At 59.9% G+C, this 55250-nt stretch carries 58 protein-coding genes and 1 tRNA gene (2 of these 59 only partly in view); 24 read left to right on the top strand and 35 right to left on the bottom strand.

The window, feature by feature from the left end; all coding sequences use genetic code 11:
• On the bottom strand, window positions 1-615 hold the start of the coding sequence (locus tag FCS96_RS08055) for an FAD-dependent oxidoreductase (RefSeq protein ID WP_138439846.1). It extends 1575 nt beyond the left edge of the window; 615 of the gene's 2190 nt are visible here — the first part of the coding sequence; it begins with the start codon at window positions 613-615; the stop codon falls past the left edge of the window.
• A gap of 276 nt (window positions 616-891) precedes the next feature.
• On the opposite strand from FCS96_RS08055, the gene FCS96_RS08050 reads away from it, so the two are divergent.
• Together FCS96_RS08050 and FCS96_RS08045 are read left to right on the top strand one after the other, a co-directional pair.
• Window positions 892-1515 carry an RNA polymerase sigma factor gene (locus FCS96_RS08050; RefSeq protein WP_138439845.1) on the top strand — a complete coding sequence of 208 codons (624 nt, stop codon included), beginning with the start codon at window positions 892-894 and terminating at the stop codon, window positions 1513-1515.
• Window positions 1509-1769 carry a zf-HC2 domain-containing protein gene (locus tag FCS96_RS08045; protein ID WP_138439844.1) on the top strand — a complete coding sequence of 87 codons (261 nt, stop codon included), beginning with the start codon at window positions 1509-1511 and terminating at the stop codon, window positions 1767-1769. The genes FCS96_RS08050 and FCS96_RS08045 overlap by 7 nt, the downstream gene beginning before the upstream one ends.
• On the opposite strand, the gene FCS96_RS08040 is transcribed toward FCS96_RS08045, so the two are convergent.
• The 3 genes from FCS96_RS08040 to FCS96_RS08030 form a co-directional block, all read right to left on the bottom strand.
• The gene (locus FCS96_RS08040) at window positions 1766-2527 is read right to left on the bottom strand and encodes a DUF6969 family protein (RefSeq protein WP_212747058.1); all 762 of its coding nucleotides are present in this window, start codon (window positions 2525-2527) and stop codon (window positions 1766-1768) included. The two genes, FCS96_RS08045 and FCS96_RS08040, sit on opposite strands and share 4 nt — an antisense overlap.
• 89 nt (window positions 2528-2616) lie before the next feature.
• The gene (locus FCS96_RS08035; RefSeq protein ID WP_138439843.1) at window positions 2617-3561 is read right to left on the bottom strand and encodes a cytochrome c peroxidase; all 945 of its coding nucleotides are present in this window, start codon (window positions 3559-3561) and stop codon (window positions 2617-2619) included.
• A 116-nt stretch (window positions 3562-3677) separates the two neighbouring features.
• The gene (locus FCS96_RS08030) at window positions 3678-4658 is read right to left on the bottom strand and encodes a DUF3179 domain-containing protein (RefSeq protein WP_138439842.1); all 981 of its coding nucleotides are present in this window, start codon (window positions 4656-4658) and stop codon (window positions 3678-3680) included.
• A gap of 188 nt (window positions 4659-4846) precedes the next feature.
• On the opposite strand from FCS96_RS08030, the gene FCS96_RS08025 reads away from it, so the two are divergent.
• The 4 genes from FCS96_RS08025 (at window position 4847) to FCS96_RS08010 (ending at window position 8118) form a co-directional block, all read left to right on the top strand.
• Window positions 4847-5632, top strand: coding sequence for a C40 family peptidase (locus FCS96_RS08025; protein ID WP_138439841.1), 786 nt, complete (start codon window positions 4847-4849; stop codon window positions 5630-5632).
• A gap of 297 nt (window positions 5633-5929) precedes the next feature.
• Window positions 5930-6682, top strand: coding sequence for an amino acid ABC transporter substrate-binding protein (locus tag FCS96_RS08020; protein ID WP_138439840.1), 753 nt, complete (start codon window positions 5930-5932; stop codon window positions 6680-6682).
• 18 nt (window positions 6683-6700) lie between these two features.
• The gene (locus FCS96_RS08015; RefSeq protein ID WP_138439839.1) at window positions 6701-7375 is read left to right on the top strand and encodes an amino acid ABC transporter permease; all 675 of its coding nucleotides are present in this window, start codon (window positions 6701-6703) and stop codon (window positions 7373-7375) included.
• On the top strand, window positions 7372-8118 hold the full coding sequence (locus tag FCS96_RS08010) for an amino acid ABC transporter ATP-binding protein (protein ID WP_138439838.1): 747 nt from the start codon (window positions 7372-7374) through the stop codon (window positions 8116-8118). The genes FCS96_RS08015 and FCS96_RS08010 overlap by 4 nt, the downstream gene beginning before the upstream one ends.
• Window positions 8119-8156: 38 nt before the next feature.
• Here the strand turns inward: FCS96_RS08010 and FCS96_RS08005 are convergent, their stop codons facing one another.
• From FCS96_RS08005 to FCS96_RS07985, 5 genes are all read right to left on the bottom strand, one after another.
• Window positions 8157-8855, bottom strand: coding sequence for an SDR family NAD(P)-dependent oxidoreductase (locus tag FCS96_RS08005; protein ID WP_138439837.1), 699 nt, complete (start codon window positions 8853-8855; stop codon window positions 8157-8159).
• A 30-nt stretch (window positions 8856-8885) separates the two neighbouring features.
• Entirely contained in the window at window positions 8886-9083 is a 198-nt protein-coding gene (locus FCS96_RS08000) for a hypothetical protein (protein WP_228264052.1), read from the bottom strand.
• A 16-nt stretch (window positions 9084-9099) separates the two neighbouring features.
• Window positions 9100-10314 (bottom strand): YeeE/YedE family protein, encoded by a 1215-nt coding sequence (locus FCS96_RS07995; protein ID WP_138439836.1) that lies wholly within the window; start codon window positions 10312-10314, stop codon window positions 9100-9102.
• A gap of 11 nt (window positions 10315-10325) precedes the next feature.
• The gene (locus FCS96_RS07990) at window positions 10326-11279 is read right to left on the bottom strand and encodes a sulfurtransferase (RefSeq protein WP_138439835.1); all 954 of its coding nucleotides are present in this window, start codon (window positions 11277-11279) and stop codon (window positions 10326-10328) included.
• 105 nt (window positions 11280-11384) lie between these two features.
• Complete coding sequence (locus tag FCS96_RS07985; RefSeq protein ID WP_138439834.1) at window positions 11385-12077, bottom strand: TVP38/TMEM64 family protein; 693 nt, start codon at window positions 12075-12077, stop codon at window positions 11385-11387.
• A 199-nt stretch (window positions 12078-12276) separates the two neighbouring features.
• Here FCS96_RS07985 and FCS96_RS20050 point away from each other — a divergent pair, with 199 nt between their 5' ends.
• Window positions 12277-12420, top strand: a complete 144-nt coding sequence (locus FCS96_RS20050; protein WP_171040702.1) for a hypothetical protein — start codon at window positions 12277-12279, stop codon at window positions 12418-12420.
• Here FCS96_RS20050 and FCS96_RS07980 read toward each other — a convergent pair.
• Entirely contained in the window at window positions 12417-13268 is an 852-nt protein-coding gene (locus FCS96_RS07980) for a UDP-2,3-diacylglucosamine diphosphatase (protein ID WP_138439833.1), read from the bottom strand. The two genes, FCS96_RS20050 and FCS96_RS07980, sit on opposite strands and share 4 nt — an antisense overlap.
• A 96-nt stretch (window positions 13269-13364) precedes the next feature.
• On the bottom strand, window positions 13365-13988 hold the full coding sequence (locus tag FCS96_RS07975) for a YbhB/YbcL family Raf kinase inhibitor-like protein (RefSeq protein ID WP_138439832.1): 624 nt from the start codon (window positions 13986-13988) through the stop codon (window positions 13365-13367).
• A 199-nt stretch (window positions 13989-14187) separates the two neighbouring features.
• Between FCS96_RS07975 and FCS96_RS07970 the strand changes: the two genes are divergently transcribed.
• The 3 genes from FCS96_RS07970 (at window position 14188) to FCS96_RS20045 (ending at window position 15617) form a co-directional block, all read left to right on the top strand.
• Window positions 14188-14619 carry an ankyrin repeat domain-containing protein gene (locus FCS96_RS07970; protein ID WP_138439831.1) on the top strand — a complete coding sequence of 144 codons (432 nt, stop codon included), beginning with the start codon at window positions 14188-14190 and terminating at the stop codon, window positions 14617-14619.
• Window positions 14620-14624: 5 nt separating this feature from the next.
• A complete protein-coding gene (locus FCS96_RS07965) occupies window positions 14625-15365 on the top strand; it encodes a spermidine synthase (protein WP_138439830.1) in 741 nt (246 codons plus the stop codon).
• Between the two features lie 75 nt (window positions 15366-15440).
• A complete protein-coding gene (locus FCS96_RS20045; protein ID WP_171040700.1) occupies window positions 15441-15617 on the top strand; it encodes a hypothetical protein in 177 nt (58 codons plus the stop codon).
• A gap of 4 nt (window positions 15618-15621) precedes the next feature.
• Here the strand turns inward: FCS96_RS20045 and FCS96_RS07960 are convergent, their stop codons facing one another.
• Together FCS96_RS07960 and FCS96_RS07955 are read right to left on the bottom strand one after the other, a co-directional pair.
• Window positions 15622-16182, bottom strand: a complete 561-nt coding sequence (locus tag FCS96_RS07960) for an LOG family protein (RefSeq protein WP_138440391.1) — start codon at window positions 16180-16182, stop codon at window positions 15622-15624.
• Window positions 16183-16420: 238 nt separating this feature from the next.
• Window positions 16421-16975: a carboxymuconolactone decarboxylase family protein gene (locus FCS96_RS07955; protein ID WP_138439829.1), complete on the bottom strand. Its 555-nt coding sequence runs from the start codon at window positions 16973-16975 to the stop codon at window positions 16421-16423.
• A gap of 124 nt (window positions 16976-17099) precedes the next feature.
• Between FCS96_RS07955 and FCS96_RS07950 the strand changes: the two genes are divergently transcribed.
• Together FCS96_RS07950 and FCS96_RS07945 are read left to right on the top strand one after the other, a co-directional pair.
• Entirely contained in the window at window positions 17100-17705 is a 606-nt protein-coding gene (locus tag FCS96_RS07950; RefSeq protein WP_138439828.1) for a TetR/AcrR family transcriptional regulator, read from the top strand.
• Window positions 17706-17882: 177 nt separating this feature from the next.
• A complete protein-coding gene (locus tag FCS96_RS07945) occupies window positions 17883-19193 on the top strand; it encodes an NAD(P)/FAD-dependent oxidoreductase (RefSeq protein WP_138439827.1) in 1311 nt (436 codons plus the stop codon).
• 30 nt (window positions 19194-19223) lie between these two features.
• Here FCS96_RS07945 and FCS96_RS07940 read toward each other — a convergent pair.
• Window positions 19224-19297: transfer RNA gene (locus tag FCS96_RS07940), tRNA-Gly, on the bottom strand.
• Between the two features lie 71 nt (window positions 19298-19368).
• On the opposite strand from FCS96_RS07940, the gene FCS96_RS07935 reads away from it, so the two are divergent.
• From FCS96_RS07935 to FCS96_RS07925, 3 genes are all read left to right on the top strand, one after another.
• Complete coding sequence (locus FCS96_RS07935; protein ID WP_138439826.1) at window positions 19369-21093, top strand: potassium/proton antiporter; 1725 nt, start codon at window positions 19369-19371, stop codon at window positions 21091-21093.
• A 108-nt stretch (window positions 21094-21201) separates the two neighbouring features.
• The gene (locus tag FCS96_RS07930; protein WP_138439825.1) at window positions 21202-21762 is read left to right on the top strand and encodes a L,D-transpeptidase family protein; all 561 of its coding nucleotides are present in this window, start codon (window positions 21202-21204) and stop codon (window positions 21760-21762) included.
• Window positions 21763-21966: 204 nt separating this feature from the next.
• Window positions 21967-22245 carry an Lpp/OprI family alanine-zipper lipoprotein gene (locus tag FCS96_RS07925; RefSeq protein ID WP_138439824.1) on the top strand — a complete coding sequence of 93 codons (279 nt, stop codon included), beginning with the start codon at window positions 21967-21969 and terminating at the stop codon, window positions 22243-22245.
• Window positions 22246-22293: 48 nt separating this feature from the next.
• Here FCS96_RS07925 and FCS96_RS07920 read toward each other — a convergent pair whose 3' ends face one another.
• The 8 genes from FCS96_RS07920 to FCS96_RS07885 all read right to left on the bottom strand — a co-directional run bounded on the left by FCS96_RS07920 (window position 22294) and on the right by FCS96_RS07885 (window position 30378).
• On the bottom strand, window positions 22294-23082 hold the full coding sequence (locus tag FCS96_RS07920) for a slipin family protein (protein WP_138439823.1): 789 nt from the start codon (window positions 23080-23082) through the stop codon (window positions 22294-22296).
• Window positions 23083-23122: 40 nt separating this feature from the next.
• Window positions 23123-24547: an NfeD family protein gene (locus FCS96_RS07915; protein WP_138439822.1), complete on the bottom strand. Its 1425-nt coding sequence runs from the start codon at window positions 24545-24547 to the stop codon at window positions 23123-23125.
• A 26-nt stretch (window positions 24548-24573) separates the two neighbouring features.
• A complete protein-coding gene (locus FCS96_RS07910) occupies window positions 24574-25326 on the bottom strand; it encodes an SDR family oxidoreductase (protein WP_138439821.1) in 753 nt (250 codons plus the stop codon).
• A 50-nt stretch (window positions 25327-25376) separates the two neighbouring features.
• Complete coding sequence (locus FCS96_RS07905) at window positions 25377-26432, bottom strand: L,D-transpeptidase family protein (protein WP_138439820.1); 1056 nt, start codon at window positions 26430-26432, stop codon at window positions 25377-25379.
• A gap of 53 nt (window positions 26433-26485) precedes the next feature.
• Window positions 26486-27055 (bottom strand): TMEM165/GDT1 family protein, encoded by a 570-nt coding sequence (locus FCS96_RS07900; RefSeq protein ID WP_138439819.1) that lies wholly within the window; start codon window positions 27053-27055, stop codon window positions 26486-26488.
• Window positions 27056-27093: 38 nt separating this feature from the next.
• Complete coding sequence (locus FCS96_RS07895) at window positions 27094-28485, bottom strand: DHA2 family efflux MFS transporter permease subunit (protein ID WP_138439818.1); 1392 nt, start codon at window positions 28483-28485, stop codon at window positions 27094-27096.
• A gap of 3 nt (window positions 28486-28488) precedes the next feature.
• Window positions 28489-28914, bottom strand: a complete 426-nt coding sequence (locus tag FCS96_RS07890; RefSeq protein ID WP_138439817.1) for a MarR family transcriptional regulator — start codon at window positions 28912-28914, stop codon at window positions 28489-28491.
• 177 nt (window positions 28915-29091) lie between these two features.
• Window positions 29092-30378 (bottom strand): MFS transporter, encoded by a 1287-nt coding sequence (locus FCS96_RS07885; RefSeq protein WP_138439816.1) that lies wholly within the window; start codon window positions 30376-30378, stop codon window positions 29092-29094.
• A gap of 274 nt (window positions 30379-30652) precedes the next feature.
• Between FCS96_RS07885 and FCS96_RS07880 the strand changes: the two genes are divergently transcribed.
• The 4 genes from FCS96_RS07880 (at window position 30653) to FCS96_RS07865 (ending at window position 35658) form a co-directional block, all read left to right on the top strand.
• A complete protein-coding gene (locus FCS96_RS07880; RefSeq protein WP_138439815.1) occupies window positions 30653-31555 on the top strand; it encodes a helix-turn-helix transcriptional regulator in 903 nt (300 codons plus the stop codon).
• Window positions 31556-31564: 9 nt separating this feature from the next.
• Window positions 31565-33325, top strand: coding sequence for an ExeM/NucH family extracellular endonuclease (locus FCS96_RS07875; RefSeq protein ID WP_323053726.1), 1761 nt, complete (start codon window positions 31565-31567; stop codon window positions 33323-33325).
• Between the two features lie 199 nt (window positions 33326-33524).
• Window positions 33525-34418: an alpha/beta fold hydrolase gene (locus tag FCS96_RS07870; RefSeq protein WP_323053725.1), complete on the top strand. Its 894-nt coding sequence runs from the start codon at window positions 33525-33527 to the stop codon at window positions 34416-34418.
• Window positions 34419-34587: 169 nt separating this feature from the next.
• A complete protein-coding gene (locus tag FCS96_RS07865; RefSeq protein WP_138439814.1) occupies window positions 34588-35658 on the top strand; it encodes an AraC family transcriptional regulator in 1071 nt (356 codons plus the stop codon).
• A 9-nt stretch (window positions 35659-35667) separates the two neighbouring features.
• Here FCS96_RS07865 and queE read toward each other — a convergent pair whose 3' ends face one another.
• Both queE and queC read right to left on the bottom strand, forming a co-directional pair.
• Window positions 35668-36324 carry a 7-carboxy-7-deazaguanine synthase gene (gene queE, locus FCS96_RS07860; RefSeq protein WP_138439813.1) on the bottom strand — a complete coding sequence of 219 codons (657 nt, stop codon included), beginning with the start codon at window positions 36322-36324 and terminating at the stop codon, window positions 35668-35670.
• Entirely contained in the window at window positions 36324-36989 is a 666-nt protein-coding gene (gene queC / locus FCS96_RS07855) for a 7-cyano-7-deazaguanine synthase QueC (protein ID WP_138439812.1), read from the bottom strand. Before queC ends, queE begins: the two co-directional genes overlap by 1 nt.
• A 185-nt stretch (window positions 36990-37174) precedes the next feature.
• Between queC and FCS96_RS07850 the strand changes: the two genes are divergently transcribed.
• Window positions 37175-37711 carry a 3'-5' exonuclease family protein gene (locus tag FCS96_RS07850; RefSeq protein WP_138439811.1) on the top strand — a complete coding sequence of 179 codons (537 nt, stop codon included), beginning with the start codon at window positions 37175-37177 and terminating at the stop codon, window positions 37709-37711.
• A gap of 22 nt (window positions 37712-37733) precedes the next feature.
• Here the strand turns inward: FCS96_RS07850 and FCS96_RS07845 are convergent, their stop codons facing one another.
• Window positions 37734-37973 (bottom strand): hypothetical protein, encoded by a 240-nt coding sequence (locus tag FCS96_RS07845; RefSeq protein WP_138439810.1) that lies wholly within the window; start codon window positions 37971-37973, stop codon window positions 37734-37736.
• Window positions 37974-38517: 544 nt separating this feature from the next.
• On the opposite strand from FCS96_RS07845, the gene FCS96_RS07840 reads away from it, so the two are divergent.
• Window positions 38518-38787 carry a hypothetical protein gene (locus FCS96_RS07840; protein ID WP_138439809.1) on the top strand — a complete coding sequence of 90 codons (270 nt, stop codon included), beginning with the start codon at window positions 38518-38520 and terminating at the stop codon, window positions 38785-38787.
• Window positions 38788-38854: 67 nt separating this feature from the next.
• Here the strand turns inward: FCS96_RS07840 and FCS96_RS07835 are convergent, their stop codons facing one another.
• The 3 genes from FCS96_RS07835 to FCS96_RS07825 are packed head-to-tail and all read right to left on the bottom strand — an operon-like array spanning window position 38855 to window position 43402.
• Window positions 38855-39268: a response regulator gene (locus tag FCS96_RS07835; RefSeq protein ID WP_138439808.1), complete on the bottom strand. Its 414-nt coding sequence runs from the start codon at window positions 39266-39268 to the stop codon at window positions 38855-38857.
• Between the two features lie 47 nt (window positions 39269-39315).
• Entirely contained in the window at window positions 39316-39870 is a 555-nt protein-coding gene (locus FCS96_RS07830; RefSeq protein ID WP_138439807.1) for a hypothetical protein, read from the bottom strand.
• A gap of 13 nt (window positions 39871-39883) precedes the next feature.
• A complete protein-coding gene (locus FCS96_RS07825) occupies window positions 39884-43402 on the bottom strand; it encodes a response regulator (RefSeq protein WP_228264076.1) in 3519 nt (1172 codons plus the stop codon).
• A 176-nt stretch (window positions 43403-43578) separates the two neighbouring features.
• Here FCS96_RS07825 and FCS96_RS07820 point away from each other — a divergent pair, with 176 nt between their 5' ends.
• The gene (locus FCS96_RS07820) at window positions 43579-44619 is read left to right on the top strand and encodes a hypothetical protein (protein WP_138439805.1); all 1041 of its coding nucleotides are present in this window, start codon (window positions 43579-43581) and stop codon (window positions 44617-44619) included.
• 15 nt (window positions 44620-44634) lie between these two features.
• On the opposite strand, the gene FCS96_RS07815 is transcribed toward FCS96_RS07820, so the two are convergent.
• Window positions 44635-44892, bottom strand: a complete 258-nt coding sequence (locus FCS96_RS07815; protein WP_138439804.1) for a hypothetical protein — start codon at window positions 44890-44892, stop codon at window positions 44635-44637.
• 236 nt (window positions 44893-45128) lie between these two features.
• On the opposite strand from FCS96_RS07815, the gene FCS96_RS07810 reads away from it, so the two are divergent.
• Complete coding sequence (locus tag FCS96_RS07810) at window positions 45129-45473, top strand: hypothetical protein (RefSeq protein WP_138439803.1); 345 nt, start codon at window positions 45129-45131, stop codon at window positions 45471-45473.
• An 11-nt stretch (window positions 45474-45484) separates the two neighbouring features.
• Here FCS96_RS07810 and FCS96_RS07805 read toward each other — a convergent pair whose 3' ends face one another.
• A complete protein-coding gene (locus tag FCS96_RS07805; protein WP_138439802.1) occupies window positions 45485-46771 on the bottom strand; it encodes a serine hydrolase domain-containing protein in 1287 nt (428 codons plus the stop codon).
• A 43-nt stretch (window positions 46772-46814) separates the two neighbouring features.
• The gene (locus tag FCS96_RS07800) at window positions 46815-48020 is read right to left on the bottom strand and encodes a GGDEF domain-containing protein (RefSeq protein ID WP_138439801.1); all 1206 of its coding nucleotides are present in this window, start codon (window positions 48018-48020) and stop codon (window positions 46815-46817) included.
• A 169-nt stretch (window positions 48021-48189) separates the two neighbouring features.
• On the opposite strand from FCS96_RS07800, the gene ybaK reads away from it, so the two are divergent.
• Window positions 48190-48660 (top strand): Cys-tRNA(Pro) deacylase, encoded by a 471-nt coding sequence (ybaK, locus tag FCS96_RS07795; RefSeq protein WP_138439800.1) that lies wholly within the window; start codon window positions 48190-48192, stop codon window positions 48658-48660.
• Between the two features lie 225 nt (window positions 48661-48885).
• On the opposite strand, the gene FCS96_RS07790 is transcribed toward ybaK, so the two are convergent.
• The 4 genes from FCS96_RS07790 to FCS96_RS07775 form a co-directional block, all read right to left on the bottom strand.
• Complete coding sequence (locus tag FCS96_RS07790) at window positions 48886-51129, bottom strand: NADP-dependent isocitrate dehydrogenase (RefSeq protein WP_138439799.1); 2244 nt, start codon at window positions 51127-51129, stop codon at window positions 48886-48888.
• 373 nt (window positions 51130-51502) lie between these two features.
• Window positions 51503-53494 (bottom strand): acetoacetate--CoA ligase, encoded by a 1992-nt coding sequence (locus FCS96_RS07785; RefSeq protein WP_138439798.1) that lies wholly within the window; start codon window positions 53492-53494, stop codon window positions 51503-51505.
• A 16-nt stretch (window positions 53495-53510) separates the two neighbouring features.
• The gene (locus FCS96_RS07780) at window positions 53511-54290 is read right to left on the bottom strand and encodes a 3-hydroxybutyrate dehydrogenase (RefSeq protein WP_138439797.1); all 780 of its coding nucleotides are present in this window, start codon (window positions 54288-54290) and stop codon (window positions 53511-53513) included.
• 13 nt (window positions 54291-54303) lie between these two features.
• On the bottom strand, window positions 54304-55250 hold the 3' portion of the coding sequence (locus tag FCS96_RS07775; RefSeq protein WP_138439796.1) for a TRAP transporter large permease. Its footprint extends 418 nt past the window's final position; 947 of the gene's 1365 nt are visible here — the last part of the coding sequence; its start codon lies off the right edge, out of view; it ends in the stop codon at window positions 54304-54306.

The raw sequence follows: 55250 nt of genomic DNA, 5'->3' as shown, positions 1-55250 counted from the left end.
GGCAAATGACAGCAACAGATCGGCAGAAACGATGTCACCGGTGGACTCAATCTGCGCCAGCTGGGTGCCCGCGTTCACGTACACGAAGGTACCCGGCAACATGGCGGCCCAACTAACCAGCGCATAGGTGCGCAGCCTCATGGCAGTCAGGCCCATGGCAATGTTGATCAGGAAGAACGGGAAGGCCGGCACCAGGCGCAGGGTGGCCAGGTAGAAGGCGCCGTCTTTTTCGATGCCCCGATCCATTCGCGCCACCGTGCTGGCGTATTTTTCCCGCAGCGTATCGCGGGCCAGGAAGCGGGCCACCAGAAAAGCAATGGAGGCGCCGATAGTAGAGGCTACGGACACCGCCGCAAGACCATAGACATTACCAAAGAACGCACCGCCGGCGAGGGTCATGATGGTCGCGCCCGGCAGTGACAGCGCGGTCACCGCAATGTAAACCAACATATAGCCGCCGACTGCCATCGAGGCATGGTCAACGATCCAGGCGTCCAGGCTTTGCTGGTGAGCTTTCAGGGCATCGAGAGTCAGATATTCCTGGGCTCCGCTGCTCCAGAAGGCGACCACTATCACCACAATGGCCAGAATCGTCAGCCACTTTTTCGCGTTCATCACATCATCCTTTGCTAGACATTGGTTACGTCATCGACCCTAAAGCGGAGCCGTTGTTACAGTTCCGATGGAAAAAAGTTCCCGTACGGATATCAATCGCAATAGATACACAGTACGTGAGTCAGTAGCGGTAAAGGTCACAAATTAATAACAATCTCCTCAAAAATCTGGTTCCTGATCTAAGCTTGAGAACAAAATCCACATTCAGGCCAATTTATGGGGAACCTGAGCCGCCCAGCGCGGACCAATGGCTGAACGACCACCAATCGGTAGGGAATGACCTTGAACGCGCACCCGGATCCTGATGAAAACAAACTGGTTGAAGCCCTGAAGCGTGGTGAACAGGCCGCCTTTACCGAAGCGGTATCGACATACTCCGCCGGCATGCTCGCGGTCGCTCGCTACTATGTCGACCCTGCCAACGCCGAGGAAATCGTGCAGGACTGCTGGGTTACGGTGATTGATGCCATCCGCCGCTTCGAAGGCCGCTCCGGCCTGAAAACCTGGCTGCACCGGATTGTGGCCAATCGCTGCAAGAACCAGTTGAGAACCAGCCACCGTGAGATCACCACCGACTTCTCAGAACGCCTGGAACCGGAGTTGGACAGCCGGTTCAACGCCTCGGGCCGCTGGGCAACACCGCCAAAGCTGCGGTTTGACGAATCCGCCGACGCCCTGCTGGAAAACGGCGCCTTGAGCGACTGCCTCGACAAGCACCTTGGCCATCTGCCGGAAAGTCAGCGCTCAGCCCTGATCCTGTATGAAGCCCACCAGCATAAGTCCGATGACGTCTGTAACATTCTCGATGTCAGTGCGTCTAACCTACGGGTTATGCTTCATCGTGCGCGTCAGAAAATCTTTCTGATGGTGGAAACGTTTCAGGAGACCGGCGAATGCTAATGTGCCGAGAGCTGGCGGGGATTGCCAGCGACTATATTGACGGCGAACTGAACACCGGTCGACGCCTGTCCGTGCAGATGCACCTGATGATGTGCCGCCACTGTCGCTCGTTCATTGGCAATTTGCGGGCGAGCACCGAACTGCTGCGGGGGCATTCGTCGGCGCGCGTCGAACAGTCGGTGATCGATCGCATCAACCATCACGTCACCGAGGCCTTGAGCCACCGCACCGAGGATCCTGATTCGGACCGTTAAGCCTTGTTCGCCAGTGCCGGTTCGGGCGATGGCAACCAGGACAGGGCCCGTCGCTGCTGCTCGCGGGTCAGCGCCGCCGCCCAGCTGTCCAGATCAACCGGAATGGTGCCGGTTACTTCCAGACGGCGATCTTCCAACACCTCTGCCAGCGATGCTGTGCCGGAATTCGCGAGTACCTGGTCGCGGTGGCGCAGCAGCGCTTCAACCTGGGGTCGATAGCACCGCACCATCGCCGTGAGCCAGCGATTGACCGGCCAGCTCGGGTAGGCATGGTCGACATTGAAACGATCCAACGCCGTGATCACAGATTCCGCGCCCAGCCAGCTTTCATCGGTCACCCAGCGATTGACCGCAAACAGATCCGTGGGAAAGCCCCAGGCATCCATGGCAATCGCCACCAGGTGCGCAACCCGATCATTGCCCACAGGCCCCAGCACGGGCTCTGCCTCTGCCGGCAGGGCCGAGTTCCGCAGAAACAGATGAAAATGGCCATGCTCATCATGGTCACTGCGGTGGGCGTGATAGTAGTACTGCGATGCCGTGGCGGCATCGAAGACATCGTCCTTAGGGTAATGATCCAGCTCGTAGAACTGCCCCTGGCCCCGCAACACCTCACCGACAATGTTCAGGCCGCCTTTTTCCAGCACCCGGTAGCATTCACGAATCTCGGTGGTGGCCGCCAGGCTGGTGCGGATCTGCTCGTCACTCAGGCCCGTCGGCTCCGGTGACTGAAGCTCAATCAATTCTGTCTGTGTCATACCTGCCTCCATCTTCTATTGCACCGGTTCCGGTGGCGCGTGGCATACATTGCGCCAGGCACCACCGGGATCCCGTAAGCATCCCGCCGTCAAGCCGCCGATGCTGCCGGGGCCTTCAGTTGTGCCGAGGCGCACGGATTCTTGGCTGCGCATGGGTTTTTGGTGGCACATGGGTTTTTGGTGGCACATGGGTTTTTGGTGGCACATGGGTTTTTGGTGGCACATGGGTTCTTCGTGGCGCACGGATTCTTGCCCGCACACGGATTGCAGGCACCGCATTTGCCGCCTTTCAGGGCGCAGGGATTTGCCGCCAGTTCGGTCTGTACCTTCGCCATGTACGCCGTTAACGCCGCCAACTGCTCGCCATCCCAGGGCAAGGGCTCCGCGGCCATGGGGCGAACCATGCAGATCTGGACCATTTCGTCGAGGTGCACCATTCCCATGCCAAAGACATCCCGGGCCATGGCAACCGAATGCGGATAGGCATCAGCAAAGGTGGCGTTGTAGCCGGTACCATTGTTGTGGCAACTGGAGCAAGCCAGGCCGTTGCTGCTGAGCGAAGTGTCGTTGAACAGCTTTTGACCCATGGCCACCAGGGCACAGGGATTGCCCTCATAGGGCTGATAGCCGGCGGGTCGAGTGACCCTTTTGGCGGCGCAAGGGTTTGGTTTCGCAGCGCATTTACCAGCCGCGGCACAGGGATTACAGCCTTTAGTGGCACAAGGGTTACAGCCCTTGACCGCACAGGGGTTGCAACCCTTGGTCGCGCACGGATTCTTCACTGCGCATGGGTTTTTGGTGGCGCACGGATTTTTGCTGGCGCAGGGGTTCTTGCCAGCGCAGGGATTACATCCGGCCTTACACTGCTGGCTGGCACCGCACTTGCCCTTACACGGTGAACACGGGTTACAGGCTGCGGCGACACCGCCGCCACCGGCGAGCAAGGCGGTCACCAGTAACGCCGACCACCAGTTGCTGTGCCGGTGTTGCTGACTGGCGCGGATCGCTTGTCGAAGTGGATGGATTGTAGTCATGACATCTCTCCCTGATCACGGAGTTAGTGGCGAAGCTTCAAAGCTCCGCAACCGCCTCATAAGGCGGTTATCAGTGAGACACATGACTTTCTCAATCATTACAAACCGCAGCCAAATTAATTACTCTCGAAGATCGCTGTTTCCGGATGAAAGGTGTACCAGGCAAACCAGAATGCACGAGTGGCCGGCAGCAACGAACCGTCGGCGTCCCGAAGCTCAGCAGAAGGGGTATCCGGATCGTAGTGAACAGTCACCGCTTTGCCGCCAATCGAGTCCCGTACGACGCCCGGGTGTTCAGCCAGCTCTGGAAACGGCCAGGCCTTGGTCTCGCCATTGTGACGCCAGCCCAGCACCCAGGTCTTCGGGTGGTATTTGCGACTGGTCTGAGTGACCGGAAAGTAAATCCGCTCCGACTGATCGTAATTGCCGTAAGGAGATTTGCGGTAATCCCGGCGATAACCGGTGTCAGTGGATAACACTTCCCCATTGCCGTCGACCCGTGCCTGCCACGCCTGCCAGCGCTCGTGCCGGACCGGCACATGCTGCAACTCCTTGCCCGCCAGCGGGCCAGACACCGCACGTCCCTCAATCTGCGACCAGAGCGACTCGGTCTGGTGGTCGTACATCAACAGATCGCTGTTATACAGCAGGCCGGAGACGCCAAAGGTCAGGTGCTGGCCGTCGACCACCGGATCAAAGCCAATGCCGGTGCCGCACAGCGGGCAGAAAGTTATCACCAGCGGCTGCGCCTGATTGCGCAGGTTGACGATTTCATGCCAGTTCAGGATGCCAATGGGAAAGGCCCGGCTGCCGTCAGTACCGTCAAAAGTCAGCATCAGGTCATTGGGCTGCCAGGGCTGGCTGCCGTCGGGTTGTTCAAACCTGGGTTGCTGTATCGCCGGTATGCCATCACGGGGTGGCCCTCCGCGCATAATCTGCTCGATCGGAATCAGTGCCGATTCAAGGTCGAACCCATTCTTCTGTACTGCCAGTGTCCAAGAGGCCCCCAACATCAGACACAGGCCCAGCGACCACGACCATCTCCAGAGCCCAGCTCTCACCGATAACCGGCGGAGCCACTGATTTCGTGCGTCCATAAGGCACCTCCCAACGCATTGTCCGGCCCGGGTGCACCGGTCCCATCATCCCTCATGGACACTTGACTTCGGGGTTTGTTACGCCGGAGGGGCAGCCGGCATGGCACTGCGCTGTCCGCTAGAGTAGAAGTATAACCTGCAGCAAATTCATGCGAGGCAAACCGTCGATTTGACGAGGGCAAGAGACCATGGGCCGAATTTTTCGCTGGCTGTCGGCTCGGCTAGCCAGGTATCTGAGCAAACAGATCACCGAGAACTCCATCCCGACCTCCACCTACAGGCAGCTTGAGCTGGCACTGCAACCGGCCGACGTGTTACTGGTCGAGGGCGACACCAGGATCAGTGTTGCCATCAAATACCTGACCCAATCCACCTGGTCCCACAGCGCCTTGTACCTGGGCGTTGATGCCGGCCTCGGATTGAGCGAATCCGGTGAACCCAATGTCCTGATCGAAGCAGACCTGCAGGAGGGTATCCGAGCCCTGCCGCTATCGTACTATCGCCACAGCCATACCCGGATCTGTCGCCCGGTGGGCCTGAACCCTGAAGATATCGAGCGCCTGACCGCCTTCGCACTCAGCCGGCTGGGTAACACCTATGATCTCAAGAACGTATTTGACCTTGCGCGGTACCTGTTACCCACACCACCGGTTCCGACCCAATACCGACAACGGCTGCTCGCCTTTGGCAGTGGCGATCCCACCCGGGCCATCTGCTCCACGTTCCTGGCTGAAACCTTCCAGCATTTGCGCTATCCCATCCTGCCGCTGATTCGGATGGTGCCGGCGGACGATCCCGATTGCGCCGACTGCACCCGCGTCGCCTATCGGATCCGGCACCATTCCCTGTTCACACCCCGGGATTTCGATGCGTCTCCATTCTTTCAGATCGTCAAACCTTCGCTGGCGCCGGGTTTTGACTATCGCCAGCTGGCTTGGGAAGATCGCCCGAAACAACAAGGACCTGCACCGTGAAATTACCCGATAAAGCCGACCTGATGCCCAAAGTGGCACGGCTGCCATTCTACCCACCAAAGCAGTCGATCCTTCATCGAATCAAGGCCGAACTCACCGGCCGAGCAGGACCGGCTGAGGCTGGTGGAGGAGAAGATCCGGGCCACGCTGGCCAATGCGCCCTCTAGGAAAGCCCGTATCGGTTGACCCGAGCGGGCTTGCTAAACTATTGGCAAATTTGATCCTACTCTTCAATGTCATGCGCCTGTGCAATCGTCACTGACGACGGCACGGCAACCAACTGGAAAGGACGAGATTATGAAGACCCTGCTAGCATCCGCACTGGTGATCCTGTCACTGGTATCTACCGCACTGCATGCCCAGGACGACACCATCCGTGTCGGTATGTCCGGCCAGTATTTCCCTTTCACCTTTGTGGAGCAGGACACCCTGAAAGGCTTTGAGGTGGACGTCATGGACGCCATCGCTAAAGAGATGGGTCGTAAGGTCGAGTACCAGACCGCCGCCTTCTCCGGCCTGTTCGGCATGCTCGGAGCGGGTCGCATCGATACCGTGGCCAACCAGATCACCATTACCGAGGAACGCCAGAAAGCCTACCTGTTCAGCGAACCGTACGTGTACGACGGTGCCCAGGTGGTTACCAAGGCCGGCAACGAAGACATCAACGGTGTGGAAGACCTCAAGGGCAAGACTGTCGCAGTCAACCTAGGGTCCAACTTTGAGGCGCTGTTGCGTGACCTCCCCTACGCTGATGAGATCAACATCAAGACCTACGAGAGCAACATCGAGCGCGATACCGCCCTGGGCCGGGTTGATGCTTTCGTGATGGACCGGGTCAGTGCCAGTCAGATCATCAAGGAAAAGCCGCTGCCGCTGGCGTTGGCCGGACCAACTTTCTCCCGGATCACCAACGCCTATCCGTTCAAGGACACCGAGCGTGGCCGGGCCCTGCGAGACGAAATGAGCGCCGCCCTGAAAACCCTGCGGGACAATGGCACCCTGAAGGCCATTTCCGAGGACTGGTTCGGCACCGACATCACCGCCCCATAACGACACAGGAACCATACTATGGGCGCGCTCGACGTCGACTACATGCTGGGGCTGGTCCCCGTGCTTCTTGGGTACCTGCCCCTGACCCTGCAGCTGGCGTCGCTGGGCATGGTGCTGGCACTGATCCTGGCATGCCTGTTTGCGGTCATTCGGGTGCAGCGGATTCCGGTGCTGAACCAGTTCACTGTCGTGTTCATTTCATTCTTCCGCGGCACGCCGCTGCTGGTCCAGCTGTTCCTGTTCTACTACGGGTTGCCCCAGCTGTTCAGTGCGCTCACCGTCATCGACGGTATCACCGCCACCATCATGGGTCTGACCATGCATTTCTCGGCCTACATGGCCGAGTCCATCCGGGCCGCCATTGTTGGTGTGGATCGCAGTCAGACCGAAGCCGCGCTGTCCATCGGCATGACCAACAGCCAACTGATGCGCCGGATCATTCTGCCGCAGGCCACTCGGGTCGCCCTGCCCACCCTGATGAACTATTTCATCGACATGATCAAGGCGACGTCGCTGGCCTTCACCCTGGGCGTCACAGAGCTGATGGGCGCCACCCAGAAAGAGGCGTCCGGCAGCTTCCTGTACTTCGAAGCCTTCATCGTGGCAGCGATCATGTACTGGATCGTGGTGGAGATGCTGTCCTGGCTGCAGGGTAATCTGGAAACCCGTCTGAACAAGGCCTATAGCCGATGATTGAACTCAAGGGGCTGCGCAAGCAGTTTGGCGATGCGGTGGTGCTCGACGGCATCGACCTGACCATCGAGAAAGGCGAGATCGTGGTGATTATCGGGCCCTCAGGCACCGGTAAGTCCACCTTGTTGCGCTGCGTGAATTTCCTCGAACAGCCCACCGCCGGCGAGATCACCGTTGGCGATCTGACCGTGGATGTAAACCGGGCCAGTAAGAAAGACATCCTGTCGCTGCGCCAGCAGACCGCGTTCGTGTTTCAGAACTATGCCCTGTTTGCCAATAAAACCGCCCTGCAGAATATCGCCGAGCGGCTATTGGTGGTGGACCGCTGGCCGAAAGCCAAAGCTTACGAGCGGGCCCGCGAAATCCTGCGGCGCATTGGTCTGGAAGACAAAGCCGATGCCTATCCGGCGTCCATGTCCGGCGGTCAGCAGCAGCGCGTGGGGATTGGCCGGGCCATGGCCGCCGGCGCGGAAGTGATCCTGTTCGACGAACCCACCTCATCCCTGGACCCGGAGTGGGTCGAAGAAGTACTGGCGTTGATGAAGCAGCTGGCGGCGGAACGCCAGACCATGATGCTGGTCACCCATGAGATGTCCTTCGCTCGCGACGTCGCCGACCGGGTCATCTTCATCGACGACGGCCGGATTGTGGAACAGGGCCCTCCGAGCGAGATCTTCTATCACCCGAAAGATCCCCGCACCCGGGACTTTCTGCAGAAAATCCTGGCGTCGCATCAGGCTTGAGCCCGGGGCCAATCCGGCTCCCGTCTTAGCGTCAGCGCCTACCAGGTTTCTCCGAACGGTCGCAGATCCAGCTCGAAGGTCCAGGCTGACGGCGCCTGCTGGGTCAGCATCCACACGGCATCGGCAACGGCGGCAGGCTGGACGAAGAAGTCGTCCGGCTTGTCACCCATGGCTTGACGGGTACGCGGTAAATCCACCACGCCATCGATAATCACGTTCGCCACGTGAATCCGCTCGGGGCCCAGCTGTCGCGCCATGGACTGCGCAAGGCTGCGCTGGGCCGCCTTGGCGGAGGCAAACGGCGCGGTATTGGCGCGCCCCCGCAAGGCCGCCGACGCGCTGGTGATCACAATACTCGCGGTATCTTGCTGGCGCAGTTGGGGTAGCACTGCCTGGAAGGCGGCGACCAAGCCACCGACGTTAATACGCCAGCTGGCTTCAAAGTCGTCCACGCTGGCGTCCTCAGCACTCTTGAACACACCACCGCCGGCGTTGTACAGCAACACCGAGACAGCTCCCAGTTGCTGTTCGATCCGCGCGAACACCGAGGGCGCCGCGGCCAGATCACTGGCGTCGTGGACAAAGGCATGGGCGCTGGGTAACTGACCCGCCAGACGTTCGATAAAATCCTTGCTTCGGGCCAGCATGGCAACGTCATAGCCCTCCTGGCAGAACCGGCGAACCAGAGCTTCACCATTGCCTGGGCCAACGCCAATCACCACACATACCTTGCTCATGTCACACCTCCGACCGGTCATCCGGCAGGTTTAGTCTCGGGTAGACGGACACGGCGCTCCGCAGGGCGCGCACGCAGTTTCGTCACGCTGGGTCAGAGCGGTTTCCACATTGCCCTGGCCTGAATTAAACGCGAACGTCGGGCTTTTCAGGTGATCGGCCAGAATCAACACCAGCAGGATAGCCAGGACCACCAGAATTCGGGTTCGACTGTAAGCTTGCTCCACCATTGACTATCTTTCCCTATCAGTTTGGCAGGCGGAACCAGGGCCGCAAGCGAATGCCAATGAGCGAGCCGACAAAGGCACAGGCAAACCAGATCCAGGCGTGCACACTGGCCGACGCAATACCCGAGAACAAGGCGCCAATGTTGCAGCCGAAGCCCAGGCGGGCGCCATAACCCAGCAACAAGCCACCGATCACGGCCGCATAAAACTGCCGGGGCTCCGGGCGATTGCGGCTGGCTTCATTAAAGCGGTTGGCCAGGCCGGCCGCCAGCATGGCGCCCAGTAACACGCCGAAGTTCATGACCGACGGGATGTTGGTCAGCACCGAATCCTTGAGCGCCATGGCCGGGTACTCCCACTGCCAGAACTCAAACTGGCCCATGTTCACACCAACGGCTTCCAATGCCTTCGCGCCCCAGACGTTAAAGGCGAAGGTAATGCTCCAGGGCGAACCACCAATAGCCAGGGTCAGGGCATTCCCCAGGGCCAGCACGAGAATCGCCCAGGTAAACGGCCAGCGCCCGGTCAGCAATGTTCGAACTAACCCGTGGCTCGGCGCCTGCCAAAGCAACGCGGCGCGCTCCACCGAGCCGTGGGCCTTGCGCTCGGTGCGATTCACCCAGAACGCAATCAGCCCCAGGCCCAGCCACTGGGCCAGAATCGCACCGCTGACGCCAAGGGGCGTGACCAGAGATATGGGATCGACACCGGGCTGATCCAGCCACCAGGGCAGGTGGATGGAGCCCACCACCGTGCCGATAATGAAGAACACCAGGGTGATGACCATGCGGATATTACCGGCGCCCACAGTAAACAGCGTGCCGGAACCACAACCGCCACCCAGCTGCATGCCCAGGCCAAACAGGAACGAGCCAACCACCAGGGAGGTGCCCACGGGCGCCACGGCACCGATCAGCCCTTCCTGGCCACTGTGCAACAGCGGCACCATGATCAAGGAGCTCAGCCCAAACAGCAGCAACTGCGCCCGCATACCAGCGCCCTTGCGGTGCACCACCAGGTTGCGCCAGCCGGCGGTAAAACCGAAGGCACCGTGATACAGGGCGATGCCCAGCACGGTGCCAATCACGAACAGCGCCACCATGAACGGGGCAGTTTCCAGCCAGATCAACCCGCCCAGCAGGGCGACGCCGGCCAAGGCGGTACTGACGACAAAACGGTCTATCTGCCAGCGGCCGCCAAACAAGGGCGGCTGGGCAACAGCGGATTCAGTCATAATTCAGACTCTCAGTCGAACAGGTTCAGAATCTTACCCAACCCCTTTCGGGCCACCTGAATCGGCCGGCTGCTGTCCTGAGACCACTCCGACATGGAGCCGTCGTACAGCGCCACTTCCTGGAAACCCGCCAGTTCGCTGAGCACAAACCAGTCGGTGGCGGCCCAGTGGCCAGTGTTGCAGAAGGAGATGGTGCGCGCGTTCGGATCCAGTTCCGCCGCGTTCACCTGGGCAGCGATTCGATCGGCATTCAGGTACCAGATCTCGTCCTGCTGACCAATAAACTCATGGTGAGGCAGGTTCCTGGCACCGGGAATGGTGCCCGGAGACTTGGCCGCCGGCGACTTGGTCTCACCCCGGAAATAATCCGACGGCCGCGCGTCCACTAACTGAGCCTGGGACTCCCGGGCCTCCTCGACTTCCTCCAGGGTCGCGATCAGGTTCGCTTGTAACGCGCCCTCAAACTTTGCCAGATCAAAGTCCGCTGCCTCGCCGCTGGCTACTTCGAAGCCAGCGGCCCGCCAGCCGGCGAAGCCGCCATTGAGAATAGTGACCTGGTCATGACCCAGCACCCGGAAGGTCCAGTAAACTCGCGCCGCACTGCCGAAATCGGTCGGCCCTGTGCCGGCCGGCACGATCACCACGGTGTTGTCATTGCCAATACCCAGGCTGCCAATCAGTCGCTCCAGGCTGGCGGTTGGGGGTAGCACTCCCTGCACACCGTCGCGACTCTCCCGCCAGCCATCGCCGGTGTAGCTGCTGTAGCGGGAACCGGGAATGCGGGCTTGATGAAAGCTGCTGCGATCACCGCCATTGTCGATGCCAGAACGCACATCCAGCACCACCAGTTGGTCCTGCCCAAGATTCTGATTCAGCCAGCTGGCGTCTACCAGTGCTGGCGGCTGAGTTGCGGCGTGGGCCAGCGACCCCGCCAGAAGAAGAATGACTGCCAAGAAGCGCGCCATAAAATCACCTGTTTGTGGATGCTATTGAGCTGGAACTCTGGATGTAAATACGCCAGTTTGTCCAGTTGGATTGCCGCCTGGGGCAAAGGTTCAAGGTCTACTGAATCAGACTCGACCGTCCAGTTGCAACCAGCGCGCTATCCGGGAATGGGGGCGACGACTGAGGTACAGGGGCAAGGTGCTCATGACCGCCAGAATGACAGCGGCAGCGATGACGGTCAGTGCCGGGTGGACCTGGAAGGTGTGGCCGAGCCCGGCGAAGACGAACGTCATCGGCAACATGCCGAGGGTGGTGGCTAGAGCGAAGCGCCAAAGTGAGATGGCGGTGACGCCAGCGGCATAACTGATCAGGGCAAAAGAAAACAGCGGTATCAGACGAGTTAAGGCCACTGCAATAAAGAGAAAACGCTGGGAACCGCGTGTCGAAAACACCGGGTTCTGATCCAGCTTACGCTGCACCAGTTCACGCCCAAGGATCCGCGCCAGATAAAACGCAATGATGGCTCCGGCCAGGGCGCCAGCCACTGCAACCGCGGTGCCGATGGCGGTGCCGTAAACCAGGCCGGCGGTGGCACTGATGGGCAGGGTTGGGATCGGGCCAATCACCACGGCCAGAATCATCAGCAGCATCAGCAACACCATCCCCAACCCATTCTGCTGACTGAGCCACTGGGACAACGCATCCGGTGCCAGGCTGGCCGGCATGCCCAACTGGCGCAATACCAGCCAGATGGCAGCCATCAGGAGCCCGACAAAGATCAGAAAGAAAAAACGAAAAGCCCATTGGGTGTGGCGCATCCGGGTATTCTACCCATCCTGCTCACCCAAGGAAGACTGATTAAATGGAAAGCCCGATTGAATGGGACGCACAATTAATGCAGTGGGAGTCGTAACCCTTCACCCGTTCAGGTGTCCATGTCGTACAAGTCACTCGCTGCTACCCGGGATTCAGGGTGACAAAAAGTGAGTGGCAGTTGGCAACAAGGGAGAAAGAACGATGAAAATCTTGACGCTAACCGGGCTTTTAATGGCGTTCGCCTTGGGCTCAACGGCTTTCGCCGAGGGCGTAAGCGACGAAGACATCAAGTGCGAAAACAACCCAGTCTGCCTCCAGAGTCCTACGGTCGGGGAAGAAAGCTAACTCACGAGGCGATTGACCTGTTCCACGAATCCGGCCGGCACATGATCCAGTGCTGGCCGGACATCTCCGCACATTTCAGGATGTGGAGTTTCTGGCTCCCAGGCCAATGTGGCCGGGACTTCAGACCAATGCAGTAACTCCAACCGACCATTCCCATGCTCCACCAGAGCCGTACAATGCTCCACCCAATCACCATCGTTGCAGTACAACCCGTTTTCGCTGCGCAGAAAGCCAGCGGAATGGATATGACCACAAATAAAACCGTCGTAATGGCCCTTTTCAGCCACCGTCAGCGCCGCCAGCTCGAAGCGACGAATGAAGGTCCGGGCCTTGCCGATGCGGGTTTTAACCCAGGCCGCCATCGACCAGTAGGGTTTGCCCTGCAGCCGCCGCAATCCATTGACCCAGCGATTCAGTCGCAGCAGCAACCCATGGGCACGATCCCCCACCAGCAACATAAGAGGACTGCACCGCACCACCTGATCAAACTGATCGCCATGGCAGACCATAAACCGGCGGCCATCGGCGGTTGTGTGCACCACCTTGTGTTTGAGCTCTATGCCAGCGATGGTCTGGCCACAGAATTTGCGGAAGAATTCGTCGTGATTGCCAGGCACATACACCACCCGGGTTCCGGTGGCGGCGATTTCCATCAACCGCTGCACAACAGCCTGATGCTCCGGCGGCAGATGCACGCGCTTCTGCATGGCGATCAGGTCAACGATATCGCCGACCAGGTACAGGGTTTCGCAACGCACCTGGTTCAGGAAATCCAGCAGATAAGCCGCCTGGCAATCTGCGGTGCCTAAATGCACATCGGAAATAAAAACGCTGCGGTAGTCTCGCATGGTGTCTCCTGCCATCAATCCGCCCGGATAATAGAATCCTCACACGGACGAATGACGGCAGGGTGACAGCCTCAAGACAGTTCCATGACCGCGCGTTCAGCGAAGTGCCGGGTTGAGCGTGTAGGTGCCGGTTACCCGGGCGCTGGCCAGGACATGTCCGGCCATGGCTTCGCGAACGTCATTGCCATCAAATTCGCCGGCAAGGCCGAGACTTTGCACATCCAGCGCGTGTACCTCGAAGTGGTAGTGATGGATGATCTCATCATTCCAGGGCGGACAGGGGCCGTCATAACCAGCGTAGGTGCCCGCCATGTCCGGATTACCGGCCAGGAACTGGGTGTAGCTATTCACGCCGCGAATGCCGATGGGTCTAGGCCCGGATTCCTTGCCCTTGGGAATCACGCCGTCGCTGTCCTCTCCCTCGGGGATACGGCTGGTTCCGGCCGGCACATCCACCAGCAGCCAGTGGAAGAAATCGACCCGGGGCAGATCTTTCGCCACGGTCTTGCCTTCCTGGTTCACATCATCCGCCACGCTCGGCACGTCGGGGTCAAACATCATGACCACGAAGCTCTTGGTTGCCTCTGGCGCGCCCTCCCAGAGGATTTCCGGGTTGCGATTGGGACCAAAACTCATATGATCGGTGTCGCTATAGACACCAAACGCGAATTTCTCCGGGATTGGCTGACCTTCTTCGATGCCTCGAACCTCTAATTTCACGACGTTGCCTCCTGTTGATCGTGGGCTCACCTTACAGACATTGTGTCTGAGGTCGGCCTGTTCAATCATACGTGTGTGATACACCGGTTGTAGCAATGCTGCTGCACGTCTGTCCAGAGAATCGAAGCACGAGAGTCGTCTCAGCCACTCTCAAACCTCAGATTTTTTGACATCTTATTGACCCACCAGGGGAGCCACCATGAGCAAACAGCAACCCGGCCAGCCGCAAGCACCGGACAACCAGAAAGACGAAGACGCCGTTGCCTTTGCCCAGGGCATCTTCGAACTGGCTCGAAATGGCGCCGCAGGACTTCTGATGCCGCTGCTGGGCGCAGGTGTGCCGGTGGACATCCGCACCAGTGAGGGCGAGAGTCTGCTGATGCTGGCCACCGCCAACGACCACACCCAGACCGTCGAGGTGCTACTGGAGCAGGGCGCCAACCCGAACCTGGCAGACAACCAGGGTCAGACCCCCCTGATGGTCGCTGCCGGCAACAACTCGGTCCATCTGATTGAGCCATTGCTGGCCGCTGGCGCCAAACCGGAATTGACCGACACCAAGGGTGCCACCGCGCTCGACCACGCCCGCGCGGCCGGGGCGGAATCGGCCATCGCCAGGCTGAGTGCCTGACACCTGTGTTCAACCAGGGAGAGATTATTCACCACACCAAGGACGCCCTCGGCAGCATCCTGGTGATTGATTACCGCAAGCACCGGGTTCTGACCTTCAACTCGGCATTCGAGCAAAGCAAGATCGACCGGCGTCGCCCCCACCTGCCGGTGCACGAGTATAACCGCGCCATGATGTTGCCCGCGGCCTTTGCCCAGCCCCGCCATGTCACCATACTGGGTCTGGGCGGTGGCGTGATGGCGAATGCCTTCCATCACCTGTATCCGGACTGCCAGATCCATGCGGTGGAGTTGCGCCCGGAGGTGGTGGCCGTGTCCCGGGAATACTTCGGACTGCCCGAAAGTGACCGGCTCACCGTGACCATTGCCGACGCCCGCGACGCGCTCTCGAAACTGCCCGATGCCAGCACCGACCTGGTGTTGGCGGACCTCTACAGTGGTGACCGGATGAGCCCGGCCCAGGCCCAGCGACTGTTCATCGATCAGTGCAGCCGGGTACTTAGTCCAAATGGCTGGCTGACCCTGAACTACCATCGGCCACCGGATCCGGGTAGCGTTTATTTGCGCCAGCTCCGGCAACAGTTTGCCAAGCTTCTGATATTCCGGAGCAAAACCAATAACACCGTGATTTACGCCAGCAAGCAACCCTTCGAGGCCCTGCACAGCCGGGATCCTTCCCTTCTCGCCCTGGAACAGCAACTGCCCATCGACTGGCGGAAGCTGATGGCAAAAGTGACACCCCTGTGAACGCTCCGGCCTTGATCAATGGCCAGGATGATCCATAGTTACTGATAACGATTCCGCCACGAGAGGACGTGGGCCATGTCTGACGAAGAGTACAAAAAGCTTCACCCAATCCTGAATGAGGTCACCCAGACCTACGTCGGCCTTTACACCAACAGGCCCAATGAAAAAAACCGGGAAAAACTGATCAAACTGGAAGCGCTGCTGCACGAGAAACTGGAACAGTTAGAGAAGGCCCGTAACGAAGCCAAATAAGGAATCAGCGCCATTTCTCATGAGGCGGGCGGTATCGACGGAACCCGTCCACCAGCTGTTCAGGTGTGTCCGCCAGCACCAACATGTTGATGTATTCCTGCTTCAGAAAGCCGACGGCCTCCATACGCTGGACCATGGCCAACAAAGGATCATAGAAGCCATCGACGTTGTAGAGGGCACAGGGCTTGTGGTGAAAACCCAGTTGCGCCCAGGTCCAGGCCTCAAAAATCTCTTCCAGGGTGCCAATGCCCCCCGGCAAGGCAACAAACCCATCCGCCAGCTCCGCCATCTTGGCTTTGCGCTCGTGCATGTCCGCCACCACAAACAGCTTGGTCAGGCCCCCATGGGCCAGCTCCCGGTTTCGCAGATGCTCGGGAATCACGCCATAGACCTTGCCCCCGTTAGCCAGCACCGCATCGGCGACAATCCCCATCAGGCCGACATGACCACCACCGAACACCACATCGATGCCGTGGTTACCAAAATAGGCACCCAGATCCTCGGCTGCGCGTGCGAATCGCGGGTCTGAGCCAGAACGGGAGCCACAATAGACTGCAATTTTCATCAAGCCCTCACTGATTTCCGACAGCGCCAACATTCGGCGGCTCTTAAAACAGTAGCAGACCGTGGGTTAGTACGACGCTCAGAGTGATGATCAGGAAGTTTGGCAACGCCAACGAAGATTAGAGCGGAGAAAACATCGCCTGAAGGGCACAAACAGTTATACAAGGTAGGAAAGAGAGCGAGCAGAGGTAAATCGATGGATGCGGGTCAGGCCCGCATCCACGTAATCACCAAGACAATTACTTGGCTTTTTTCCAGGCGAACTTCTGGAATGGCTCGTCGACCGGAGTTTCGGCGATGTGGTTGATGTAGTTACTCATCACCTTTTGCGACAGCACCAGAATCACTTCCAGCACATGACTGCGCTCATAACCGGCTTCATAGAAGGCATTGAGGTCTTCGCTGTTCACTTCGCCACGCTTGCGGACGACGGCCAACGTGAAGGTACGCAGGGCTTCCAGCTTGTCGCTGGGCAGCGGCGTCTCGTCACGCAGGGCGTTGATGATGTCATCTGACACCTTCATGCTCTTGGCGATGCCGGTGTGCGCCGGGACGCAGTAATGGCAGGCATGCTCAACGTTGATGGTTTGCCACACCACGGTGGTCTCGTCGTTATCAAAGCTGGTATTCAGTACCAGTTCGTGGAGCTTTTGGTAGCCATCAAGAACGGTCGGCGCATCAGCCATCACCGCGTGCAGCCCCGGAATCATGCCGAACGCCTTCTGAGAATTTTCCAGCAGCGGCTTGGATTTTTCCGGTGCTGAATTTTGATCGTGCAGAGTAAAGTCGGTCATATCTGGCTCCTAATTTGAGTGATTGCTCAACAACACCGACACACTAACTGTTATTGAGTGATCGCTCAAGCTATAATTTGAGCATTCATTCAACATCACTGGATTACCTGAACGGACCGAAGTTATGGCCAGGCACGCCCGCTACGATCGACAAACCGCATTGGCAAAAGCCGTTGCCCTATTTTGGGAGCGTGGTTACCACGGCAGCTCCATGAAGCAGATTGAGCAGGCCCTGGATATGCGCCCGGGTAGTATCTACGCAACGTTTGGCAGTAAGGATGGCTTATTTTCCGAAGCCCTGGCAGCGTACGCCGAACAAGGCAGCCAGGAGCTGAAGACCTACCTGGAGCCGGCCGAGTCCATCGTCGATGGTCTGGAGGCTTACCTGCGCGGTATCGCCCAGACCGGCAATCAAACCCTGGCCAAGCCCTCCCGGGCCTGCATGATTGTAAAAACCCTGCTGGAGTCCAGTAACACCCACCCGGCGCTGGCTGAGCAGGCCAACCGGATCCTGGCCAATATCCAGCAGACCCTGTGTGCGGCTCTGGAAACTGCCAAGGCCCGTGGCGAATTGCTGGCATCCACCGACTGCCATCGACTGGCGCGTCTGCTGCAGGCCCAGATCGTGGCGATCCGTTCTATGGCCGAACGCGACCTTGCGCCGGATGAGCTGTCGGACCTGGGCGATGATGTCGCCAGTATTCTGGAAAGCTACCGCACCCGGCACTGATACCCTCCACCTTCGGGCGCTCATAGCACTTCCGTCCAATTGTGCCATGGGTGCCCTCCGCGTTACTCTATTCCTTTCAGCATCAGTACCCTACATTTACTGCCCCGTCCCAGTGACGACAGCCAAGCATTTTGCCTGGAGAGTGCTTGGCTTTCTTCACTTCAGGGGCTGATTGTTATGGAAAACCTTCATCACATCGTGGTGGTCGGCGGGGGCGCCGGCGGACTGGAACTGGCAACCCGGCTCGGCAACAAGCTGGGCAAAAAACGTAAGGCTCGCGTCACCCTGGTGGATGCCGGGCTGACCCACGTCTGGAAACCACTGCTGCACGAAGTTGCCTCCGGCTCGCTGGATGCCAACGCCAACGAAATCAATTACCGGGCCCATGCCCGCAAGCACCATTACGAGTTCCAGCTCGGCCGCATGAGCGGTCTGGACCGTGAGGCCAAACAACTGGTCATTGCCGCCTTTCACGATCAGGACGGGGCCGAAGTGGTGCCGGAGCGACGCATTCGTTACGACACTCTGGTCATCGCCGTTGGCAGTACCGCCAATGATTTTGGTACCCCGGGCGCGCAGGATCACTGCCTGTTCCTGGACAGCCTCAGTCAGGCCCGCCGGTTCCACAACCTGATGCTCAACGCTTTCCTGCGCAAGAACCACGAGGCGCTGCAAGGCGAAAACCACACCCTGAATATCAGCATCATTGGTGCCGGCGCCACCGGCGTCGAACTGGCCGCCGAGTTACGCCTGGCGTCCCGGGAATTGCCGGTTTACGGCATGAACCACCTGCAAGCCTCCGACGTCTCGATTACCGTGATCGAAGCCGCCGACCGCATCCTGCCGGCATTGCCTGCCCGGTTGTCGGCTGCCGCAAACCGCGAGTTGGAGCATCAGCACATCAAGGTGCTTACTGGCCAGCCGGTCAGTGAAGTGCGGGATGCCAGCATCGTTATGCAAGACGGCACCGAGCTGCCCTCGGAGATGACCATCTGGGCGGCGGGCATCAAGGCACCGGCGTTTCTGGCCGATCTGGACGGACTGGAAGCCAACAAGAGCAACCAACTGGTGGTCGAGCAGACCCTCCAGACCACCCGCGACGACAGTGTCTTCGCCCTGGGTGACTGTGCCGCGTGTCCGCAACCGGATACCGACCGGCCGGTGCCGCCCCGGGCCCAGGCCGCGCACCAGCAAGCTGATGCGCTGTTCAAGACCTTGCGAAACCGCATTACCGGTGGCGACGCGGTGCCGTTCGTTTACAACGATCACGGTTCGCTGATCAATTTCAGCCACTACACCACCGTCGGCAACCTGATGGGCAACCTGGCCGGGCGCAGCATGTACATTGAGGGTAAGGTCGCCCGACTATTCTATGTATCCCTGTATCGCATGCATCAGGTTGCCCTGCATGGGCCGATTAGAACCGGCATTATCTGGCTGATGGACAAAATCAGTCGTGCGATGCAGCCTCGTCTCAAATTACACTAGACAGCTTCGGGGTACACTCTGGGAAAGGAATGGAGCGGGTGAAGGGAATCGAACCCTCGTATGCAGCTTGGGAAGCTGCCGTTCTGCCATTGAACTACACCCGCCTTTGCGGTGACTGTGTGAGCAATATAAGCAGTCAGCGCGACAATGAGCAAGCAGTCTAGCTGGAGCATTAATGGATCCCACCCTAACCCTGATTGGCGCCCTGATGCTGGTTATCAGTATTGTGCTCAGCCCGTTATCCAGCCGGGTGGGCATGCCAGTGCTGCTGATATTCCTCGGGGTTGGCATGATGATGGGCGAGGACGGTCCGGGCGGTATCCAGTTCGACAACTTCGAACTGGCCTTCCTGATTGCCAATCTGGCGCTCGGGGTGATCCTGCTCGATGGTGGTATGCGCACCCGGGCCGAAACCTTCCGGGTTGGTCTGCGCCCGGCACTGGTATTGGCCACCTTGGGCGTATTCATGACCGCAGCCGGCGCCGCTGTGGTAGCGCGCTGGGTCTTTGACCTGGAATGGCTGACCGCCCTTTTAGTAGGAGCGATCATTTCCTCCACCGACGCCGCCGCCGTATTCTCGCTGCTGCAGGGCCGGGGCCTGCACCTGAACGAACGGGTCAGCGCAACCCTGGAAATCGAATCCGGCAGCAACGACCCCATGGCCATCTTCCTGACCCTGATGCTGGTCACCCTGATCGGCAACAGCGGTGACAGTCCCACCTGGTCGGCGCTGATCATGCTGATCAAGCAATTCGGAATTGGCAGCGTGGCCGGGATTCTGGGCGGCTACCTGGTGGTGGAACTGGCCAACCGGATCCGGCTGACGCCATCGCTGTATCCGCTGCTGGTTGCCGCCGGCGGTATCTCGGTGTTCTCCGCCACCAACGCCTTGGGCGGTAGCGGTTTCCTGGCGATCTATCTGACCGGAGTGTTTATCGGCAACCGCCACGTGCGGATGATGCCCATGATCCTGCAGGTTCACGATGGCCTCGCCTGGCTGGCACAGCTGTGCCTGTTCCTGATGCTGGGGTTACTGGTCACGCCTTCGGACCTACTGCCGCTGTTGGGTGGCGGTCTGATCCTGGCGCTGGCGCTGATCTTTGTGATTCGGCCGCTGACGGTGCTGCTAACGCTCTGGCCATTCGCCTTTAACCGCCGGGAACTGGGCTTTATCAGCTGGGTTGGCCTGCGCGGTGCGGTGCCCATTGTGCTGGCGCTGTTTCCCATCATCGCCAATCTGCCGGAAGCCCAATTGGTCTTTCACGTCGCCTTCTTCGTTGTCCTGGTGTCTCTGGTGGTTCAGGGCACTACCATGGCACCGCTGGCCCGTAAGCTACGGCTGGAGGTCCCATCGGGCGAGGATCCGTATCGGCGCCTGCCGCTGGACGCCCCGGGCGCCGGCGATCACGAACTGATGCTGTTCCCCCTGCGCGGCCAGTCCTGGGAGACCCCACGCCCGCTGAGCCAGCTGCGATTTCCGGAAAACACTACTGTAGCCGGGGTGTTCCGAAACCGGGTGTGCCTGCAGCCCAAGGGCGACCTGGAAGTTTCCAGCGGCGACATGGTGGCTATGTTCGCCACGCCAGGCGTACTGCCGGAGCTGAGCAAGGTCCTGAGTGGCCGCCACGCGCCCCGATACCTGGCCGAACGGGCCTTCTTCGGGGACTTCGTGCTCAATGGCGATGCGCTGCTGGGAGATGTTGAACAGGTGTACGGTATCGAGTTCGACGATCTGCCACCGGAATTGTCCCTGGCAGAGTGCTTTGCCAGGCGCACCAAGGGCCACCCGGTTGTCGGTGACACGGTGATGCTGGGGCCGGTGGTGCTGGTCGCCCGAGCTACCGATTCCGACCAGGTGACCAAGGTCGGTCTGAAGATGGAGGGTTCACAAAATACTTGACCCAGAAAAGAGATAACTGAAAAAGTTAACAAAAGCCCTCAACATTCCATCGTCGAGCTATGTTATAAAAGTGGCTGCGCGAACATTAACCATTGGTAAGTTAAGGCCATGTTGACCCGTTTTCTGATTACCGTCTGTCTATTTGCAATCACCGCACTCGCCCCCCTTAACGGTGCTGCCAGTGAGCTGCTGGCGCGGGCTGACCTGACCATGCCCGGCGCAGAGGTGTTTGACCACGACTCGGTAGACATCAACAAGGTCCTGGTGCGCAAGAGCGAGCGCCGGTTGTATCTGATGGACGATGACCAGGTGGTGAAGAGCTATCGCATCTCCCTGGGTGACAACCCGGAAGGCCACAAGCTCTACGAAGGCGACGAGCGCACCCCCGAAGGCGATTACACGTTGGACTGGCGCAATGCCAGCAGTGACTTCTACAAGTCCATTCACATTTCCTATCCCAGTCAGCAAGACCGTGAACTGGCCCGCTCCTGGGGCCTTAACCCCGGCGGCAGCATCATGATTCATGGCCTGCCCAACGACGCAGACGACATGGCGTTCGCCTACCGCGGCTTGGACTGGACTGACGGCTGCATTGCGGTGACCAATGAGGAAATGGACGAAATCTGGCAATTGGTCACCAACGGCACCCCGATTCGCATCCTTCCCTGACTTTTTGCTGACGACTGCATTAAGTTGTTGTCATAAGCCGCGAAAATATACGTATCCCCAGTTAACATTTTGTCTCAGAGTGTTTTACACTGTTTCACGACTCCGGTAGTCAACGCCTATCGGGCCGGTTTGACAGGAAGTCGTTCATGTACTGAACTGACTTCCGGATATTAGGAAATAACTCGACCAATAAGGGGATTTACAATGCGTAAACTGACGATCGCCGGGTTTGCAATGGCTACTGTACTGACGGCCGGCTGTGCCTCTAACCAGGCAGGTATCGACGAAGCCAATGCAACTGCGAATTCAGCAGAGCAAACTGCAGAGAATGCACTGAACACCGCTAACAGCGCGGCCAGCTCTGCACGTACTGCCCAGCAGACCGCCGAAGAAGCTCTGGCCGCTGCCAAGGCAGCACAGAAGTCTGCTAACGAAGCGAACGAGCGCGCCAAGCGTATGCTCGAGCGTTCTAGCATGAAGTGAAGCACAGCTTACGCTGATGCTGAAAAGGCCGGGAAACCCGGCCTTTTTTTATACCTCTGGTTCAGGTTTTTGAGGTGATGCTGGCGCGTTCTCCTTCAGAAACGTCGTCATCAGTTCCATCGGCAGCGGGAAGACGATGGTCGAGGTATTGGTGTTGCTCATATCGGCCAATGTCTGCATATACCTGAGCTGCATCGAACCCGAGTTCGCCGACATCACGTTGGCCGCCTCTACCAGTTTCTTCGACGCCTGCAATTCCCCTTCCGCGTGAATAACCTTGGCCCTACGTTCGCGCTCGGCCTCCGCCTGACGGGCAATGGCCCGAATCATGGATTCGTTCAGATCCACGTGCTTGATCTCTACATTGGCAACCTTGATGCCCCACTCCTCGGTCTGGGCATCGATAATTTCCTGGATGTCGGAGTTCAGTTTGTCCCGTTCCGACAGCATTTCATCGAGATCGTGCTTGCCCAACACCGAACGCAGGGTGGTCTGGGCCAATTGGCTGGTGGCGGAATTGAAATCCTCAACCCGGATGATCGCACGCTCGGGATCGACCACCCGGAAATAGAGTACGGCGTTGACCCGGACCGTGACATTGTCCCGGGAAATCACGTCCTGGCTGGGTACGTCCAGGACAATGACCCGGAGATCAACCCGGACCAGTTGTTGGATACCCGGGATCACAATGATCAGACCAGGCCCTTTGACCCCCTGAAAACGTCCCAGAAAAAACACCACGCCGCGCTCGTATTCCGGCAGGATCTTGATCGCCGAGCCGAGGATCAACAACAGCACAAGAGTCGGTGCTAGGTAGGGAATCAGTTCACCAATCATACGGCCTCCTTGAGTATGCCGTGAGCTTATTTGTGCCGGGTCAGCCGTTCTCGTCCATGACCTCGACAGTTACTGTCAATCCTTCCATTGCCTTGACCCGAACCGAGTCGCCCTCGCTGACCGGGCCGGAACTGACCGCCTTCCAGCGCTCGCCATTCAGGCGCACATGTCCGCTGAATCGGTCGTGGTCGTGGGCGAAATCGTCCAGTGCCAGGCCCTGCTCGTGGCTCATCAGCTCGCTGCCGCTAACCGGTCCCTTGCGCCGCAGGCCGATAAATTTGGTCACCGTCCACAGGATGAAGCCAGCGGCGACCACCGCGGTGCCGCCAATGGTGGGCAGCGAGATGTCCCGGTGCGAGCCATCCATCAGGATTACCGAGCCGGTGACAAAGGCGACGATGCCGCCCACGCCCAGGATTCCGAAACTGGGCACAAAAGCCTCGCCGACAATAAAGGCCAAACCAAGCAGAATCAGCGCCAGGCCAGCGTAGTTCACCGACAGCACCTGGAAGGCGAAAAGCGCCAGAATCAAGCTGATGGCACCGATTACACCAGGCACCACTGCGCCCGGATTGGCCAGCTCGAAGATGATGCCGTAGAAGCCGATGATCATCAGGAAGTAGGCCACATTGGGGTCGGTGATGACAGACAGGAGCCGGGTACGCCAGTCTGGTTGTGAGCGCACCAGAGCCAGAGACCCTGTCTCCAGCACCAGGTCACCGCGGGCCATGCGCACCGTACGGCCATCGATTTGTCGCAGCAGGTCGCCCAGACTGGGGGCGACTACATCAATCACGTTTTGCTCGAGAGCGGCATTGGCACTGAGGTTTACCGCTTCACGCACGGCTTCCTCGGCCCAGTCGGCGTTGCGGCCATGGCGCTCGGCCAGCCCGCGAATGTAGCTGACCGCATCCTCGAGCACCTTGCGCTCCATGGGGGTATTACCACGGCGCTTGCCGTCGTCGTCCTGCTCACCATTAGCCGGCTCCGGTTCCTGCTCGGGACTGCCCGGCAGGCCACCCATCTGCACCGGTGTCGCCGAACCGAGGTTAGTGGCCGGGGCCATGGCGGCAATGTGACTGGCGTACAGGATATAGGTGCCCGCGCTTGCGGCCCGGGCGCCCTGAGGGGAGACATAGGTTGCCACTGGCACGTCGGAAGCGAGAATGGCTTTGATGATATCGCGCATGGAATCCATCAGGCCCCCGGGAGTGTCCATTTCAAGGACGACCAGAACGGTGCCGTCGGCTTCTGCGCGCCGGATGCCGCGGGTGATGTAGTCCATGGTGGCCGGACCAATGGCGCCGTCGATGGTCAGCACCAGGGCGGTGCCGGAGGCTTCCTGCTCGGCGTGAACCTGATGCAGCAGGGATCCTAGCGCGAGCACCAGACCGGCGACCAGAGTCGCGCCCCAGATTTTTAGTCGCTTGGCACGGGTTGAAGACAAGGGTTGGAAATCCTGCATACCACCTCCCCGGCGCTGATTGAGACTCAGAACATCCTGGCTAGCACCGACACGGGTAAGCGGCGTAGCAGAAATCCGACTGCCGTCCACGGCCAGCCCGGCACGAAACACTCCGCCCGGCCGGATTCAATGGCTTTAACCATGGCCTTGCAGCCGGTTTTGGCATCCACTCGGAACGGCGCATTCTTTACTTGTTCGTTAATCGCCGTTTTTATGTAGCCTGGATACAGTGTAGTCACACGAATCGGAGATTTCGCCTTTGCAAGTTCGACACGCAGTCCCTCCGAAAGTGCCGCAAGGCCGACCTTGGTGGCGGCGTAGGTGTTAATGCTGCCGGGCATGCCCCGTACCGCCGATACCGAAGACACGGTAACTAGGTGACCCTGCCCCTGCTGGCGGAAGATCTCCATCGCCGCTTCCATCTGGGCCAGGGCAGAGACAAAGTTGGTTTCAGCGGTCTGCCGGTTGGCCTCGAAATTACCGGTTCCGAGAGCCTGACCGCTACCGATACCCGCGTTAACGATGACCCGGTCCAGAGTGCCATATTCAGTCTGGAAGGCACGGAACACCTCAAAGACCTGGTCGTGATTGTCGACGTCCAGGGCCCGCACACTAACGATGACCCCAGGGTAATCCCGTTCAAGTTCAGCTTTCAGATGAGCCAGGCGCTCTGTTCGGCGGGCGCAAAGGGCCAGGCGGTCACCCCGGGCGGCAAATTCCCGGGCCATGCCCTCGCCGAGACCGGAGCTGGCACCGGTAATCAGGATGGTACGAGCCATGGGCTCTCCTTATTGTTGTCATTGTTATTGAGCAGAGCCGTGTGGAAGGCTCAAAAATAGAGCGTGGATTTCGACTCTTGGTCGGTATTCGCAGTTTCATCCTCGGAGCTATCGTCGGCCGCCACGCGGGCGACCCGCTCACCGATCATGGTGGGAATGCCGTCAGCCTGATCAACGGCAATTTCGATCGCCCGGCGCTGAATTTCCACTCCGGGGTGCTGCTTTCGAAAGACCTCAACCTCGGCCAACGCCTGGCGCCAGAGTTCGTCGCGATCCGAACGCGGGTATTCCTCATCCGGACGGTGCACCTCCAGCCAGACTTCGCCACCGGACAGGCCGATCTTTACCGGGTCCCGGACCACTTGCACCGACGTACCCTTATCGACCTGATAGACAAAGCGCGAGATGTCCTCGTTGTACATGCGGAAACAACCGTGGCTGACCGCCATCCCCACGCCAAACTTTTTGTTGGTGCCGTGAATAAGATAGCCCTTCTCGCTCAGCAACAGGGCATGGCTGCCCAGGGGGTTGGAGGGCCCGGGCGGGATCATTCGTGGCAGATAGTCGCCATCACGCTCGTACTCGGCGCGAATGCTGGCTGGCGGATACCAGGCTGGTGATTCCAGGGGCATGGTCACCTTAGCATCGGTCAGTGGCGACGGATTCTCTTCAGAGCCAACACCCACCGGATACACCTGCACACCATTTTCGGTGAAATAGTATAGGCGGTACTCCGCCAGATTGATCACGATACCTTCGCGCCGGGCATCCGGCATGACGTAACGACGGGGCAGGGTAATGGTGGTGCCTTCACCGGGTAGCCAGGGGTCAACCCCCGGATTGGCCTTCACCAGTTCCAGATAGCCCAGGGCAATCCGGTTACCGATACCGGCAAAGGTGTCCTCGTAACGGGTGGTGAACACTTCGATCCGGCCCGCCAGGTCGCCATCCAACTCAAACGTCGGTACGCGCGGCGAACGGTCCTGCGCCGCTTCCTCGCCCTTTGCCTCAGCGTCGGGGCCAGGCTTGTTATCCTCGGCGGCCTGCAACGGAGTCACCGCCAGAACCAGGGCCATCAGGGCAAAACTTACACATCTGAACCACATAGAGATTCTTTCCAACCGTCTTGTCGACACGGGTACCGTGACAGCCGCCAGCATCAGGAGTTCACGAATGTGGCGGCAATGGTCACAATCGCCAGCACCAGAAACAGGATGCTGGCACTGATTCTTGCGGTGGCCAGGGGCAGTCGATCCATCAGCCAACGCCCTGCCATGATAACCGGTATGTTGGCAATCAACATCCCCACCGTAGTACCGAGAACTACCCATACCGTCTCAGTAAAACGTGCTGCCAGCACCACGGTGGCCACCTGGGTCTTGTCACCAATTTCCGCGAGGAAGAACATCACCGTGGTGGCCATGAAGGCGCCCATGCCCAGAAAGCGGGAATCCTCGGAGTCGTCCTTGTCCGGGATCAGCAGCCAGGCCGCAATGGCCACGAAACTCAACGCCAGAATCCACGGCAGCCAGGCCTCAGGAATAAACCCGGCAATCCAGGCGCCAAACCAGGCCGACAGGGCATGATTCAGCAGCGTTGAGATCAGGATGCCGAGAATGATCGGCAGGCGCTGGCCGTAGCGGACGACGAGAAACAGGGACAACAGCTGGGTCTTGTCACCAATTTCCGCAATGGCAACGGCGGCCGTTGAGGCCAGAAAAGCTTCCATCTACAACTCCAAAACCAATGATGAGCGCGGACCAAACACTAGGTCCGCATTTTCCAGACCGGGATTGCCGCCAGCGCAACGAATACGGCCACCAGCCACCAGGCGGTGTGGAACGCCTCGATGGTGGGCATGCCATTGTGGTGCTCACCGAACTCAATAGTTAATGCCACCATGTTAACGCCAAAGGCACCCCCCAACTGCCGGGCGAAATTAATGGTGCTGGAACCGGCGCCCAGTTCCTCCGGAGCCAGTGGGTTCAAAGCACCGATGGACAACGCCGGCAGCATGAAACCAATACCAATGCGGCCGACCACAGTCCAGAGGGCCAGCCAGCCGAACGCCAGCGCCAGGTCCGATACCGCAAACAGCACCGCCGAGGCTGCAAACAGCGCGATGCCGAACACCACCAGCTTGCGTGCACTCTGCCGGTCGGCCAGGCGCCCGGCCAAGGGAAAGGTCATACCCAGAACCACACCGGCCGGCAACATCAGCAAGCCGGCGTCGGTGGCGGTGTAATCTAGCGCAGTCTGGACGAAGAGTGGTATCAGGTAGGTTGACCCGAACAACGCCAGGCCCAATGCCAGGGCGCCAAGATTGGCGTACAGGAACACCGGCTTGCGCAACAGCGCGATATTGACCAGGGGATGACGGGCTCGGCGCTCCCGCACCAGGAACAACACCAGGGCCAGGGCCGACAGCACGCCGCCGATGGCCACGCGGGTTTCCTGGCCGGCCAGATTCTGCAACCGGTTCAGGGTGTCCAGCGACAGCGCCAGGGTAGCACCCAGCAGGATCAGTCCCAGCAGGTCAAAGCGATAGGGTTGCGGACGGGAGGGCGGCAAGGGCAGGAACCGCCAGGCCATGGCCACGCCGATGATGGTCACCGGCGCCGGCGCAAACATGACGTAACGCCAGCTCAGTTGATCGACCAAAAAGCCGCCCAGCACCGGCCCCAGGGCGGGTGCCAGAATCACGCCCATGCCATAGATGCCCATGGCTTGCCCGCGCTTTTCCCTAGGGAAGATGCGGAACACCAGGTACATGCCCATGGGTTGCATAAGACCGGCCATGGCGCCTTGGCCAATACGGGCGGCAATGAGCTGTTCCGGGGTGGCGGCAAACCCGCCGGCGATGGAAATCACGGTGAATATGAACATGGCGCCGGCCAGGGTCTTGCGGACGCCAAAATGGTCCAGCAACCAGGACGATGCCAGCATGGTGGTGGTCATGGCGGCAATAAACCCGGTCGCCAGCCAGTGCACCCGACCCTGGCGAATGCCGAACTCGAGCATGATGTCGTGCAGTGCTACGTTGACCACCGTGGCACTGAGCACTGTCGCCATGGTGCCGAGCATTACCGTTGCCACCGCCAGCCAGCGCCAGCGTTCACCGTATCGGGTCCGGAGACCCTCGACCGTGTTGTCGCTCAAGGCTTACTTCTGCTTTTCAGCGTTTTCCAGGATCTTGTTGAATACCCGGACCGTGGTTTCGATGTCGTCGTCGCTGATACCTTCCAGCATCTGCTCCCGAAGTTTCTCAGCCCGCACAGTCAGATCGTCCATGAACGCCCGGCCAGCCGGGGTCAGGTGTAACCGGCGCGCGCGACGGTCATTGGGACAAGGCCGGCGCTCGATCAGACCCTGCTCTTCCAGGCTGTCCAGCAGCCGAACCAGAGTCGGATTCTCAATTGCCATCAGGCCGGCCAGTTCCCGTTGGGTCAGGCCTTCGCCGCCTTTGTCCAGATATACCATGGTGCTCCAGCGAGCCTGAGTCACGCCCAGATCCTTCAAGCGCTCATCGAGCATTTTTCTCCAGCGACGGGTAACCCGGGCCACGGCAAAGGGGAACTGATCTCTCATGCCTCAAACTCCGTTCAAATAGGCGGGTCAGCGGAGTGCCATCCAACGGGACTGACACGCCGACCTCGAATTGATCTTAAAACTGACCTTATCGGAAAGGTAACAATAGTATGCTAACCATTGCTATAAATACAGATGTGAATACAAAAACAAAGTCGTAGAAAACCGAGAGACGGATCAGCCCGCCGGGTTTTGGGTCGCCCGCTGAATGTCCTCCATTTCGGGCGACTCGTGAAATTCCTCGTTACGGGGGTCAATTTCCGTCAACACCGATGAGGTCTCTGGCATGGCCGGGACATAATGCTCCTGATCCTGCACCGCCACATCGTCGGTGTGACTGATGCGATAGCTGGTAATCACCGCCAGCACCAGCAGGAAACCGGCGTTGCCGAAGAACAGGCCAGACGGCCCCAGCACATTGATCAGTTCGGCCATGACTACCGGGCCAATCACACTACCCACGCCATAACTGAGCAGCAGCGTGGCACTGGCGGCAACAATCCGGCTGCTCTCCATCCGGTCATTGGTGATGGCAACCGCCACCGGATACAGGGTTGCTGACAGACCGGTAAACAGTCCGACGAACAGGGTCAGCTGCCAGATGTTATCCGCCCCGAGGACCGCCACGGCAACGGCAGAGCTGGCCGCCAGTATGGCCACCCAGAACATCACCCGGCGCCGGTCAAAATGATCACACAGGCGCCCTAGGGGCCAGGCTAGGATCATGGCCGCAACGATGGCGCTGGCCATGAAGGTCGAGGTTTTGGCCACATCCAGTCCCACCAGGGTGGCGTACACCGGACCCAGGGCATAAAAGCCGCCAATCATCACGCCACAGGTCAGGGCGCCGGCAACACCGGTAAACGATTCACGGGCGAGCGTAAAAATGGAGATCCGATCCACCTGATGAATGGCCGGCGCCTCCATCCGGGTCAGCGACAACGGAAGCAGTGCCAGGGTGAGCAGGATCGCCGCCAGTGAAAAGGGCATGAAGTTGGCCGGATCGCCAACGTTGACGATCAGCTGACCGCCTGCGGCCGACGAATAGAACACAATCTGATAGACCGCAAACAGGGCGCCCCGGTTGGTATTGGTAGCCCGACTGGAGAACCAGCTCTCAATAACCACCAGGACACCAGCAATACTGAACCCGGAAATAACCCTCAGCACTGCCCAGAACAGTTCCGATACGGCCATGGGATAGAGCAGAGCGGCCACGGCAGAGGCCGCGGCAAACACGGCAAAGGCACGAATGTGGCCAACCCGCCCGATGATCTTGTGGACATACAGGGTGCCGAGCACAAAACCAATGGAATAACACACCAGAATCCAGCCGATGATGTCCGGTGACACCGCTTCGATACTCAACCGGATACCCAGCAAAGTCATCAAAAAGGCATTACCACTGACCAGCAGCACGATGCTCATAATCAGGGCAGACAGAGAAGCGACCATCTGGGTCATGACAACAGACTCCGGGTATTGCAGATACGGTAGGTGGTAACAGAAAACCGACAACATCAAGATCCGGAATCGGCCGGACGCGCATTAAATCAGTACCGAATATTCATCACCACTAGGCACTTGCCGAAACACCCTGCAAGCTTAGTTGACACCTCTACAACTCCGCCACTGCGCGGTTTTACAGCATTTTACATTAATGGGTCGTAACAGACTGCACGTACCAGAGCAGGTAACATGACTTTCAGCTATTTATTAGACTCGTGAGCGCGTCGTTATGAAAAAAACGGACTGGCCCATTCGCTGGGATTTGCTGCTTCGCTACCGACTGATTGAAACCATTGCCTTGTGGGAAGGTCGCCTGACCACCAACCACATCTGTCACAGCTTTGGCATTGGTCGTCAGCAGGCATCCAAGGATATCAACACCTATCTGCGCGAAATTGCCCCGGGCAACCTGGTCTATGACCGGCACCTGAAAGGTTATGTCCCGGCCGCCAACTTCCAGCCGGTGGTTACCTGCGGGCTGGTGGCTGAATACTGGGATCTTCTGGCACGCCAGCAGAATCTGAGCGCCACCTTCGAATCCCTGAATATCGGCTTGCCCGAGAGCACCATCGTGCAGGGCCCGAACCGGGTCATCTCCCCGGAAACCATGCGCGCGGTGGTGCTGGCGACACGTCACGGCCGGCAACTGCGGGCCAGCTACGTGTCCTTGAGTCGTCCGGAAGCGGTCGAGAGCATTCTCGAGCCCCATACCCTGGTGTGTACCGGCAACAGCTGGCATCTGCGGGCCTGGTGCGAATCCAACCGGGAGTTCCGGGACTTCGCCCTGAGTCGTTTCCATCGGCCGCCCGAGGCGCTGCGCCAGCGCGTCAAACGCGACCGCCAGCAGGACCACGACTGGAACCGCGAAGTCACCATGGTACTGACTCCGGATCTGCGCCTGACCGAAGCCCAGCAACGCATCATCGCCCGGGACTACGGCATGGAGCGAGGCCGGCTTGAGGTCAAAACTCGTGCGGCCCTGGCGCCTTACGTGCTGTCCCGCCTGGGCATCACCCTGGACAACCAGCATCCGGACCCTCTGGTGCAGCAGCTGGAGCTGGCTAACCCGGACCAGTTGGGCTTTGGCAGCAAGCGGGAGCGGGCACTGAAAGCGGTAGCCGGCGTCTGCTAAACTGACGGCGTGACCGCAACCCGCATTCTCCTTCGTGCCATCGCCCTGGCGCTGTTGTTCCTGCCACTGGCAGGCGCGGCAGCGGCGTCCTGTGGCGACCCGGCCACCCCCATTGCCCGTATTCAGGGCGCCGGTGACCACTCGCCCATGGCGGGCCAGACCGTCACTGTCGAAGCCATACTGAGCCAAGATAGCCGTCACCAGGGCGGTTTTCAGGGTTTCTACCTGCAGCAGGCCGACCACCAGACTGACTCCGATCCACGCACCTCCGAAGCCCTGTTCGTGTACACCCGCCGCAGCCTCGGTGAGATCGGTGATCGCCTGCGCATTACCGGTACCGTGAAGGAGTTTCACGGGCTCACCGAACTGGTCGGCATCAAGGCCATGACCCGGTGCGGACGCGAGCCAGTGCCAGCCCCCATTGTCCTGACCCTGCCCTGGCCACAGCCGCCGGAAACCCTGGAAAACATGCGGGTTCGCTTCGAACAGCCGCTGACGGTGATCGACAGCCACAATCTTGGCCGCTACGGCGAACTGACGCTGGCCCGGACCGATCAGGTCAACGCCACCGAGTACCTGGAGCCCGGACCGTCGGCCCAGCTAGCCCCCGAGCGCCAGCGCCTGCAGCGGGTGGTGCTGGATGACGGCCACCGGCAACAGCAGCCTCGGCCAGTACCCTGGCCGCCGGGTGGGCTGACAGCCGACAACACCGTGCGTGCCGGCGACCGTTTCGGTCAGCTAGTCGGCGTTCTGGATTTCCGCTTCGGCGACTGGCGCCTGCAGCCCCAGGCAACGCCGGAACTGCTGCCGGCCAACCCCAGGCAGCCGCCGCCGACACGCCCTGAACAGCCACACCTGCGCCTCGTCACCCTGAACCTGGCCAATTATTTCAACGGCGATGGCGACGGCCAGGGTTTTCCCACCAGCCGTGGTGCCAGTTCCCAGGCCGACTACGAACACCAGCACCAGCGCCTTCTGGCAGCCTTGCGGGCACCGGATCCGGATATCCTGGCGCTCACCGAATTGGAAAACGACGGCTATGGCGTCGCCAGCTCGGTAGCCGACCTGGCCGAGGCTCTGGGGCCAAGCTGGCGCGTGGTGACCACCCCTGGCGCTGATGGCCAGGATGAGATCCGAACGGCACTGCTGTACCGCTCCGATCGAGTTCAAACCAGTGGTCATGCCAAGCGACTGACCAGCGGACTGTTCCGGCACCGGGGTCGGCCACCGGTGACTCAGGTGTTCCATGCCAAAAACGGCGACACCGGGGTTCGGATCACCGCCCTGCACCTGAAATCCAAGTCCTGCCGAGGTGCCACCGGCGCTGATCGGGATCAGCACGATGGCCAGGGCTGCTACAATGATCGCCGGGTTCAGGCCGCCGAAGCCATCGTGCAGTGGCTTTCGGAATTGCCCGCGCCCGACAATCTGGCGGGCACCCTGGTCACCGGCGATCTCAACGCCTACGCCCGGGAAGCACCGCTTGAAGTGTTTCGCAGCGCCGGCTTTACCAGCATGGTGCACCAGCTTCAGCCCTGCGATGCCCGCACCTGCCCGCAGTACACCTACCGGTACAAGGGCGCCCGGGGCTCGCTCGACTACGCGCTGGCATCCGCTTCCTTGCAGCCACGAATCCTGACCGCCGCCACTTGGCTACTCAACGCCGACGAGCCCCGGGCCCTGGCCTATGACGGCCCGCTGGACGTCACGTCAACCCTGCCTTGGCGCTCCTCCGACCACAACCCGGTAATCACCGACATCCGACTCTGACAGTGACCAAACGGCGGCGCCGAACTGTGGTCGCTTTCTAGCTGCTTTCTAGCTGCTCTCTACCCACTCTCCGACCATTCTGTGTCCGAACTCTGGTTGTGGCCTCATCGCCACCGATGGTCGGCTCACTGGCCAAGGCTCCGAGGCCCACAGTGGATAAACTGGGCTTCATGCTTCTGCTACCAGAGTGATCATACCCATGCCCATGAACCTGCCAGCACCCAACGTGTGGCCCATTGCCAGAACCGGTCAGCGACTGCTGCATCTGGCCAAGCGCCGGGTAGCCACGGTGGATGACCACCGCATGGTCTACCTGGAGCGAGGCACCCCGGGGCCAGACCGGCCAACCCTGGTGCTGATCCACGGCTTCGCCTCCATGAAGGAAAATTGGGGCTTCTGGCTGCCACGCCTGCCGCGGCACTGGCACCTGCTGGTCCCGGATCTGCCAGGTCTGGGTGAGAGCGAATACCAGGTCGACGCCAATTACGGCTACGAGGCGCAGGCCCGGCGGCTCCGGGACTGGCTCACCAGTATGCCCATCGGCAACCTGCACCTGGTCGGCAGTTCCATGGGCGGCGCCATTGCCGCCGTGCTGGCCCACCAACTCGCACCTGCACCGCGCTCACTGACCCTGCTCAACAGCGCCGGCATTCCGGAGCGCCCGGACAGCGATCCGGAGGCGCGTTTCGAAGCCAATGGTGATCACCTGTTGATCCCCCAGGACTGGAAAGGCGTGTATCGCATGTTCAACAGTGTGGGCGACGGCAAGGCAACCGTATCCGGGCTTGCAATGACCGCGCTGCTGGGGCCGGACCTGCTCCAGCGAGCCCCGGCCCTGCGCCATATATTCCGGGACATGGCCGCCGATGGCCTGGCACCGGTGCGCTACCTCGGCCCCTCGACGCCACCATTGCAGGTGCAGTGGGGCGACCGGGACCGGATCACCCCAACTCGCTGTGTCGACTGGTTTGCCACCGCAACACCCCAGGCCGAGGTGCACGTCTTTCGCGGTATCGGCCACCTGCCAATGCTGGAAAACCCGAGCCGCTCGGCCCGGGTCCTGCGCGACTTCGTCAGACGCCACGACCACTGAGCCCACACCCCGCTGTTGTTCACCAGGGGCCTGTCCGAATGGGTCAATTGGCCCGTTTGGCCCAGCCCTCTGTCAGCGGGGTCATGGGGAAGCGGCACCGGTACACGTCATAATCAGTGGCTACCTAAGTGCTTTGATAACAACAACAGCCCGAACACGAGGAACTTCCATGCGCGCGTCCACCTCCAACGCACAGGATCTGGGCATGCCGGCCATCTACCTGCACCTGTTGGCCGACCTGCTGAACCGTATCGGTGTCGATGAGAAAGCCCTGCTGCTGAGGGTTGGTCTCGACCCGCTCAGACTGAATTCCCCCGACCTCAGGGTCAGCCAGGCTCAGGCTAGCGAATTTGTCACCCGGGCCATCATTGAAAGTGGCGAACCCGGCTTGGGAATCATGCTGGCGCGGGAACTGAAAATGCCCCTGCACGGCGCTCTGGGCACCGCGATCATGAGTAGCCGCACCCTGGAGCAGGCGCTTGAGCTGATGACCCGTTACCTGACACTGCGGGCACCAAACCTGCACGTCAGCACCCGGCAGAGCAGCGGCAACGCCGCCTATTCGGTGACCTGTGATCAGGACCTGGGACCATTGCAGGGTTTCATCATGGATGCCATGTTGTTTGGCTGCATTTTCATGGGTGCGCAACTGACCGGCTCCACCGTGCCGGGCTTCCGGCTATTGCGGCGGGGACCAGAGCCAGCGTTCTTCCATCGTTTCCGCCCGAAGCTGCCGGTACCGGTGGAATACGGTGCCATGGAGGACGCCCTGCTGATCCCGGTCAGCCAGCTCGGGATGCCGATTCGCTTCAGCGATGACCAGCTTGCCGAGTCCTCACGGGTGCAGTGCGAAGAAGCCCTCAGGCAATTAACAGAAGATGCAGGTTTTGCCTGCCGGGTAAGGCGGGTAATTGAGACCAGCTACCCGTTCCCGCCAAAACTGGCGCGAGTGGCCGCCACTCTGTTCGTATCCGAGCGCACCCTGAAACGTCGCTTGCAGGAGGAGTCCGCCAGCTTCCAGAACCTGGTGGACGAGGTTCGGTTGGAACGGGCCAAGGCCTTGCTGACCACCACCAGCATGAATCTGAGTCAGATTGCCGATGCGCTCGGCTACGCCGATGCTGCCAATTATACCCGGGCGTTCAAGCGTTGGACCGGAAGCAGTCCGAGCCGTTATCGCAACTGGGCACGGCAACCCAAGACACAGACAGCGCCGACGACAATCGCCGCCAGCGTCTGATTCAGCGGCTCAGTCGATACCGATGATCTTGTGCATCTGCAGGGTCAGGCGCCACTGGGGGTGAGTCAGGCAATACTCGGTGGCCTTGTGGGTGTTGCTCTGCTTGATCGGATCGGGGCCCGACCCGGGCTCGGTCGGTGATGCCATGGGCGAAAGGAAATAGTGCTGGGCGCGAATGTGCTCGAAGCGCTCGGGCATGGCCAGGACCTGGGGGTAGACCAGCTTGAGTTCATCGCAGGTTTCCAGCACCACCGGGGCGTCCGCCTTTGGGCTCACGCACAACCAGTCGATGCCTACCGGGGCCGGCAGGGTACCGTTGGTTTCCACCCCCACCTCGAAGCCTTCCCGGTGCAGGGCTTCGATCAGCGCAACGTCCAGCTGCAGCAGCGGCTCGCCGCCGGTACAGACCACGTAGGGGCGCCCGGGGGCATCCGGCCACAGGCAGCGGATGTGCGCGGCCAACGCTTCGGGAGTCTCGAACTGACCGCCGTTCTGGCCGTCAGTGCCGACAAAATCAGTATCGCAGAAACTGCACACTGCCCCGGCCCGATCCTTTTCCCGGCCGGTCCACAGGTTGCACTTGCTGAACCGGCAGAACACGGCAGCGCGACCAGCCTGGGCACCTTCGCCCTGCAGGGTGTAAAACGCTTCCTTCACCCGGTACATCAGGCGTTCTCCTCATACGCCAGTGGGTCGGTTACGCCATGGCTGGCGAAAGCCTCCAGGCGCTCGACACAGGAGCCGCAACGACCGCAGGCCCGCTCCCGACCGTTGTAACAGGTCCAGGTCTGGCTGTAGTCGAGGCCCAGTTTCAGCCCCTCGGCCAGAATTTCGCCCTTGTCCAGAGCCATAAACGGGGCTTCGACCGCTACCGGTTCGTAGTTGGCCACCCGGCATACCGCATCCATCTTCTCGACAAACTCAGGACGGCAATCAGGGTAGATGGCATGGTCGCCGCCATGGGCGCCGTACCAGACCGCGCCGGCGCCGACGGTGACGGCGTAACCGGTAGCCAGTGACAGCAGAATCATATTGCGGTTGGGGACTACCGTCGCCTTCATGCTGTCCTCTTCGTAGTGGCCCTCGGGCACGTCTACCTCCGAAGTCAGCGACGAACCGGCCATAACCTCGCCCATGGCCCGAATATCGATGACTTTGTGGGGAATGCCGAGGCTTTCACACACCGCCGCCGCAGACTCGAGCTCCCGAACATGACGCTGGCCGTAATTGAAAGACAGCGCATGCACCTGCAGGCCCCGGGCCCGGGCCACATGCAGCAGCGTGTAGGAGTCCATGCCCCCGGAATAGATTACAACCACGGTGTCAGTCATTCGGAATCCCCAGTCGGTGTGGTGCAGGTTCAATCGGCCAACGGCCGCGCCCAATACAGGTGGCTGTCATCAGGCTTTTACAATCAGTGGACATATTGTAACAGTGCACGCACAGGTTGGGTTCGCGTCTCACGACCGGGGCGGGTAAACTCGGCTAAAAACAACGCATCGACTACACTGAGCCCATGACCACCGACAGCCACCCGGCCTTCATTGATTTTGAGGCTTCCAGCCTCGACCTGATCGCGAGTTATCCGATTGAGGTCGGTCTCTGCATGCCCGATAGCACCCTTCACAGCTGGCTGATTGCCCCACACGTGCTTTGGCAGGACTGGTCAGACAGCGCCGAACGCATCCACGGCATTTCAAGGGCAACGCTGGAAGCCGAGGGCACCTCGGTGCGGGACGTGGCGCATCACCTTAACGAACTGCTACCAGAGCAGGTGTTTTGCGATGCCTGGACCTTTGACAGTTTCTGGCTGCATCGACTGTTCCGGGCGGCCAAGGTGCGGCCGGAGTTCCAGCTCGAGTCCATCTCTACGCTGCTGGACACTCAGCAGGTTCGGGAGTGGTCTGCAGTCCGTCAGGAGGTCATTGTCGAGTTGGGTTTACCGGTGCACCGGGCCGCCAACGATGCCCTCATCCTGCACAAAACCTGGGAACGGATCAGGCCAGAAGACAGCGCGCCCCTACCATCGGCGGATCACAGCCACCAGGCCTGATGCGGCCCGAGAAATTCGGCCGTTAGTGGCGGACGCCTTTTGCCCGCAGTGCAATCACTTCCAGACCATCCCGAAGGGTATTCAGGGTCCAGTAGGTCACCAGCGCCATCAGGCCTGCACCGGCAACGGTAAAGATAAGATCTTCGCCAACGGGCTTTTCCTGGGCCAACACCATGTACAGTGCCAGGGCGGCGATGAGGGCAAGTTCGATAATTACGTGAGAGCGGAATTTGTTCCGGATAGAACCGGCTTGGTCGGTCATTTGCTTAGCTTTCAACCTCGTTGAAATTCGATATGAATGATTAATCGATGTGCAAATTATCACCAAAAAAGCGTCGAAGTTCTGTACGAAGTAATGGCTACGAGGTTTCCACTATCAAAAAAAACGCAGCCAAAAAGGCTGCGTAGAAAGGAGAGATCCATGCAGTTTCTGGCTCACCAGAATCTGTGGATTGCACAACGTAAAAACACGTGACGCTGAGAATTATCCCGATGGCTCCTCACGCTGTCTGTACGGGTTTGCCGAAGCTCCCAGACTCTTGCAAACCCGTAACTAGCCTATACACTGATGGGTGAACCAAACCACAACGAGCCGGTATGTCCGAGATGATCACCAAAACCTGTTTCCAGTCCGCTACAGATTGCCGCGTCGTGCAATCTGAGCGCGCTATGGTGAAAGACATCTAACGGCTTTCGGTCAGTCCCGGGAGCCTCAGCAGCGACCGGGTCAGCTTCTCCGCAAGAACCCCGGTTGCCCAGGCTCCGGGGTTTTGTTTTTGCAGCCGCAAAACGACAAGGAGAACATCATGAAAAGACAACCCACACCACGTGCAGCGAACCAGCCCGACCACCGTTCCGGCGCCCTGAAACGCCCGGCCAAGCTGCCCCTGCTGGATGCGATCTGCAAGAAACTGAACCAACGCGTTAACCTTGACGACGAACAGCGAGTACTGGGTGTGTACGAGCGCGGCTGGATCTTCAAAGGCGTGCTCGGCAATCTCGATGGCGCTGAGGCTCGTTATGTCAGGGCCCTGGCCACTCGCTATAACTCCTGGATTGCCCGCCAGGTGGCCTGAACTACAACTCAAGGCCGGTCCTGTCGATCAGGACCGGCACGGCTTCAGAGCGGCTATTTCAAGACCGCTAATGGTGCCGGTTGAATTCGAGCACCACCGTCGTCTCACCGCCGTGTACCATGGCATAATTGTTGATCACATCGTGAATCTTTTCCTGGGAATAAGGCTTGACCACGTAGCCATTAGCGCCGGCACTGATCGCCCGCTGGATGCTTTCGATGGAATCGTCGGCGGTCACCAGCACGATGTGCTGCTCGGCCCGAACCGTCTTGAACGCCTGCATCAACTCGTGCCCGTTGCCGTCCGGCAGCCCCAGATCAAGCAGGATAATCTGAAACTCCTGGTCCGCAAACGCCGCCTTAGCCGCCGCCGCATCAACACAGGCAAACACCTGAGTGGCACCGGCCTGATAGAGCATGTTGACCAACCGTTCCCGCATGATCGGCTCGTCTTCGACTACCAGCACCCTGAGCTCACTCATTGATTGTCTCCTTCCGTTCTCTTACGCCCGGTCATTGTCTGAGTCCCTCATAGCGGATCATTGCCCGATCGTCGTGGCAGATCAAGCGGGCTCGGCCGAGCTTCGTCGGCGTGCTGGCCACCGGTCGACGCGTCGCCGTAGTCCGCCCCTGAATCCACCCCTTCGGTACCAAAACGGGTCAGGATATTGCTGATACTGACCGCCGTGGAATACAGGGAGATAGCGATAATCAGCAAAATCGGCTGCACAAACGCCACGAAACCGGGCACCTGGGTACTTCCCAGTATACTCAGCATCAGAATAATCGCAGGCCCCAATACGGCAAACAGCGTCAGGGCGATAAAGAACACAATCCGTTCCTTGTACCGACCCAGATCCCGGTTGGTCACCAGACCCAGCACAAACTTGCCAATCGCCAGGCCGGCCAGGATGGCCGCCGCAATACTCAGGTCCGGGCGCATCAGGGTCTCATACAGCCGGCCATCCCAGAGCCGCTGCATGCCCAGCACAAGAAACGGAAAAAGCACGAACAGAATATCGGCGTAGGTGCCGTACATCATGCTCAGGGAATACTGTTCGCTGCGGGGGTGCCTGTCATTCATTGGCCAGCTCCTGTCATTGTTCTGAGAAGTGCGATCGGGTCGACATGGCGGCTGCCGAACACGCTTGTTCAATCATCGCATTGAGCCCATCCAGCTCTCCGCGAACCTGCTCCCAATCCGGAGTCTCGGTTTTCAGCAGGGCTTCAACCGTGGCCGCCTGCTCGGTCATTTTCGGGTAGCCCATGGCCCCGGCCGTACCCTTGATCTGATGCGCCTCGGACTTCAGGGTCTCGACATCGCCGTAGGTGCAGGCCGAGTTCATGCGCTGCCGACGCTCCGGCAGGCCCGCCAGGAACTGGGGCACCAGACGTTCAATATCCTCGTCCTCGAGGTCGTGCCTGACACTGCCAGTCTGAGGTCGGAGGTATCTTTCCAGCAGCGCCTGCACGTGCCCATGGTCGATGGGTTTGTTGAGCACGTCGTCGCACCCGGCCGCCAACAGGGCGTCGCTCTCCTTTTGGTCGCCGGCGGTGAATGCAATGATCGGCCGGCGGAAACCGGTCTGGCGCAGCAGCCGGGTGGCGGCAACCCCGTCCATGCCTGGCATGTGGCTGTCCATCAGTACCAGATGGATGGACTCGGACAGGGCCCGGCGCACCGCGTCCTCACCACTGGCCACCGCCAACACATCCAGGCCCTGTCGGCCCAGCATCCGCTCCACCAGGCGACGGTTGTCCTCGTTATCCTCGGCAACCAGCACCCGGCCTTTGAAAGCACGCGCCGGAAGCTCCCCTGACTCGGGCGCACGCTCCAGATATCGAGCCAAAGCCTCGTAGAAGCGCTGTTTATCAATGGGCTTGGCCAGATGCTCGTTGCACCCCGCCAACCGATAGTCCGCAATGTCCTCGGCCATGACGTTGGCAGTGAGCGCGATCACCGGCGTATTGATGCCCGCCTCCCGCAACGCAGCAGTGGCGTCCCGGCCATTCATCACCGGCATTTGGATATCCATCAGGATCAGGTCAAAGTAGTCGCGCAGCGCCAGTTCCAGGGCCTCGGCGCCATTACCAACGTGCACCAGTTCGGCGCCGGTCCGCGCCACCAGCAGCGACACCAGGCGCCGATTGGTCTCGTTGTCCTCGGCACAGAGGATGCGCCCGGTCAGCCTGGGCGCCAGCACCATGGGGATGGATCGCCGGCGCTGACTCAACTCGGAGGCATCACGCAGGAAGTACACGTCGGCCAGGGCCCCGGTGCGAATTGAAACCTCGAATTCACTGCCTTCACCGTAAGTGCTGCGCACCTTGATGTCGCCACCCAGCATTTCTGCCAGGCGCCGGGAAATGCTCAGCCCCAGCCCCGTGCCCCCATACTGCCGGGAGATGGCGGCGCTGCCCTGGGCAAAGGGATCAAATAACCGGCCCAGTTGCTCCGGTTTCATCCCGATGCCGGTATCGACCACCCGGGCAATCAGGATTTCGCGTACGCAATCACATCGAACAATCAGGGAAATCGAACCATTTTCGGTGAATTTGAGCGCGTTTCCGCACAAATTTATGATTATTTGTCGCAACCGGGTGGGATCGGTGAGTATCCGCTCCGGTAACGGGTATTCACAGACAATGCTGAACTCGAGACCCTTCTCCCGGGCTCTCGGGGCGAAAAACGCGCGGATTTCATCCAGCAGCTCCGGCAGGTCCACCGACACCACGTCCACGGCCAGTTTGTTGGCGTCGATCTTGGAGTGATCCAGGATGTCATTGACCAGTTCCAGCAGGTGCCGGCCGCTGCGTACCACGGTTTCCGCGCTGCTGCGCTTTTCCTGGGGACTCAGGTCCGGCTCCAGCAAGGTCTCGCCGTAGCCGATGATCGCCGCCAGCGGGGTCCGGATTTCGTGACTCATATTGGCCAGGAACTGGCTCTTGGCCTCGGCCGAGTTGCGGGCCACTTCCTTTTCCAGCCGCTCCTGTTCGCGTTCGCGCTCGATCCGCTGGCGCTGACGACTCTCGGTTACATCGATGCAGGTGCCTTCCAGATGGGTCGGCTCGCCCTTGGCGTCATAAACCGTGTGCAGGGAAACGTTGGCCCAGCGCTCTTCGCCGTCACAGGTCAGGTACCGGGTTTCCACGCCCTTGATCGTACCCTCGGCTTCCAGCTGCGCCACCACCCGCTGTCGGACCTGATCATCGACGATGCAGGTTTCCAGCACGTCTAGGTTACGGGCCAGCAGATCGCGGGCACTGCTGTACCCCATCAGTTCCGCCATCGCCGGATTGACGGTGATGAAGCGACGGTCCGGAGACATCTGAAAGACGCCCTCAATGGCATTATCAAACAGCGACTGATACCGCTGCAGGTTCGACAGCGCCCGCTGGCTCCAGCCCAAGGCTTCGCCCTGAACCTGCTTGATCCGGTCGGCCAGGGCAAATGAGAACAGGATGATCTGGGCGGTCAGCCCGATCTGTGGGGAGTAGTTGGTCAGGGGGTTGAGCGGCAGGAAGCCCATGACTGTAAGGCCATAGACCCCGATGCCAATCAACGCCAGGGTCCAGGCAAAGAAGTAGGAGCGGGCGGCCGGGTTGTAATAGCGCCAGGACAGATAACTGACCACGATCAGAATCAGACTGAGCACCACCGAGCCAATAACGACCCACTCCATCGCCACCTTATAGGGAAGAAACAGCGACAGCACTCCGGTTGCCACTACCGAGTACAGGCACAATCGCAGCACTTGGTCGAGATCGGCCGAGCGTTCCGGGGTTTCAAGCAGGTGGCGGGCCATGAGCAGGCCCCAGAACCAGGTCATGATGATCTGGAAATGCAGGTAGGCCTTGTCGAACATCGCCGGTCGGCTATCCAGCAACTGGATCCCATGCACCTGTTCCGTGACGATAAAAATCGCCGCAGACACCAGGTAAAGCACGTAGTAGATGTTACTGCGCTCGCGCACCGAAACCGCAACGAACAGGTTATACGCAAGGATGGCCAGCACGGCGCCTAACAGCAGTCCCCGCACCACCTCGTCCACAGACACCCTCTGGATGTAGATATCGGGGTGCCAGAGACTGATCGGCAGGCGAAAGGTATTGGTGTTGGTGACGCGAAGGTAGACAATATTGACCGCCTCCGGCGCCAGGGAAAGTCGAAACGCGGGGTTCGGGACTGCAAGATCTCGCTCAGCCCAGTTGTCCTGATAGCCGGCGCGGCCCTGCTGCACCACCGTGTCACCCTGCATCAGGTACAGTCGCACCTCGTCCACCAGAGGCAGCGCCAGCTCGAGGATCCAGTCGGTGGCCGCGGCGCTGCCAAGGGTTCGCACGTCAAACCGGACCCAGTAAGCCGATTCGGTGTAGCCGAAGTTGAGGACGCCCCCGTCGTGCCGGATAAAGGCACCGAGACCGCGATCCTTGACGGCATTAAAACCCAGCTCCTGCCGCGGATCTTCCAGGTACCAGATGCAACCGCTAAGGTCCCGGACGCTGGTGGTACTGCTGTTCAAAATCAGGGTGCCGTCACGACAGGCAGACTGGGTGGAGGCCGACGACGACAGCGACGCTGTCAGCAGGATCAACAACGCCACCAGAACACGCATCGCAGCGCGAATCACTGGAGGAAGTGTCGGATGATGCCGATGCCGCAAAATGTGATCTCCGCGCGGGCAGATGCCTGTCTTATCGTTTATTGTCAGCATTCACAGCGGGGCCGAGGGTCCCGCGGATAATCACTTTAGCGGTTTACCCGCGTTCGCGCACCTCAGAGTCCGACGAAATGAGACATTTGAGTCACTTCACCCTGGTCGCCTTTCGAATTGCCTGCATGCCAATGGTGCTTTCGGGCTGTGGATCCGAGGATTCCGGGCCAAGCGCCTTCAACCCCGCCACCAATGTCGATGTCACCTTTTCGACCTTTACCCTGACCGAGGCCACCGACATCCTGCTGTTCAGTGATCTGGTTCTGGCGGTAGAGCCGGCCGACAGTGGTGACACCGCAGCCCAGGCCAGGGCAGCAGGCATCCGCACCCAGCTCGCCGTTTTTCTGGGTCTGACCTATCCGGACGACGCCCCGGCGACCATCGCCTCAGTACGCAACCCGCTGGACCTGGTGCACCGGGTGATTGGCGAGAGCGCAGTCGGCAATTTTATTGATGGCCGGCGATACATGAGCGAGCGCATTGATGACGGTCAGGCTGGCGAGTACAGCAACACCACCAACAACGTCTCGATCCGCTTCACCGATCGCCAGGCGCTGACAGACGGACTGGGCGTAACCGAGTACAACTGGCGTTATCCAATCGTGAAGTGGGTGTACACGCCAGACAGCTCCAATCGAGTCATCCGGGTGATCAACTGGGTGGCCTCCGGGTCGTTCGAGCCAAATACCACTAACCCAAGCGCCACTCTCGGCACCGAATACCTGGCCCGGGATTTTCAGACGTCCGGATACAATGATGGCGCCAGGGCCCACACTGAGGGCAGCATCGTGATCAAGGGTGAGCGGGAAATGGCGTTTGTCCGGGAGTATCAGGGGCTCAACATCGACACCGTCCGGATCGACGGTACCGCAATAGGCACCAACGGGGGCAGCGAAGGGGGTCCGGAATTCGGGTTCGCCGGGGAAACCGTAGACTGTCTGCGCATTGAAATGAATTACGCCAATCCATCGGTTGCGGTGTTCACCTCACTGGGCGAACCACCGAGGCGGGACGATCCGGACAACCCCGGCCAGACCGAGGCCAATCCGGATTATTGCCTGAACCTGGACACCGCAACGTCCAGCTACGCCACCGCACCTACCGGGCTGCGCAACTGATGCGGCCCTGGCCGGTTAGTTCATACCCCGGTCAATGAGATCCCAGTTCTGCAGAAAACCTTTCTTCTGGTCAATCATGCGCTCGTAGCTGGAAATCATGAACCCGACGTGGGGTGCCCGGGTCAGACGCAGGGTTTCGATGCGGCGTTGCAGCCGTTCAACTTCTGAGCTGACACGCTGGTGCACGTGGTCGCGGACACTGTCGTGGTGATCGAGGTCCACCGTTCGTTCGATCTGGCCCTGGTGGGCGGGCGTGGGTGCTGGTTTGTCCATTCGGTATCTCGTCCAGTGAGTGTTGAAAAGGTCCATCTCCCAATTCCGGAGTGTGCCCAGCTACCCCGCCAACTGCAATAAAAATGAACAGAGTTTCACTTTTATCCAGGGGCTGGTATTGGCCACAGCTCTCCCCACGTAACCAGTCCTGCTATAGTTCCCTTAATAACTCCCTGTATTGTCCGGATTTCGTCCTCCGGTTTCACTCACCGCCCATCCACCGTCCGAGAGTGACCATGCCACAGACCTCCGTCGCCGACACCCTCCGTGAATACCTGTCCCTGCTGGAACTGCTGGATGACGCTTACTGGGAAGCCGGTAGCATCCATCACAAGGACATGCTGTACGACATCATCAGTATTTTCAGTCAGGAAGTGTCTGAAATGAACAAACTCAGCGTCCAGGATCATCACTACCCATACGAGGTCATCACCGAGGGTATCCGGCGGGTGGTGCCCAAGCTGGAACGACTGGATGAAAACCGTGAGGATGTGATTCAGCGGACCCAGACACTGACCGACTTCCGCGACATCCTGTCGTCAGTGCTGGGCATTCTTGAAGACCAGTTGAGAACGCTCTGACCCAGGCGGCCTTACGCCGCCACCAGTGGCCGCTGGTTCTCGGGAATCAGCGGGAAGTTCTTGCAGACGGTGTAGACGAACTTGGCCAGTGCCGGCAGGTGGTGACCAACAATCGGGAAGCCGGTATTCAGCAGGCTGACCGAAATATCCCGCGCCGGATCGGCCCAGCACAACTTGTTGATCAGGCCGATGTGGCCAAAGGCATCGCGACTCTGCGGCCCCCACAGGCCTACCGGATTACCGCCCAGCATCAGGCCCGCACTGAAGCGCATCGGAATCATCATGGTTCGGTCGATCTGCAGTGAGCCAAACTGCTGAATCGCGCGCCGAACCGTCATTTCACTGCAGACCCGCTTGCCGTTCCAGGTTCCGCCATTGAGCATCATCTGGTAGAACCGGCCCATTTCCTCGGCGGTGCCAACCAGGTTGCCCGCGGGAATCACCGCCTCCTGGAACCGGGGATCGTTGGTGACCTTTTCCACTGTGTGGATGTCACTGCCCAGGGCACGATTGACGATCCAGGACACCGGGAATCGGGGGGTTGGGCCGGTGGCGTAATTGCTGGCCAACTGGTGCAGGTGCTCCGGAGCAATGCCGTAAGTGAACCATTTCATGCCCATGGGCTGGCGCAGGTGTTCGTCCAGAAATTCCTCGATGCTGCGGCCGGTGACCTTTTCCAGCACCCGCTGCAACACGAAGCCGCCCGTGATGGCGTGATAGGCCACCTTGGCGCCGTCGACTTCCACTGGTTTCGCCTCGCACAACAAGCGCCAGATCTCGTCCTTCTGCCAGAGCACGTCAATGGGGGTATCACGGGGAATTGCGGGAATACCGCCGCGGTGGGACAGCACCTGATGCACGGTGATGGTGCGCTTTCCGCTCTGGGCAAACTCCGGGCAGTAGTAGGCCACCGGATCGGTCAGGTTGACCAGGCCCTGCTCCGCCAGCATGTGAATCAGCAGCGCCGTCACCGCCTTCGAGGCGGAGAAATAGCAGATAGGCGTTTCCGTGGTCATCGCCGACTTCAGGACGCCTTCACTGTCGTTCGGACCATTGCCGGTGGCGTGTCCGAGCGCCCGGTGCAATACCTGCTCGCCCCGGTGCCGCAGAGACAACTGCAAGCCCGGATGCACGCCGGTGCGATACAAAGCCTCGGCACTGTGCCAAATGTCATCGAGCGTTTCCTGGCTGACACCGACTGCGTCCGGGCGTTCGCCGGCGGCATCGCGATAGGTAACGGTGGACAGGTCGGCGGGGACTTTGCAGGTGTGCAGGGCACGGCGTGCTATACGGTTCATCCAGGTACAACCTTAGTTCAAAGAGGTTATTGTTGTTGCGGGTTCAAGCGTCATTATGAACATGGGGGGAGAGGTGCGCCATAGAAACGCAGTTGCGACCACGATCCTTGGCCCGATACATGGCGCGATCAGCGGCGGCCCGCAGTTGGGCAGCGGTCAGGCCGTGGTTGGGGAAGACCGCCACCCCAACACTGATGGTCAGGCGAACGGAGCTACCGTCCCCCAATGATTGCGGCACCGAGCTTACCAGGGTGCGAAGGCGTTCGGCGGTTTCGTGGGCCTCGTTCACATCCATCTCCGGCAGCACGATGACAAACTCCTCGCCACCAAACCGGCCCACCAGGTCGACACTGCGAACACTGTCCAGAAACAGCTTGCTGACCGCCTTAAGTACCGAATCGCCGGCAGCATGACCATAAGTATCGTTAACGTCTTTGAAATGATCGAAATCGATCCAGAGTATTGCCAGGGAGCGTTGGTAACGCTTGGCTCGCTCCAGTTCCTCGTCCAACAGCCGCGATAGCTCGCGGCGATTCAGCAACCCGGTCAGGGAATCGCGGGTTGCCAGCTCTGCCAGCTCGCTTTCCAGCTTCTTGCGTTCGGAAATGTCCAGCACAATCCCTTCCACCACGGCTTCACCGTGATCATCGATCACACCCCGTCCGCGCTCCCAAACCCAGATCTCACGCTTGTCTTTGCGAATCAGCGCGTACTCCACCGAAAACGGCTGATCGGCGGTCAGGGCCTCAGAAATAATCCGACCCACGCGTTCGCGGGTGGCGGCATCCACCAGGTCCGAATAACCCAAGCGCCGGCTGGCGATCAGCTCTGACGGCTCGTAACCGGTCAACTCGACGCAGCCGTCGGAGACAAACAGCAAACTCCACTGATCGTCGCGCAAACGGCGATACGCCATACCCGGAAGGTTGTCCATGAGTACCGTGAGCTGGCGCTCCCGACTGCGTAACGCCTGGCGTTGACCGTGCTGCAAGGCCAGCAGGGCGCGATCCTTGTGCAGTTGCCGGAGCAGAGCGGTGAACAGCACCAGGCCCGTGACCAGAATAAAGAAAAAGCCCTTCCAGGTCTGGACCCGTGACAGGGTGGCCGCGTCTTCGAACCACGCCTCGACGACTCGATCCGAGAAGGCAATCCAGGCAAACCCGGCGACCAGGTATATAAATGCCGCCCAAAAGGCACGGCGCGCAGGCAGCGAGCGATTGAAGATGGGGCGATCGTGGGTTCGGGTCATTGGTTGTTCGCGTCAATGTGTAGCGCCAAAATTAGCGTACAGAATCCGTAGCTGGCTCTAAAAATAGCCATCACAAGGGTGTAAGTCGAGCCCTGGGTGCGCTCCGGGCACAGGCTACCTAGCCTGACTGTGCTAAATTTTAATGTGATTGAAACCACCAGGAGCGTCCATGACCCCGGGAATCAACGCCGCCAGAACAGCCAGGGTAGACCATGACATCCACGAATACCCGCACGATTCGGCTAGCGAAAGCTACGGCATTGAAGCGGCAGAGAAGATCGGGGTCGAGCCCGGTCGTGTCTTCAAAACCTTAGTGGTTGCGTTGGACGGCGGGGAACTGGCGGTTGCGGTGGTCCCGGTAACCGCCCTGTTGAGCATGAAACGGATTGCCCGCGCCGCCCGGGGTAAGAAAGCTGCCATGGCGAATCCGGACGCAGTCCAACGCAGTACCGGCTATGTCATGGGCGGCGTCAGCCCGCTGGGCCAGAAGCGCCGGCTAAAGACTTTTATCGACGCCTCGGCCGAAGCTTATGACACGATCTTCGTCAGTGCCGGCCGGCGCGGCCTAGAGATAGAGTTGGCGCCGCGAGATCTGGCAAAGCTCACCGACGGCCGGTTCACAACACTGCAACAGGAATAGCAAGCTAACGCCCGTACACTGCGCAACGGACGTGCTTCTGATCGGTGGCTTTTGAACTGGCTGGCCCACCCTTGACGTTATTGCAGCTCCGCCACGCTGGGGAAGTTGGCCGGGGCATTGAGGAGGAGAAGGACGAAGACTAAGAACAAAAAAACCCGGAAAGCCAACAGGCCGTCCGGGTTTTTTGATCGATCCGGCCAAAACCGGATCTGGATCCCTCGACGCTTACTTCACTGAAGCACGGGCGTCAGCAAGGATCTTGTTCAGCGTGGCGCTGGGCTGCATGACTTCGCAGACGCGCTCCGTCGGCGGGTGGTAGTAACCACCGATGTCGGCCGGATTGCCCTGAACGTCGGTCATCTCCTGCAGGATCTTGTCCTTGTTCTCTTCCAGCTGCTTGGACAGCTTGGCGAAGAACTCTTTCAGATCCTTGTCGCTGTCCTGCCTGGACAGCTCTTCCGCCCAGTAACGGGCCAGGTGGAAGTGGGAGCCACGGTTGTCGAGCTCGCCGGTCACACGGGACGGTGACTGGTTGTTCTCGAGCAGGCGCTCGGTGGCCTTGTCCAGGGTCTGACCCAGCAGCCGGGCGCGCTCGTTGCTCTGCTTCTCACCCAGTTCGTCCAGGGACACCGCAGTCGCCAGGAATTCACCGAGGGAATCCCAGCGCAGGTGGTTTTCCTGAATCAGCTGCTGCACGTGCTTGGGCGCGGAGCCGCCAGCACCAGTCTCGTACAGGCCACCGCCGTTCAACAGCGGCACGATGGACAGCATCTTGGCGCTGGTGCCCAGCTCCAGGATCGGGAACAGGTCGGTCAGGTAGTCACGCAGTACGTTACCGGTCACGGAGATGGTGTCGAGACCGCGAATCAGGCGCTCCATGGTCCAGCGGATGGCACGGACCGGCGACATGATGTGGATTTGCAGGCCTTCGGTGTCGTGCTCTTTCAGGTAGGCCTCAACCTTCTTGATCAGCTCGGCGTCGTGGGCACGCTCGTCATCCAGCCAGAATACCGCCGGCATGCCAGTGGCTCGGGCGCGGCTGACGGCCAGCTTGACCCAGTCACGGATCGGCAGATCCTTGGTCTGGCAGGCGCGCCAGATGTCGCCTTTCTCAACGTTATGCTCGGTCAGCACGGTGCCGTCTTCGGCAATCACACGAACAACACCCTGTTCCTTGATTTCGTAGGTCTTGTCGTGAGAACCGTACTCTTCGGCTTTCTGCGCCATCAGACCAACGTTCGGTACCGTGCCCATGGTCGTGGGATCGAATGCGCCGTGGGTCTTACAGAAGTTGATCACTTCCTGGTAGATGGTGGCGTAAGTGGACTCCGGCATGACCGCTTTGGTGTCCTTGAGCTTGTTGTCCCGCGCCCACATCTTGCCGGAGTTACGAATCATCGCCGGCATGGAGGCGTCAACGATAACGTCGCTCGGTACGTGCAGGTTGGTGATGCCCTTGACCGAATCAACCATGGCGATTTCCGGACGGTGCTCGTAGCACGCGTGCAGATCTTCCTGAATCTCTTCCTGCTTGGACTCCGGCAGCTGCTTGATCTTCTCGACCACGCTGGACAGACCGTTGTTCGGGTTCACGCCGATCTCATCGAACAGCTGGCCGTGCTTGTCGAACAGGTCCTTGTAGAAAACCTTCACCGCGTGACCGAACACAATCGGGTGAGAGATCTTCATCATGGTGGCTTTCACATGCAGCGAGAACATCACGCCGGTCTTTTCGCAGTCTTCGATGGCATCTTCGAAGAACTTCACCAGTGCGGTCTTGCTCATGTACATGCCGTCCAGAACTTCACCTTCCTGCAGCGGCAGCTCGGATTTCAGTACGGTCTGTTTGCCCTGCTTGTTCTCAAACACGATGCGGGCTGTGGTGGCCTTGTCCAGGGTGACGGACTGTTCGCTGGAATAGAAATCGCCACCGCGCATGTGCGCCACGTGGGTGCGGGAAGCCGGGCTCCACTCGCCCATGGAGTGCGGGTACTTGCGGGCGAAGGCTTTAACGGCAGCCGGCGCGCGGCGATCAGAGTTACCTTCACGCAGTACCGGGTTTACAGCACTACCCAAAACCTTGGCGTAGCGGGACTGAATCTCTGTTTCTTCGTCGGTGTCCGGGTGCTCTTTGTACTCCGGTACATTGAAGCCCTGCTCGTTCAGCTCTTTGATGGCGGCACGCAGCTGCGGGATGGAGGCAGAAATGTTCGGCAGTTTGATGATATTGGCGTCTGGGTCTTTGGTGTACTCGCCCAGCTCCGCCAGTGCATCCGGAACCCGCTGACCTTCTTCGAGGAAGTCCGGGAAATTCGCCAGAATACGCGCCGCGAGGGAGATGTCGCTGGTTTCAAACTCGATACCGGCCGGCTTGGCGTAGGTTTCCAGGATAGGAAGAAGTGACCGTGTTGCGAGGGCAGGGGCCTCGTCGGTCAGGGTATAGACAATCTTGGCTTTGGATGATGTCATTTTCGTCCTCAGGCTAATGGGTGGGTTCAGGACGGTCATGCCTAGGTCTGGCGTCTTGTGAACGGCTTACCCGAGCGATGACTGATTAGGAACTTTTGATAGACCTACTAAGATACCATTTTTTGGCGATTTGGGGTTACGATCTTAGTATAAGAACGGAGTAAAAGTTCGCTAATTCCCGTTACAGGACGATGAAATGCCTCGAATTTACGAAACTTTCGTACATTCTGGATTCGAACCTGGAGGGTCGCGGTGGAGTTGCCGGTCTCCAAAACCCGCTCGAGCACATCCCTGTGACGCTTGAGCTCCGCCATCCTTGGCTCCGCACAGTTTTGGACACCGGCAACCCCACCGCTCATCCGGCTTGGCCGGTTTAGCCTTTCGGCAGCAGCTCGGCTGCTGCCAACTGGTCACGAATGTGGTCCAACGCTTCCGGGTTCGACAGGGCATCCCGGTTATCCGCTTTGGTCGAGCCGTTGATCAGGCGGGCCACCGCCAGTTCTACTTTCTTACCGCTACGGGTGTAGGGGATGTCCGCCACTTCGACGATGTGCTTGGGCACATGCCGCGGGCTGGCGCCTTCGCGAATGCGGGTGCGTAGCCGTTTCATCAGGTCCTCGGTCAGGCTCTGACCTTCCGCTGGGACGACCAGCAGTACCACTTCCACGTCGCCTTCGATCTGGCGGCCGACGACCAGGCTGTCTTTCACTTCCGCAATGGTCTCGACCTGACGGTAGATTTCCGCAGTACCGATGCGGACACCGCCCGGGTTCAGGGTGGCGTCGGAGCGACCGTAGATGATGGCGCCGCCGTGTTCGGTGAATTCGATGAAATCACCATGGGCCCAGACACCGGGGAAAGTCTCGAAGTAGGCGCCGCGGTAGCGGGCGCCGTCGGTGTCGTTCCAGAAGCTGACCGGCATGGACGGCAGCGGCTGTCGACAGACCAGCTCCCCCCGGCCATCGGTAACCGGCTGGCCATCGTCGCCGTAGGCAACCGCATCAACGCCCAGGAATCGGCACTGGATCTCGCCGCGGCGCACGGCCAGCAGCGGTGTGGCACCCACGAAGCAGCCACAGATGTCGGTGCCACCGGCGATCGAGCCCAGAAGCACGCCGGGGGCGCCATCCTTATACACCCAGTCGTAATCTTCCGGTAGCAACGGCGAACCGGTGGAGAACAGTACCCGCAGATCTTTCAGATCGAGATCCCGGGCCGGGGTCAGCTCGGCCTTACGGCAACCGGCCAGAAAGCGGGCACTGGTGCCGAAGTGGGTGACCTTTTCAGTGGCAACGGTTTCCCACAGGGCATTCAGGCTGGGGTAACCGGGCGAGCCATCGACCGTGATTACGGCCGCGCCGGTCATCAGCGCGGAGGCCTGCCAGTTCCACATCATCCAGCCACAGGTGGTGAAGTACAGGAACCGGTCTTCCGGGCCAACATCGCCGTGCAGCATCAGTTCCTTGGCGTGGTTGACCAGCAATCCGGCAGAGCCATGGACGATGCACTTGGGCTGGCCGGTGGTTCCGGAGGAGTACAGGATGTAGACCGGGTGGTCCGGATCCAGCGGCGTGAACGACGGCGCCTGGCCGGCACCGGCGGCAATGGCCTCATCCCAGGGCGTGATCAGCGGCCCCGGAATCGGCGCCTGGTCTTCCAACTGGGCCACACTGACCACGCATTTCAGGGAGGGCAGGCCGGCGACCAGTTCGGCGAAATCATCCTGGCGGGCGAACACCTTGCCGCCGTAGCCGTAGCCATTCACCGCGATCAGTGCCGTCGGTTCGATCTGACTGAAACGGTCGAGGATGGCGCCTACACCAAAGTCAGGAGAGGCCGAGCTCCAGATAGCGCCCAGGCTGGTGGCGGCCAGCATACCGACCATAGCTTCGTAACCATTGGTGACCACGCCCGCCACCCGGTCGCCAGGCTCAATGCCCTGCGACTTCAGGAAGGCTTCCAGGGCGCCGACATCGGCTTTCAGTTCGGCGTAGGTGCGGCGCAGAACCGGCCGGGTTTCGCAGTAGGCCACCACGGCTTCGTGGTTGGCGTGCTCGCCGTCCGCCAGCCGTAACAGGTTGGCGGCAAAGTTCAGCTTCATACCCGGGAACCACTCAGCGCCCGGCATGTCGCGCTTGCCCAGCACCCGTTCGGCGGGCTTATCGCTGACCAGGCCGCAGTATTCCCAGACCTTGGCCCAGAAGGTTTCCAGATCGTCGATCGACCACTGGTGCAGGGCATGGTAATCCACAAACGGGCCATAACCCTGGCCTTCCAGCCAGGCGATAAACTGGCCCATGCGCGAATGCTGGAGCATGGCCTTTGAGGGCGACCAGACGACCGGCGCTTGTTCTGTGTGACTCATCCGTCTCTCCTGTCTCTTATTGCATGTGCCAGCCGTGGCTAACCACGATGGACTGACCGGTCAGCGCGGCCGACGGGAACGCCGCCAGATGAACGGCCAGCTCGGCAACATCTTCCACGGTGGTGAACTCACCATCCACGGTGTTTTTCAGCATCACCTTACTGATGACATCTTCCTCAGACATGCCCAGTTCTTTGGCCTGTTCGGGAATCTGCTTGTCGACCAGCGGGGTGCGAACAAAACCAGGGCAAATGATGTTACTGCGTACCCCGTGTTCCGCACCTTCCTTCGCTACGGCCCGGCACAGGCCCAGCATACCGTGCTTGGCCGCGACGTATGGCGCTTTCAACGGCGAGGCTTCCAGGGAGTGGACCGAGCCCATGTACAACATGGTGCCGCCACCGCTGGCGTACATCTGCTTGAGCGCAGCTCGGGTCACCAGGAAGGCGCCGTCCAGGTGCACGTTCATCACCTTGCGCCAGTCGGAAAATGACAGTTTGTGCACGGCATCGATGTGCTGGATGCCGGCATTGGCCAGGGCGATGTCCAGCCCGCCCCATTTCTCGACAATGGCGGTCACACCGGCGTCCACCGCGTGCTCGTCGGTGACGTCCATGGCCAGGGCCATGGCGGTACCGCCGGCCTGTTCAATGGCGTCGACCGCCTCCTGGGCAGTTTCCAGGGTCAGGTCAGCAACCGCGACACGGGCACCCTCGCGGCCATAGTGCTCGGCGATGGCCCGGCCGATGCCACGACCGGCACCGGTGATCAGTGCAATCCGGTTTTCCAAACGCATTGGTGTTTTCTCCTTAGTCATAAGCCACGCTTGGCAGCCAGGTCGCGATTTCCGGCACGACGAATACGATAGCCAGACCAACCAGCTGAATAATGATGAACGGAATAACGCCCCGGTAGATATCGGTCACATTGATCTCCGGCGGCGCCACGCCCTTGATGTAGAAGAGGGCAAAGCCGACCGGCGGGGTCAGGAACGACGTCTGCAGACACATCGCAAACAGGATAGTGAACCACACCAGATCGAAGCCAAGCTGCTGCACCACGGGCGCTACCAGGGGCAAAATGATCAGGGTGATTTCCACCCAATCCAGGAAGAAGCCGAGCAGAAAGACACCGAACAGGATGGAAAGAACAATGCCGTAGGGGCCGAAAGGCAAACCCAGCAGGGCATCCTCGATGACCTGGTCACCGCCCAGTCCTCGCAGCACCACAGAGAAGGCTGTTGCACCCAGGAAGATGGCAAAAATGAATGCAGCCGTGCGGGTTGTCTGCTGCATGGAGGAGTTCAGTACCTTCATGTTCAGTCGACCTGCCATCAAAGCCAGTATCAGGGCGCCCAGAGCACCAACACCGGACGCCTCCGTGGGCGTTGCTATCCCGGCAAAGATAGAGCCGAGCACGCCCAGAATCAGCGCAGCCGTTGGCACAACGGCTTTTGCCACTTCCCAGACAATACTCCAGGTCACTTTTTCCGTGCCCTCAGGCACCGGCGCCATGTGCGGCTGCAGCAGGGGACGAACCATGGCGTAAGTTACGTACATGGCACCGAGCATGAGACCGGGGAAGAACGCACCCATGAACAAATCGCCCACTGACGCTTCGGGAACCGCCAGACGGTCGGCCATCAACACCAACATGATGGAGGGCGGAATCAAAATACCCAGGGTACCGGTGGCACAGGCGGTGCCCACGGCAAAGCCCTTGTCGTACTTGTTTTCCATCATCACCGGCAGTGACA

It is taken from the genome of Marinobacter alexandrii, assembly GCF_005871205.1.
GTDB lineage: Bacteria > Pseudomonadota > Gammaproteobacteria > Pseudomonadales > Oleiphilaceae > Marinobacter > Marinobacter alexandrii.
The sequence above is the reverse complement of the archived record's forward strand: the minus strand, read 5'-3'. Positions and strand labels throughout refer to the sequence as shown.

Bases quoted from the DNA above. Each gene is read 5' to 3' on its own strand.
- FCS96_RS07780 (WP_138439797.1), bottom strand. From the start codon at position 54,290: ATGCGTTTGGAAAACCGGATTGCACTGATCACCGGTGCCGGTCGTGGC.
- FCS96_RS07790 (WP_138439799.1), bottom strand. From the start codon at position 51,129: ATGACATCATCCAAAGCCAAGATTGTCTATACCCTGACCGACGAGGCC.
- FCS96_RS07850 (WP_138439811.1), top strand. From the start codon at position 37,175: ATGACCACCGACAGCCACCCGGCCTTCATTGATTTTGAGGCTTCCAGC.
- FCS96_RS07870 (WP_323053725.1), top strand. From the start codon at position 33,525: ATGCCCATGAACCTGCCAGCACCCAACGTGTGGCCCATTGCCAGAACC.
- FCS96_RS08030 (WP_138439842.1), bottom strand. From the start codon at position 4,658: ATGGACGCACGAAATCAGTGGCTCCGCCGGTTATCGGTGAGAGCTGGG.
- FCS96_RS07995 (WP_138439836.1), bottom strand. From the start codon at position 10,314: ATGACTGAATCCGCTGTTGCCCAGCCGCCCTTGTTTGGCGGCCGCTGG.
- FCS96_RS07785 (WP_138439798.1), bottom strand. From the start codon at position 53,494: ATGAGTCACACAGAACAAGCGCCGGTCGTCTGGTCGCCCTCAAAGGCC.
- FCS96_RS07950 (WP_138439828.1), top strand. From the start codon at position 17,100: ATGGCCAGGCACGCCCGCTACGATCGACAAACCGCATTGGCAAAAGCC.
- FCS96_RS07800 (WP_138439801.1), bottom strand. From the start codon at position 48,020: ATGACCCGAACCCACGATCGCCCCATCTTCAATCGCTCGCTGCCTGCG.
- FCS96_RS07945 (WP_138439827.1), top strand. From the start codon at position 17,883: ATGGAAAACCTTCATCACATCGTGGTGGTCGGCGGGGGCGCCGGCGGA.
- FCS96_RS07835 (WP_138439808.1), bottom strand. From the start codon at position 39,268: ATGAGTGAGCTCAGGGTGCTGGTAGTCGAAGACGAGCCGATCATGCGG.
- queC (WP_138439812.1), bottom strand. From the start codon at position 36,989: ATGACTGACACCGTGGTTGTAATCTATTCCGGGGGCATGGACTCCTAC.
- FCS96_RS07885 (WP_138439816.1), bottom strand. From the start codon at position 30,378: ATGACCCAGATGGTCGCTTCTCTGTCTGCCCTGATTATGAGCATCGTG.
- FCS96_RS08015 (WP_138439839.1), top strand. From the start codon at position 6,701: ATGGGCGCGCTCGACGTCGACTACATGCTGGGGCTGGTCCCCGTGCTT.
- FCS96_RS07815 (WP_138439804.1), bottom strand. From the start codon at position 44,892: ATGGACAAACCAGCACCCACGCCCGCCCACCAGGGCCAGATCGAACGA.
- FCS96_RS07925 (WP_138439824.1), top strand. From the start codon at position 21,967: ATGCGTAAACTGACGATCGCCGGGTTTGCAATGGCTACTGTACTGACG.
- ybaK (WP_138439800.1), top strand. From the start codon at position 48,190: ATGACCCCGGGAATCAACGCCGCCAGAACAGCCAGGGTAGACCATGAC.
- FCS96_RS07930 (WP_138439825.1), top strand. From the start codon at position 21,202: ATGTTGACCCGTTTTCTGATTACCGTCTGTCTATTTGCAATCACCGCA.
- FCS96_RS07865 (WP_138439814.1), top strand. From the start codon at position 34,588: ATGCGCGCGTCCACCTCCAACGCACAGGATCTGGGCATGCCGGCCATC.
- FCS96_RS08025 (WP_138439841.1), top strand. From the start codon at position 4,847: ATGGGCCGAATTTTTCGCTGGCTGTCGGCTCGGCTAGCCAGGTATCTG.
- FCS96_RS07900 (WP_138439819.1), bottom strand. From the start codon at position 27,055: ATGGAAGCTTTTCTGGCCTCAACGGCCGCCGTTGCCATTGCGGAAATT.
- FCS96_RS07955 (WP_138439829.1), bottom strand. From the start codon at position 16,975: ATGACCGACTTTACTCTGCACGATCAAAATTCAGCACCGGAAAAATCC.
- FCS96_RS08045 (WP_138439844.1), top strand. From the start codon at position 1,509: ATGCTAATGTGCCGAGAGCTGGCGGGGATTGCCAGCGACTATATTGAC.
- FCS96_RS20050 (WP_171040702.1), top strand. From the start codon at position 12,277: ATGAAAATCTTGACGCTAACCGGGCTTTTAATGGCGTTCGCCTTGGGC.
- FCS96_RS07935 (WP_138439826.1), top strand. From the start codon at position 19,369: ATGGATCCCACCCTAACCCTGATTGGCGCCCTGATGCTGGTTATCAGT.
- FCS96_RS08005 (WP_138439837.1), bottom strand. From the start codon at position 8,855: ATGAGCAAGGTATGTGTGGTGATTGGCGTTGGCCCAGGCAATGGTGAA.
- FCS96_RS07840 (WP_138439809.1), top strand. From the start codon at position 38,518: ATGAAAAGACAACCCACACCACGTGCAGCGAACCAGCCCGACCACCGT.
- FCS96_RS08035 (WP_138439843.1), bottom strand. From the start codon at position 3,561: ATGACTACAATCCATCCACTTCGACAAGCGATCCGCGCCAGTCAGCAA.
- FCS96_RS07910 (WP_138439821.1), bottom strand. From the start codon at position 25,326: ATGGCTCGTACCATCCTGATTACCGGTGCCAGCTCCGGTCTCGGCGAG.
- FCS96_RS07825 (WP_228264076.1), bottom strand. From the start codon at position 43,402: ATGCGTGTTCTGGTGGCGTTGTTGATCCTGCTGACAGCGTCGCTGTCG.
- FCS96_RS07820 (WP_138439805.1), top strand. From the start codon at position 43,579: ATGAGACATTTGAGTCACTTCACCCTGGTCGCCTTTCGAATTGCCTGC.
- FCS96_RS08050 (WP_138439845.1), top strand. From the start codon at position 892: ATGACCTTGAACGCGCACCCGGATCCTGATGAAAACAAACTGGTTGAA.
- FCS96_RS07915 (WP_138439822.1), bottom strand. From the start codon at position 24,547: ATGCAGGATTTCCAACCCTTGTCTTCAACCCGTGCCAAGCGACTAAAA.
- FCS96_RS07960 (WP_138440391.1), bottom strand. From the start codon at position 16,182: ATGAAAATTGCAGTCTATTGTGGCTCCCGTTCTGGCTCAGACCCGCGA.
- FCS96_RS07970 (WP_138439831.1), top strand. From the start codon at position 14,188: ATGAGCAAACAGCAACCCGGCCAGCCGCAAGCACCGGACAACCAGAAA.
- FCS96_RS08010 (WP_138439838.1), top strand. From the start codon at position 7,372: ATGATTGAACTCAAGGGGCTGCGCAAGCAGTTTGGCGATGCGGTGGTG.
- FCS96_RS07880 (WP_138439815.1), top strand. From the start codon at position 30,653: ATGAAAAAAACGGACTGGCCCATTCGCTGGGATTTGCTGCTTCGCTAC.
- FCS96_RS08020 (WP_138439840.1), top strand. From the start codon at position 5,930: ATGAAGACCCTGCTAGCATCCGCACTGGTGATCCTGTCACTGGTATCT.
- FCS96_RS07805 (WP_138439802.1), bottom strand. From the start codon at position 46,771: ATGAACCGTATAGCACGCCGTGCCCTGCACACCTGCAAAGTCCCCGCC.
- FCS96_RS07985 (WP_138439834.1), bottom strand. From the start codon at position 12,077: ATGCGCCACACCCAATGGGCTTTTCGTTTTTTCTTTCTGATCTTTGTC.
- FCS96_RS07845 (WP_138439810.1), bottom strand. From the start codon at position 37,973: ATGACCGACCAAGCCGGTTCTATCCGGAACAAATTCCGCTCTCACGTA.
- FCS96_RS07990 (WP_138439835.1), bottom strand. From the start codon at position 11,279: ATGGCGCGCTTCTTGGCAGTCATTCTTCTTCTGGCGGGGTCGCTGGCC.
- FCS96_RS07830 (WP_138439807.1), bottom strand. From the start codon at position 39,870: ATGAATGACAGGCACCCCCGCAGCGAACAGTATTCCCTGAGCATGATG.
- FCS96_RS07920 (WP_138439823.1), bottom strand. From the start codon at position 23,082: ATGATTGGTGAACTGATTCCCTACCTAGCACCGACTCTTGTGCTGTTG.
- FCS96_RS08000 (WP_228264052.1), bottom strand. From the start codon at position 9,083: ATGGTGGAGCAAGCTTACAGTCGAACCCGAATTCTGGTGGTCCTGGCT.
- FCS96_RS07980 (WP_138439833.1), bottom strand. From the start codon at position 13,268: ATGCGAGACTACCGCAGCGTTTTTATTTCCGATGTGCATTTAGGCACC.
- FCS96_RS07890 (WP_138439817.1), bottom strand. From the start codon at position 28,914: ATGAGAGATCAGTTCCCCTTTGCCGTGGCCCGGGTTACCCGTCGCTGG.
- FCS96_RS07810 (WP_138439803.1), top strand. From the start codon at position 45,129: ATGCCACAGACCTCCGTCGCCGACACCCTCCGTGAATACCTGTCCCTG.
- FCS96_RS07905 (WP_138439820.1), bottom strand. From the start codon at position 26,432: ATGTGGTTCAGATGTGTAAGTTTTGCCCTGATGGCCCTGGTTCTGGCG.
- queE (WP_138439813.1), bottom strand. From the start codon at position 36,324: ATGTACCGGGTGAAGGAAGCGTTTTACACCCTGCAGGGCGAAGGTGCC.
- FCS96_RS20045 (WP_171040700.1), top strand. From the start codon at position 15,441: ATGTCTGACGAAGAGTACAAAAAGCTTCACCCAATCCTGAATGAGGTC.
- FCS96_RS08040 (WP_212747058.1), bottom strand. From the start codon at position 2,527: ATGACACAGACAGAATTGATTGAGCTTCAGTCACCGGAGCCGACGGGC.